Below are 55,592 nucleotides of genomic sequence, written 5' to 3' on the forward strand. Positions count from 1 at the left end.
GCGCCTTCGCTCCGCGCTGCCCGCTGACCGAGGCGCCGTGCGAGGCCGCGGTGCCGGACCTCGCCGCGGTGCAGGCCGGCCACCGCTCCCGCTGCCGGAGGACCGACCAGCTGTGACCGCCGCCGCCCTGCGTACCGAAGCCGATCCCGCCGCGCCGCTGCTCGACGTGCAGAACCTGTCGGTGCATTTCCCGATCGGCAGCGGCCGCGTCGTCCGCGCCGTGGAGAATGTCAGCCTGTCGATCCGCCGGGGCAGCATCGTCGGCCTGGTCGGCGAATCCGGCTCCGGCAAGACCACCACCGGCCGCGCCGTGCTGCGGCTGATCGAGCCGACCGGCGGCCGGGTGATGTTCGACGGCACCGACGTCACGGCGCTGCCGGAGAAGCAGTTCCGCGCCTGGCGCCGGCGGATGCAGATCGTGTTCCAGGACCCCTATGCCAGCCTCAACCCGCGCATGAGCGTGGCCGAGATCCTGGGCGAGGCGCTGGACACGCACGGCCTGGCGAAGGGCCGCCGCAGCCAGCGCATCGGCGAGCTGCTGGAACGGGTGGGCCTGAACGCCGACCACCAGCGCCGCTTCCCGCATGAATTTTCCGGCGGCCAGCGCCAGCGCATCGGCATCGCCCGGGCCCTGGCGGTGGAGCCCGACTTCATCGTCGCCGACGAGCCGGTCTCGGCCCTCGACGTCTCGGTCCAGGCCCAGGTGCTGAACCTGATCCAGGACATCCAGCGCGACCTCGGCCTGACCCTGCTGTTCGTCGCCCATGACCTCGCCGTGGTCGACTATCTCTGCGACGAGATCGTGGTGATGTATCTCGGCCGGATCATGGAGAAGGGGCCGACCCGCCTGGTCTATGACCGGCCGCGCCACCCCTACACCAAGGCGCTGCTCTCCGCCGCGCCGGTGCCGGACCCGCGGGCCAGGCGCGACCGCATCATCCTGAAGGGCGACATCCCCAGCCCGATCGCGCCGCCCTCCGGCTGCGTGTTCCGCACCCGCTGCCCGATGGCGGTGGAAGCCTGCGCCCAGGCGGTGCCGCCGCTGGCCGAGCGCGAGCCCGGCCGCTTCGTCGCCTGCATCCGCGACGCCGAACTGAACGACCAAACGACCACGGACTGACCATGCCCAACGTCTACGACCGCCTTGCCGCGCTCGGCATCACGCTGCCCAAGGCGCCGCCGCCGGTCGCGAATTTCGAGACCCACCGGATCACCGGGCAGCTCCTGTTCCTGTCCGGCCAGGGGCCGACCGAACCCGACGGCCGCCAGTACCGGGGCAAGGTCGGCGGCACGGTCGACCGCCACGATGCCTACCGCCATGCCCGGCTGACCGGCATCAACCTGATCGCGGTGATGCAGGAGGCGCTGGGCGACCTCAACCGCATCACCGGCATCGTCAAGCTGCTCGGCATGGTCAACGCCGTGCCGGAGTTCGAGCATCATCCGGCGGTGATCAACGGCTGCTCCGACCTGTTCGTCGAGCTGTTCGGGCCGGAGATCGGGCGCCATGCCCGCTCCGCCGTCGGCATGGGGTCGCTGCCGGGCCAGATCACCGTCGAGATCGAAGCCGTCGTCGAATTCGCGCGCTGAAGGATAGGGCCATGAAGTCGAACGAGGATATCCGCCGCCGCCTGGGCCTGCGCCCGGTGATCAACGTCTCGGGCACCATGACCTCGCTGGGCGCCTCGATCGTGGTGCCGGAGGCGGTGCAGGCGGTCGCCGAGGTGCTGCCGCAATTCGTCGAGATCACCGACCTGCAGCGCAAGGCCAGCGCCCGGATCGCGAAGTCCTGCGCCACCGAGGCCGGCTTCGTCACCGCCTCGGCCTCGGCCGGCATCAGCCTGGCCGTGGCCGGCGCCATGACCGGCGACGACCTGCTGGCGATCGAGCGGCTGCCGGACACCGCCGGCCTGGCGAGGACCGAGGTGCTGCTGCAGGTCGGCCACATGGTCAGCTACGGCGCCCCGGTCGACCAGGCGGTGCGCTTGGCCGGCGCCACGGTGGTGCCGGTCGGCACGGCGACCTCGGCCGCCGGCTACCAGCTGGACGGCGCCATTACCGACCGCACGGCCGCGGCGCTCTATGTGGTGTCGCACCATGTCGTGCAGTACGGCCAGATCCCGCTCGAGGAGTTCGCCGCGATCTGCCGGGCCAAGGGCGTGCCGGTGATCGTCGACGCCGCCTCGGAATACGACCTGGCCGGCTTCCTGGCCAAGGGCGCGGACCTGGCGATCTACAGCTCGCACAAGTTCCTGGGCGGCCCGACCGCCGGCATCGTCGCCGGGCGCGAGGACCTGGTGCGCGCCGCCTTCCTGCAGAACCGGGGCATCGGCCGCGGCATGAAGGTCGGCAAGGAGGGCGTCGTCGGCACCATCGCCGCGCTCGACGCCTGGGAGAAGCGCGATCACGCCGCGGCGCGGGCGCGCGAGGACAGCCATCTGAAGCTCTGGCACGAGGGCTTGGTCGGGCTGCCCGGCGTGACCGCGGTGATCGAGCCGGACCCGACCGACAATCCGCTCGACCGCCTGAAGGTGACGATCGATCCGGCCAAGGCCGGGCTGGCGGCTTGGGACGTGGCCGACCGGCTGGCCGCCGGCGACCCGCCGGTGATCGTCCGCGACCATGAGGTCGAGCACAACTACTTCTACCTTGACCCCTGCAACCAGCATGACGGCGAGGCGCAGGTTGTGCTGGAGCGCCTCCTGGCCGTGCTGCGCGGCGCCGCCGGCGACCCGCCGCAGGGCGACGCCCGCGAGCGCCTTCTCGCACGGGGGCGGAAGGGGCTGGAATCGCTGCTGCGCTTCCCGCGGTAATCCGCGAAGGCGCCTGGGATGCCGGCAGCGCGTCGCGTCGCCGCTGCCGGCATTCCGGCCTCTCGCACTCCTCTTCGCGCTGCCGGGGGATGCCGTCTCATCATCTGCCGCAATCTGCCCCATCCGTGCCCTGATCGTCTGGCAATCGATAGGATGTTGTGCCACGGGTCCTGACCTAGGACGTCAGGCGTCGGGGCTGCTTCCTTTTCGACCAGCCGAAGGCGCGGGGTTCATGGTGACGAGACCGATCTTCACAGCGATGCTGGCCGCCACGATGGCGGTCGTCGCGACCGGCGCGGATGCCGCCGAGGCGACGTGGCTGCGGGCCGCCTTGTCGTCGATGCCGGCGACGGCGTTCGACCTCAAGCCGCCTTTTCTGGCGAGCGCCATCAACCTGTCCGCGGCCCGGGCCCTGGGGCTCCGCGACCATGACACACAGCCGGCGGATCTGCTGAAGCGCGTGCTCACGCCCCCGGAGAACATCGGGGTGCTGGACGCCTGGATACGCCGCACGGACGCAGGTCTCCTGGAGGACCGGCTGGGCGTGCCGCTCGATCGTCTGGCGGTGCTCGCCGGATACAACGATCTTCCCAACCAGACGACGCTTTGGATCTTCGACAGCGACGGGACGGCGGATGCCGTGTTCGGCGGATTGCCGGCCCGCGGCTTCTCCCCGCTCACCGGCGGGATGCTGGCCAATGGAAAACCATCCGAGATGGATTTGAAATCCGCGGCGCCCGGCGATCCCTGGCGGGGAGATCTCGGCCGGACCTCCGTGGTCGGCCGGGAAGGCCGGATCCTGCTGCAGGCGCGGGAACCGGATCTGATCGAGGCCGCGCGGCAGGCGACGCCCGCTTCGAACCTCGCCACGGTCCCGTTCGTGAACACCGTGCTGACCGGCGCGGAAGCCGGGGCCGGCGACGGCGCGGAGATCATCCACGCCCTGCTTGCAGGCCCGCAGATCGGGGCCGGCCGCGATTTCATGCCGGAAATGGCGATGCTGAAACCCAACGACCTGCAGGCCCAGGTCGAGACGCTTCGTCGCAAGATGGAAGACCAGGCGGCGCAGGAGCGGGCCACGGGCCTGCCGCCTTATCCTGTCGCGCTGCTCGCCGATATCGAGATCCCGGGCAAGAGCCGCGGCATCCTGCTGGCCTTCCCCTATCCGGATTGCCGCACGGCCGAGACCGGTGCGACCCGGTTCGCGGCCCGGTGGCGGACGGCGGAGCTGGCGACCTACGGCCACGGCACGACCCTGGCGGACATGACCGGGGCCGACATCGCCACCCGCACGGTCCCGGCTTCGGACGGCAGCTGCGCCGCGGTCGTCACGGCGACCAATCCGGTGCCTGCCGATGGCGCGAGCTTCGAGAACAAGCCCTGGACCGCGGTGATCGGCTCGATCTACCGGCGCGACTTCGGCGCCGCGGCCATGGCCCTTGGCGGGCCTGATCGGTAGCGGGACCTCGAGCGCTCTCGCGTCGCCTCTCCTGCTTGCAAGACCTTCTCGGCATTCCAAGCACCGTCATTGCGAGCGCAGCGAATCCATCGAGGGGCCGGCGCGAACCGGCCCCTGGATGGATTCGTCGGCTTCGCCTCCTCGCAATGACGGCGAAGGATGGACGTTGTGAAAGGTCTCGTTTGCGGGAGAGGCGACGCGAACAGCAGCCGGTCGCGCTACACCGGATCCTCCAGGCTGAACTGGCCGCTCTCGCCGTCATAGGCGAAGAGCTCGGCGTAGCGGCCCCAGGAGACGGCAGCGCGCAGGGTCTCCTCCGCCCGGTCCTCGGACATGAAATCCTCCAGTTCCTCGCTGAAGCGCAGCCGGGGGGCGCGGTGGCTCGGCCGCTCGTCCAGCACCCGCCGGATCAGCGCCGCGATCGGCACATGCGCCAGGAGGTGCGCCGCGAACAGCCGCTTGCGGTGGTCGACGTCGGACTCGGCGAACAGCCTGCCATGCTCGGTCAGGTGGATGTCGCCATCGGCCATGTCGGCGAAGCGCAGCAGCTGCAGCGTCTCGGCGATCGGGAACAGCTCGTCCGCCTCCATCTGCAGCGTCGCCGCCAAGTCCGGCAGGTCGGCCCGGCCGTTATAGGGCGGCGCGGCCAGCGCCTCCATCAGGCCCGACATCAGGTTGGTCGAGACATGCGGCAGTTCCATGCCGATCCCCGTGCCGGGGAAGCCGCCCGCCGCCTTCGGCCCGGCCGTCTCCGCCGGCCCGCGGTTGGTCATGCGGGCATAGATGTCGTCGACCATCCGCCGGAACTCCGGGTCCAGGCGGTTGCGCGGATGCGGCAGGTCGATCCTGATCTCCGCCGCCACCCGGCCGGGGTTGGACGAGAAGATCAGGACGCGGTCGCACATCAGAATCGCCTCCTCGATGTTGTGCGTCACCATCAGGATCGACTTGATCGGCAGCCGGCCCTCCATCCACAGGTCGATCAGGTCGGTGCGCAGCGTCTCCGCCGTCAGCACGTCCAGCGCCGAGAACGGCTCGTCCATCAGCATCAGCCGGGGATGCACCACCAGGGCGCGGGCGAAGCCGACGCGCTGGCGCATGCCGCCCGACAGTTCCTTCGGATAGGCGCTCTCGAAGCCGTCCAGGCCGATCAGGTCGATCGCCTCGAGCGCCCGCCGCCGCCGCTCCGCCGCCGGGATGCCCTGGGCCTCCAGCCCGATCTCGACGTTCTGCAGCACAGTCAGCCAGGGGAACAGGGCGAAGCTCTGGAACACCATCGACAGGCCCTCGGACGGGCCGGCGACCGGGCGTCCGCACCAGCTGACCCGGCCGGCGCTGGGCGGCACCAGCCCGGCGATGATCCGCAGCAGCGAGGATTTGCCGGAACCGGACCGGCCGAGCAGCCCAACGATCTCGCCCTCGCGGATGCTCATCGACACGTCGTCGAGCACCAGCAGGTCGTTGTCGCCCTTGTGATAGGCCTGCCGGACGCCGGCGATGTCGATCAGGACCGGATTGTCGTTGGCAATCTTGGTGACCGGGGTGTGGGCAATGGTCTGGTACATGGTCGTGGCCCTCAGTCGAGGCGCAGCCGGCGGGCGGCGAAGGTGAAGAGCGGCCGCCACAGCAGTCGGTTGAACAGCGAGACGAAGACCGACATCACGGCGATGCCGAGGACGATGCGCGGATAGTCGCCGGCGCAGGTGGCCTGGGCGATGTAGGCGCCGAGGCCGTGCGCGGTCAGGGTGGTGTCGCCCCAGCTCGCCACCTCGGCGACGATGCTGGCGTTCCAGGACCCGCCCGAGGCGGAGATCGCCCCGGTGACGTAGTAGGGGAAGATCCCGGGCAGGATCACCTTGCGCCACCAGTTCCAGCCGCCGATGCGGAAGCTGGCCGCCGCCTCCCGCAGGTCGGTCGGGAAGGCACTGGCGCCGGCGATGACGTTGAACAGGATGTACCACTGGGTGCCCAGCACCATCAGCGGCGCCAGCCAGATGTCGGGGTCGAGGCCCAGCCGGACGATCGCCACCACCGCGAAGGGGAAGGCGATGTTGGCCGGGAAGGCGGCCAGGAACTGGGCCAGCGGCTGCACTCGCTCGGCGACACGGGGGCGCAGGCCGACCCAGACGCCGATCGGCACCCAGACGACGGTCGCCAGCGCGATCAGCACGACGACGCGGATCAGGGTGAAGCTGCCCAGCAGCAGCACCTCGCCGGCATCGCCCCAGCTCAGCTCCGTCGCCACGAAGCCGATGATCTGCCACAGGGCGTAGGCGATGGCGGCCAGCAGCAGGGCGGCGAAGCCCCAATCGGCCGCGCGGCTGGACCAGAGGCGGGCGACCACGCTGTCGCCGGCCGTCCCGGCCGGGATGAAGGCGAAGCGCCGGCGCGACACGGTGCGCACCAGGAAGCCGACCGGCGACAGCGCCAGCTGGAACAGCCGGGTGCGCTGCACCAGCGTCAGCAGCCAGGAGCCCGGGGCGGTGGTGCCGGCCGACTGCTCGAACCGGAACTTCTCGGCCCAGGCCACCAGCGGCCGGAACAGCAACTGGTCATAGGCCAGGATCACCGCGCCCATCACCAGCACCGCCCAGCCGACGGCGGCCAGGTCGCGCTGGTCGATCGCCCGGGCGACATAGGAGCCGACGCCGGGCAGGGTGATGGTAGTGTCGCCGACCGAGATCGCCTCCGACGCCACCACGAAGAACCAGCCGCCCGACATCGACATCATGGTGTTCCACACCAGGCCGGGCATGGCGAAGGGCACCTCCAGCCGCCAGAAGCGCTGCCAGGAGGACAGGCGGAAGCTGCGGCTGGCCTCGTCCAGGTCGCGCGGCACGGTCTTCAGCGACTGATAGAAGCTGAAGGTCATGTTCCAGGCCTGGGAGGTGAAGATGGCGAAGACGGCGGCGCATTCGACGCCCAGCACCTGGCCCGGGAACAGGGCCATGAAGCCGACCACGGTGAAGGACAGGAAGCCCAGCACCGGCACCGACTGCAGGATGTCCAGGAGAGGGATCAGCACCATCTCCGCCCGCCGGCTCTTGGCCGCGGCGGTGGCGTAGACGAAGGTGAAGACCAGCGAGGCGACGATCGCCGCCAGCATGCGCAGCGTGGTGCGCAGCGCGTAGTCGGGCAGCGCCATCGGGTCGAGCGAGATCGGCGTCTGCTCGAGGCCGGCCAGAGGCGCCAAAGTGGCGCGGCCGCCATGGGCGAGCAGCACGATGGCGCCGAAGACGAGGGAGAACGCCACCAGGTCCCAGAGATTGGGCAGGGTGCGCGGACGCTCCGCCGTGAGGGCGGGGGTGTGAAAGGCCATTTTGTCCGTCCGAAGGGCAGGCAGTCGCGATCGCCGCGCGTCGTGACGGACGCGCGGTGCGGAACGGCCGGCGAAGTGCCGGCGTCAGCCGAGCCTTCGGTCGTTCCCCTCCAGGGAGAGGCGCCGATAGGACGGACGATGATTACAGGTCAGGTGCTTCATGGTTCACCTCGCACCGGCGCGGCCTGGCCGCGCGACGAGGTGAACCGGACCCCGAAGGTCAGGCTCGCAGCGTCGGCGCCGGCAAGGTCGCGCTAGGTCGACTGGGCGTGCTCATCGGAGCGGTGGGTCCTTGGTTGCGTCGGGCGCTTGTCCCGACAGGGCCGATATCGCGCCGCGAGACGAAGCGGTCAAGCCGTAATCCGGGCCTGTACGATTTGTAAGGAAGAGATCATGTCGCCGCTCCGGCGACCGGCCCCTTCTGGTGCTCTCCCGCCAAAAAACGTCATTGCGAGGAGGCGAAGCCGACGAAGCAATCCAGGGGCTGCGCCAAACGGCCCCTGGATTGCTTCGCTGCGCTCGCAATGACGGATTCCGTGTGGGGGGAGATCATCCCCGACCGGAGGTCGCGGCCTCCAGCCGCTTCAGGAAGCGCAGCAGCGCCGCCTCGCCGCGGCGGTCGTCCTGGTCGTCGCCCGGGGGCCAGCGCAGGGTCGTGGCCAGCTCGCCGTCGAGGAAGGCGCCGACCACGCCGGGATGGACATAGCAGGCCCGGCACACCGCCGGCGTGTTGCCCAGCCGGACTGCCACCTGCTCGATGCAGCGCACCACGGCGGCCTTGGTCGGCGGCGCCTCCGGCTCGCCCCCGGTGGCCAGGATCTCCGCCGCCAGCAGCGTGCCCGCCCAGGTGCGGAAATCCTTGGCGGTGAAAGCCTGACCGGAGATCCCGCGCAGATACTCGTTGACCTCCTCCGACCCGATCGAATGGCGCTCGTCTTCATCGTCGACATACTGGAACAGCCGGTGCCCGGGCAGGTCCTGGCAGGAGCGGACGATGCGGGCGATGCGCGGGTCGCGGAAGGCGGTGCGGTGCAGCCGGCCGCTCTTGCCCCTGAACTCGAAGCAAACGGCGCCGCCCTCGACATCGACATGGCGCTTGCGCAGGGTGGTCAGGCCGAAGCTCTTGTTCTCCCTGGCATATTCGTCGTTGCCGATGCGGATCAGCGTCGCCTCCAGCAGGCGCACGATGGCGGCCAGCACCTTCTCCCGGGTCAGGCCGCGCTGCGCCAGGTCGGCCTCGACCCGCTTGCGGATGCGGGGCAGGGCGCGGCCGAAGGCCAGCATGCGGTTGTACTTGGTCTCCGCCCGCGCCGCCTTCCAGCGCGGATGGTAGCGGTACTGCTTGCGGCCGCGCTGGTCGCGCCCGCTGGCCTGCAGATGGCCGCGCGGGTCCGGGCAGATCCAGACATCGGTGTAGGCGGGCGGGATGGCCAGCTTGCGGATCCGCGCCAGCGTCTCCCGGTCGCGCACCGGACTGCCGTCGGGGAGGCGGTAGGCGAAGCCGGTGCCGGAGCGGCGCCGGCTGATGCCGGGATCGATGTCGGAGACGTAGCGCAGGCCATTCGCGCGCGCCTCGTCGGGCGGGGAGGAGGCGGGCAGGGCTGTGGTGTCGGCCATGCGGCTTTGGATGATCCTGGCTGGGGACAGCGCTTGGACCAACGGCGTCGTCGCCGCTATGGTTCCGGTCCCGACCGCAACCGCGCCAAGGCCCGTGACCGACCCGATCCGGATCCTCGTCGACGCCGATGCCTGCCCGGTGAAGGCCGAAATCTACCGTGTCGCCGAGCGCTACGGCGTGTCCGTCTTCGTGGTGACCAATGGCGGGGTGCTGGTGCCGCGCGATCCCCGCATCCAGCTGGTGATCGTCAGCGACGGCTTCGACGCGGCCGATGACTGGATCGCCGAGCGCGCCGGCCCGGCCGACATCGTCGTCACCGCCGACATCCCGCTGGCCGACCGCTGCCTGAAGGCCGGCGCCACGGTGATCGGCCCGACCGGCCGGCCCTTCACCAAGGATTCGATCGGCATGGCCCTGGCCAGCCGGGCGCTGATGGCCGATCTGCGCGCCATGGGCACGGTCAGCGGCGGCAACAAGCCGATGTCGGGGAAGGACAAATCGGCCTTCCTGTCGGCGCTCGACGCCGCCGTGGTGCGGCTGCGGCGGGCGTCGCCGCCAAGGCCGGCCTGAGCTTCAGGGGCTGCGGCCCGTCAGACGAACTGGCCGTGCGGCGACACGATCCTGTCGCGGGGCACGCCGGCCTGCACCAGCCCCTCGCCGATCTGCCGCTCGGACGGGAAGCTGGAGATCACCACCTTGCGGCCGCTGCGCAGCACCTCCTCGGGCGCGATCACGGCGTGGCGGCCGACCGTATGGCCGTGCTTCTGGGTGTCGCGGTCGGTGATCGCCAGGATCCGCGCATGGCTGTCCAGCGAGGTCCGCTCCAGCATGGTCGAGGTGTGCAGCCCGGCGCCCCAGACATAGACCTCCTCGCCCGGGCGGATGCCGGCCTTCAGCCGCGCCTCCACCGCGCCCCAGCGCTGCGCCTCGACATCGCCATAGGCCCGGCAGAAGGCACGGTTCTTGGCGACGCCGTCGACCAGCGGCCGGTCGGGCTGCGGTGCCTGCTTGCGGGCCAGGACGGTGATGACGGGGTAGGGGTAGTGGTCGACCGTCACCGGCGCCTGCAGGATGCCGAAGCCGGTGCGCGCCAGCAGGTTGTCCAGCGACGTCTCGTCGAAATAGTTGACGTGCTCCATCATGAACAGGCCGGGCGGGTTGACCTCCGGCGCGGCCAGGCAGGGCACCTCGAGCAGCAGCAGCCCGCCCTCGGCCAGGGCGGCGTGCACGCGGTGCAGCGTCGCCGCCGGGTCGTAGATGTGCTCCAGCACATGCGAGAAGGTGATGAGGTCCTGGCCGCCGCGATGCGGCAGCGTCTCCTCGTCGCCGCCCAGATCGACCGCGATACCGTTGCGCTCGCGCGCCTGCTCGCAGGCTTTGGGCGACAGGTCGCAGCCGGCCACGGCCCAGCCCAGCTTGCGGAAATGCCACAGCATCGAGCCGCTGGAGGCGCCGATATCGTACATCCGGCCGGGCGTCACGCCCTCGGCCTGGACCATGGCCAGCATCCGCCGGGCGGTGTCGATCAGCGGCGGCTCGCCGCTGCCGAAGGCGGTGTAGTTGGAGAAGGTGGTGTACTGGCGCAGCATAGTCTCTGGCGAGACCGCCGGGTCCTGCAGGGTCAGGCCGCAGTCGGAGCAGCAGCGCAGGGCATAGGTGACGTGGCCGAGGCCGCAGACATCCATCGCCGTCTCGAACACCGTCTCGCCCTCGGTCGAGCCGCAGACAAAGCAGGCGCGGCGGATCGTCGAATTCTGCATCAAAAAGCTCCCCGGAAACCCCCGGCGCCCGGCCCCCGGACGCGATGAACAAGGCGGCAGGATAGGCGGCGCAGGCCGGCCTTGTCACGCCTGTCGCGCGGCCATGGAAGGGGAGTGAGGGGAAGGGAATGGTGCCGGATGCAGGGGTCGAACCCGCGACCTTCGGTTTACAAAACCGCTGCTCTGGCATTTCAGAGCATGTCACCGCATTCCACACACGCGTGCAGAACCGTGACACAGAGCCATGTTCAGCGCATCATGGTTTCATCGGGTCACACGCCGTTGCGCCAGATTGCGCACACGACTGCAACCCCTGATGCAACCCAAGAACGGATGCGCCCCAATGGCAAGCAAGCGACTGTCAGAGCAAGCAATCGAAAAGATGAAGGCACCGGAGACGGGCCGTGTTCAGGTGTACGACGCGCTCGTGCCCGGTCTGGTGCTGCGCGTGTCGAGCACCGCGCGCACGTGGTCGTACCTGTATCGCATCAACGGCGCAGCCAAGCGTCTGTCACTCGGCGAGTGGCCCGGCATGGGCGTTGCCCTGGCCCGTGAGCGCGCAGGCGATGCAGCCAAGATGGTCCAACGCGGTGAGGACCCCGTTGCGATCAAGCGAGCGAAGGCCGAAGCGGCGCGCACCGCGAAGACGATGGCGCAGCTGGTGGACGACTTCATCGCTCAGCACATCAAACGCAACATGCGCGGCGGCGCCAAGGAAGCCGAGCGGCTGTTGACCAAGAACGTCGTGCCGGCGCTCGGCAAGAAGCTGGCGAAGGACGTGACGGCGGCGGACGTGCGCGGGTTGCTGGACGGCATGGCCCGTCGCGACGCAGCCGTGTCGGCCAACCGCACCCGCACGGTGCTGCACAAGCTCTTCGATTGGGCCATGGAACGCGACATCGTCACGGCGAACGTGGTCAAGCGCGTCGCACCAGTGACAGCCGAGACGCCGAAAGACCGCGTGCTGTCGGATGCGGAGCTTGTAGAAGTCTGGCACGCCGCCGGCAAGCTGGGATGGCCGTTCGGCAACGTGATCCGTCTGTTGATGGTCACCGCAGCACGCCGCAGCGAGATTGCGGAACTGGAGCGCACCGAAGTCGCATCAGACGGACAGAGCATCGTCATCGGTGCCGAACGCATGAAGGCCGGCCTGCCGCACGTCATCGCGTTGTCATCGCTTGCGCAAGCGGAACTCGCCGCAGCACCGATGACGCATCAGCCGAACACGAACCCGCCCAAGCCAAGCGTGCATGTGTTCACCACGAACGGCACGACGCCTGTCAGCGGGTGGAGCCGAGCGAAGCAACGCATCGACAAGTTCATCCTGGACGCACGCCGAGACGACATGAAGCGTCACGGCGCCGATCCGGCTGACGCACAGGCCATGCCCGACTGGACGGTGCACGATCTGCGCCGCACTGCCGCCACCGGAATGGCCCGCCTCGGCATCGACTTCATGGTCATCGGCGCAGTGCTCGCACATTCACAACGCCGCCACGTCGGGATCACGGCCACGTACGCCCGGCACCGGTTCGATGCAGAGAAGAAGCGAGCGCTGGAAGCATGGGGAGCGCATGTGGAGCGCATCATGTCGGGTCAGGCTGACAACGTCATCCCGTTCGCTGCGCCCCAAAGCACCTGAAATCGTTGAGAAATCTCTTCATACCGATTTCGGCGGGTGGCCCATCGCCAGACCGGCCAGGATCGAACATACCCGACATGGTGTCCGGTGTTTTGAGTGGGACAGTGATCAAGCGAGGCCGCTGATGCACCAACATCAGCGGCCTTTGTCGTTTCTGTCATGCACATGCAGACGAGATGACATGATCTGTGATGAGTCAACGCACGATGGCGTCACAAATGAAATGCAGATGTCATCGTCAGTGCGAGCGAGCTCGTGACAGATGTCGTGCACTTCATCGACAGATGCATGTTCATGTCGTCAACTTGTCGAACGCCTCACCCAACACCATTCTGGACGGGGTGTCGCTCGTTTGACTTGCTGGTCTGGGTCGTTCTTCATGGGGTCGCGTCCCATTGCAAGAGACCAACCCCAATGGAAACCCTCCGTCTTCCCGAAGTCCTCCGCATCGCTGGCGTGTCGGACGTGACCCTCTGGCGCTGGGAGAAGGCCGGCCGGTTCCCCCGCCGCTTCAAGCTCGGCCCGAACTCGGTCGGCTGGGACCGGGCCGATGTCGAGGCATGGCGTGAGGCCAAGCGCACCGGCACGCCCTGGCCCGAGGCGGCGTGACCGCACAAAGAAAAGCCCCGACCGGGCGGCGGTCGGGGCGGAGGGGGATGATCGTCAACGCGATGATCAACAGAGAAGGAAGATGAAGTGAACGATACACGCTCCAGTCCTGATGTCCAGAAAGAACGCGAGCGTATCGCGGTCCTTGAAGCGTGGGAACTTGGCGGCAGAAAAAATGTGCAGCGTGACGACACGGGATATCCGTATCCAATTCTCGCAAATGCTGTGTTGATGCTGAACGGACACTCGGACTTCGCTGGCCTGATCGGATTCAACAAGATGACATACAAGCCGGTGCTGTTGCGGCCGGCACCGTCGATCATTCGCTCGACTGAAACGGGCGAGTTCAAGCCTCGCGGCATCACAGACAATGACATCACCGACATCATCACGTCGTTTCAGACGAGAGATGACAAAGACAGAGTATCGTTCCGGCGCGATGATATCGGTGCGGCAATCAATCGCGTTGCGACGCTACATCCGTTTCATCCGGTGCAAGCATACCTGAACGGATTGTCTTTCACCGGAACACTCACGGACGCCATCGAGACCGCAGAAACTTGGCTCATTCGATACTTCGGCGCCGAAGACACGCCAATCACTCGCACCTTCTCAAAGCGTTGGCTGATCGGTGCCGTGGCGCGGGCGTTCGAACCGGGCTGCCAGATGGACAACGTCTTGATGCTCGACAGCGCACAGGGCATCGACAAGTCATCCATGCTCCGCATCCTCGGGGGCGAGTGGTTCACCGACAACCTACCGGCGGTCAATGACGCGGAGGACCGGCGTCTGTCGTTCAAGCTGCGCGGCGTCTGGATCGCAGAACTGAAAGAACGCGCGCCGCTGTTGAAGATGAATGACGCCAATCGAAAGGCGTTCCTGGATCGGCGTGTTGAGACACCGCAAGCGTTCTACAAAGAGGATGTCCTGAATGAGCCGCGCCAATGCGTGTTCGTCGGGACCGAGAACAGCCGGGACTACCTGACAGATCCGACAGGCAACCGCCGGTACTGGCCGGTGTCGGTCGGCATTGGTCCGAGCGACCGACGCGGTTTCGAGCGTGACCGCGACATGATCCTTGGTGCTGCGGTGATGCTGTATCAACTGCACACGGAGCACATGAAAGAGAACTTTGGCGCCAATGGTTCCCCGTTCCAATGGTGGCTGACAAAAGAAGAAGACGAACTCGCCCGCATTGTTCAAGGCGAATACATGCGAGAGAACCCGTACACGGCTCGCATCGCGAAGTTCTTGGGAGAGCGTCGAAAGGATGTTCCGTTGACGACTTCGGAAATTGGCGAGCACGCACTCGGGATGCTGCCGGGTTCGGTGCGCGGCCGGCTGGCTGGAGAGATCGGCGAAGCCATGCGGGAACTCGGCTACCGGTCCAAGAAGACGAACAAGTGGACCGTCTGGGAGCCGATCGGTGGCGAGAGTGGTGAGCCGGTGGCGAGCAATGTGGTGCCCATTCGCCATCCTGAAACCCGCAGAAATCCTGATGTTTTGAAGGGGAGTGGTGAAAGTGGTGAATGAATTCGGAAACTCTCCCCAGGCAGTTCCGATATATCGAAAGATGTATTTTCGGCCCCTGGGGGAAACTTTCTCTGGGGGATCACCACTCCACGCCACTTCACCACCGCCCGGCTCGCCCTCGGACCCTCTGACCCCGACAGTGCGGCCCCGGCCGCGCCCCTGACCCGAAAGGACCCCTGACATGCCCATGACCAACGAAGCCCGGACGTACCTCCTGCGCCGCGCCCTCAGCAACATCGACACCCGCCGGATGCTGCGTGCGACCAAGGACCATCCATCGTCGCAACTGTTCCTGTCCCGACTGCCGGACATGGTTCGCAACGCAAACGATCTGGTGTTGAACGGCTACGCTGACCAGATCGAAGAAATCGAGCGCAAGATTGCTCGCGACGAGAACCATGTCCTGTCGCCACATGACGTTCTGTTCCTGTGTGATCTGGCAGACATCAACTCGGTTGTTTTCACCGAAGCGCCGTTCATCAAGATGCACATCGGCGATGTTCTCGAAATCCGCATGGTCACTGGTTGGGCTCGCCCCGACTGGTTTGACGAAGGCCATGCGCACGCGTGGGAAGTGGACTTCTGGGACAAGTTGGAGCGTCGCCGCGTCGGTGATGTGCTGTTTTTGGAGCGAAAAGATATCGCGGCGATGCGCGGTGCGCTGATTCCGCACAACGTGCCGCTCAACATCCATCGCAAAGACAACGACTACAAATCGATCGCAGCCAAGCCGCACCAGATGAGTCCCGAACGTGCGAAGGAGACGCAAGCGGCACGAAGGAAATGGATTCCGCGTCTGGCGAAGATCATCGATGCTGACAAGGCGCGTGAGTTGCGTGAGACGAAGCACAAACGTGACGCAGCCGAATGATGTTCTGTGTTTCACTGGCCTGCGGCAAGTCACCGTGGGCCAGTATTTCTTGACCGGCCGGGCCAGTGTGGGACAATGACTTCTGACCCCGAAGTCATCGCAGGACTCTCGTCCCATGGCCAAGACCAAAGCCCCGGCCCATCCGACCCCCGACCAAGTCACCGCCCGCCTCGCAGCTGTCGAGGCCGATCTTGAGACCGCCAAGTCCGCCCTGGCCGACGCGATCGACGCCGAGATTGCAACGGGTATGACGGACAGCCCCGACACCATCGCCGCACGTCGTCGCGTCGCACACATGTGCCAGATGGTCGATGAGCTTCGCGCCGCTGTTGAGCGTGCGGAGGCGCGCGCCGAGGAACGTGCCGCCGCCGACAAGGCCGAGCGTGACGCGGCACGACACGCCGAGGCCAAGACGCTCATTCCTGAGTTCCTGCGGCTGGCCGGCGAAGTCGAATACACGCGCGGTGCCAACGACGACGTGATGACGGAATTCATTCGCCACGGTCGGCTCATTCTCCGCACGCTGCCGAACCCGCCACACGGTGCAAGCGGCGCCCTCGCGGACCTGCATGCGCGGGCTTCGGCGAACCGGGTCGTGAGCGACAGAGAGCGCCACGCGAAGACGTTCACCGGACACGTCGCTCGCAACGTCGCTTGGTGGTTCGGGCTGGCGACCGAGGACGTGCAGGCCATGGGCGCGGCCGTCCAGGCCGCACCTGTCGCAGATCACGTCGAGCAAGGACACTGACCGATGCCGCCCCCCGCACGTCAGGTGCGCAAGCTGACGACGGTGTTCAGCGATGCTCTGCTGAAAAAGGCGCTGGAGCGCGACCCGAACGACAAGAACGGCCGGCGGCGCATCGACAAGATCGCTGAAGCCGTGGTGCGGCGTGCCGAAGCTGGCGACATCACGTCGGCGCAGATGATCGCCGATCGGCTCGAAGGCAAGGCCGTGACGCCGATACAGGTGGACACTGAGGCGCGCCTCACCGTCACGCTCGGCTTGCCGATCCGGGATTTGCAGCCGGCGCAGCGACCGCCCGCGATCGATGCGATGCCTGCGCCCGACGAGAGCGCAACGACCGAGCCGGACGTGTTGCCGGCACCAGCGCCCGACGATCACTCCGCGCTGCGTGCACGCATCCTTGCGACGATCACCGACGACAACGACAAGTGAAGGAACGCGACCGTGACCGATGCCCCCGATGCACCGCAGACCGACGCATACGCCGAAGCTCTTGCACAGGTGCGAGCCGAGAACACTCACAGCCAAGGCGGCGTGACGGTGACACGGTCGTTGTCACCGGCACAGCGCGCGATGCTGGCAGCCGTGGCCCGGAATGTTCATGGCGCGAGCGCAACCATGGCGGCGCCGAACGCAACCGGATCACTTGGCGGGGCGCGGACGGCTCTGCCGGCCGCACTGACTCCAGGGCACGACGCCACGACACCAGATCAGGACGCCACCCGTTCGCCGTCCGACCCGAGCACGGTCGCGAGCATGATCGCCGACGACGCCCGCCACACCATGCAAGCACAAGCCGCAGTCGAGCACGCCAAGACGGTCGAGGCGCTGACACCATACGGTCTTGAGACGCACGCGGGTCACGACACCGCAGGCGATGCGCTGGCGATGGTGAAGGTGTTCGAGGCCGAGGGCATTGAACCGGAACAGGCGAAATCGATCCTTCGACACAACGCCGGACAGCCGGTGACGGATGCGCAGATCGACACGACGTTCGGCCGCATGCCGCAGGAAGACGCATTGGCTGCGATGGACTTCCTGTTGGAACTGTCCGAGGCGCACCCGAGCGCACCGATCCTGTCATCACTGCGTCGGTCTGGATTGCTCGGCAACGCGGGGTTCCTGACGCAGGTGGCGAACCATGCCCGCTCCAAGCGTCGGTGACGGCGCGCTGTATCCATCGGATGCGCCGTCACGCACGATTGCCATTCACCGGGCGCGTGATCGATCGAACAAGGCGCTGCCGAAAGGCATCACATGGGACGGCAGCCGTCTGCGATACCGTGCTCGCGTCATCATCCAGGGCCGTGCGTACCATGGTGGGTGGTTCGACAATCTCCCCGACGCTGTTGAAGCCCGGAACCGTCTGGCACTCAAACTGTATGGTTCTGACGCACGGCTTGTCTCAGCGCAGAAGGCGACCGGTGAACTGATCACATGACCGGCGCTCGCCAGGGAGCAACATCGCGCTCGCCGTGGTGCCCGTCACGGCGCGGCCGATACGGAAACTCTTGCGCATGTGCCTGCAGAGCTTTCCACACAGGATCGGTTACACCGAAGGGGACTTCGAAGTAATCAACCTGCTGGCCGGGGCGAGCCAAGATCCTCACGAACCCCATCGAGAGCAGCATGTTGGCACGGCCCCCGTCAGCGGTATTGGTGAACGTACGCTGATTGTGGTGCAGCAGGTGCGCGAGGATTTCCCGCTCTTGGTCAGAGAGGTGTGGGATGTACTCAACGAACCGGTCGAGTTCCGCACGATTCCGTCGCCGCATCTGAAAGCGGACGAGAGGGCCGCGACTGGCCTGTTTCGCGGCGTCGAAGATCGCACCAAGCGCGAGGCACGTTGAGACCACGCCGGCGACAATTACGGCTTGCAGCACGACCCCGTCGAGTGGAAACCATCCTCGCTGACTGCCGAAATACAGCACACCACATGCGACGGCGATGGCTGTGAACGTCGTGCCACCGGCCTTGAGAAATTCGAGCCACTTCGGATCGGGAAACGGCGTCATGAAAATGCAGGCAGCCAATGCAAAACGTCAGGTGAGAACACATATCACGTGCGATCGACCCTGCCAATTTCGGCACAGAGACTGAGTGATGCGCTGCGAGCGGTTCGCAGCAGTCGATTTCGCAAATTCTGTGGATGACGATGGAAGAGGAAGAAAAAATTTCCCCCGAAGCGGCCCCCCGGGGGTCCATTCGGCCTTCGCACTGGAAACGAACGGGTCCCATCCGCACCAATCGCAACTCGCGTGACCTTTTGGCGACCCGGAAACGCAGAGGCGCATGCCGCGACGCGTCGGGCTCGCAATTCTGCGGTGCTGGGTCAGGCGGTGCGGTGACGTGACGGTCAGTGCGGCGCGGCGGCGACGACTCGGTCAGCCATGCGTGACCCGAGGCGCAGACATGCGGTTTCGCAACCCCAACTGCAACCCCAGCGCGGTGTGCTCGCGCACCCAGTGATGCGGCGACGTGGAAATGCGTGCAACATCAACGGGTTGAATGGTGCCGGATGCAGGGGTCGAACCCGCGACCTTCGGTTTACAAAACCGCTGCTCTACCGACTGAGCTAATCCGGCGCCGGACCATTCCCTATCGACTCCGTCCGCGGCTGTCCAGCGATTGAACGGCCGGCTCGATCGTCACGGCCCGCGGTCGCCCCGGTCCGCCGCGATTGGACCTTTCCCTAAGTGGCGGCGCGGCCCAATGATAGATCCAGTCGTGCTTGCGAGCCTTTCGATGCGCAACTTCGTTTCGACGCCGCGCGGTCCCTGGGACGACCTGGCCGGTCCGGCCGCCAACGACAACATCCAGGGCGGGCCGGTGCCGAGGCCCCGGCTCGCGGTCGCGGCCCTGCCGTCGGTCGCGCTCCGCCTGATGCTGGTGCTCGAGGATGCCTGGGAAAAGGCCCGCCAGCGCCGCGACCTGGCCGGGCTGTCCGAGCTCGACCTCAAGGATCTGGGCTGGACCCGGTCCGACGCGGCGGCGGAGCTGGCGAAGCCGTTCTGGCGCTAGCCGCCCCGCCGCCGCAATCGCGCTACACCAGCAGCAGGTCCGACAGCGCAAGCGCCGTCACACCGGTCAGGGTGACGACCAGCCCGGCCTCCTGATCCGTGCCCGTGCCGTCGGCGTCGAACCACAGCCGGCCGGTATCGGTCTCGAACAGGAATTGCGGGCCGGCCGCGGTGGTGTGCGGGTCGGCGCCGGTCACCAGCGACAGCTGGTATCCCGCCGCCAGCCCGAAGCCCACCCGGTCGATCACGATCAGGTCGGTGCCGCGAACGAAGTCGGTGATCTGGTCGCCCGACGCAGTGGCCTCGTCACCGAAGACGAAACGGTCCCGACCGGCACCGCCGGTCAGCAGGTCGCCGGCCGCGCCGCCCTCGAGCGTATCGTCGCCGCCCCGCCCGTCCAGCGTGTCGTCCGCCCCGCCGCCATACAGCCGCTCGCCGGCCGTGCCGCCGCGCAGGTCGTCGTCATTGTCGGTGCCGTTGACGATCTCGAACCCCGACAGGATCAGCCCCTTCGCCAGACCGTCGTTCCGGCTGCTGTCCGCCAGGTCGACGATGGCGGACAGGGTGATGTCGCCCTGGAAGGACAGGGTGTCGATGCCGTCCCCGCCGACGAAGCGGTCGACGGCCCGGCCCGCCCCTTCCTCGCGGGTGAAGCTGTCATTGCCGGCGCCGCCGTCCAGCTGGTCGGCGCCCGCCCCGTCGGACAGCACGTCGTCGCCGGCGCCGCCGCGGAGGATGTCGTTGCCGGCATTGCCCTCCAGCCGGTCGGCCAGCGCGCCGCCGGTGACAGTGTCGTTGCCGCGGCTGCCCTCGAACACCAGCGATTCCATGCCGCTGAAGCGGGTGGCGGCGTTGACGTTCACCGTGCCGGTGCCGAAGGTAAAGGTCACCCCGGCCGTCTCCTCCCAGAAGTCGACGAAGACCCGGTCGGTGCCGGCGCCGCCGGCGGCGGTGTCGCCCTTGTTGATATGCAGCTGGTCGTTGCCGGCGCCGCCGTCCAGCGTGTCGGCGAAGGTGTCGCTGAGGCCGTCGCGGGCCCACAGCACGTCGTTGCCGTCGCCGCCGGACAGGGTGTCCGCGCCGTCGCCGCCGAAGAGCGTGTCGTTGCCGCCGAGGCCGCTGAGCACGTCGTTGCCGGCGAAGGCCTTGAGCTCGTCGTCCAGCGCGCCGCCGGTGAGGCGGTCGTTGCCGGACCCGGTCTCGATATGGACGCGCTCGACATTCAGCAGGGTGATGCCGCTGTTCACCAGCCGGGCATTGGCCGACAGGGTGAAGGTCATGTCCGCGGTGCCGTCGTTGCGGTTGATCCAGGCGAGGTCGATGCCGGCGCCGCCATCCGCCCGGAAGTTGGCGCTGACGCCGACGCCGATGATGGCGAGATACATCTCGTCGTTCCCGGCGCCCGCATTGATCGCGTTGTTGTGGCTGCCGACCGTCTCCACGTCGACATGGACCTCGTCATCGCCGTTGCCGGCGTTGATGGTGTTGAGGCCGCCGGCATCACGGATGATGTCGTCGCCGTCGCCCCCCGTGATCGTGTCGTTGCCGGCCCCGCCGGACAGGGTGTCGGCACCGGCGCCGCCGGTGAGAATGTCATTGCCCGCACCGGCGTCGAAATCGACATACAGCGCCGCGCCGGCGGTGAGCTTGTCATGGCCCGAACCGGTGGTGATGTCGAAGATCTCGGCGTCGCTGATCACCGTGCCGTCGGACAGGGTGGCGGTGCGGCCGGCGAAGGCGAAGGTCAGCCCGGCGGTGGCGTCGCCACGGTCGATCTCGACCATGTCGATGCCCGCGCCGCCGCGAAGGGTGTCGGCGCCGCCACTTCCCGCGATCAACATGTCGTCGCCGTCGCCGCCGTCCAGCAGGTCGACGCCGATACCACCGTCCAGCACGTCGTTTCCGGCCATGCCGCCGAGCGTGTCGTTGCCGCCTTCGCCCTCCAGCACATCATCCCCGGCATGGCCGCGGAAGCCATTGGCGGCGCCGGTGCCGGTGATCGAATAGGCCTCGAAGCCGACGAAGCGCGTGCCGTCGGACAGCCGGCCGAGCACCGTCGGGGCCTCGGCGATGAAGTTCCCGGTGACGCCGGTGACCATCAGCCGGTCGATGCCGGCGGCGCCGTCGATCTGGTCGGCACCCTGACCGATCTCCACCATGGCAGTGTCGTTGCCGGCCCCGGCATAGATCAGGTCGGCGCCGAGGCCGCCTTCCAGGATGTCGTCGCCATTGCCGCCGATCAGCTTGTCATCGCCGGCATCGCCGGACAGGGTGTCGTCCTGCTCGCCGCCATCGATCACGTCGGCATCGTCGCCGCCGTTGATGGTGTCGTTGCCGGCCTGGCCTGCCAGGGAATCAGCCCCTTCATCGCCCCAGAGGAAGTCCCAGCCATTGCCGCCGCGGGCGGAATCGGCGCCGGCGCCGCCGCTCAGCACGTCGAAGCCGTCGCCACCTTCCAGGATGTCGTTGCCGTCCTCGCCGTCCAGCTGGTCGGAGCCGCCGCCGCCCATCAATACATCGTTGCCGAGGCCGCCGAGGAAGATATCGGTCCAGCGGCCGCCGGCCATCCCGTCAGCGAAATCGGTGCCGGTGACATAGAACTGCTCGATGCCCAGGATGACGGCGCCGATCGGCAGGGTGCGGCCGATGGCCGGGTCGACCGCGCTGAACGACACCCGCGTCGCCTGGGCGGAATAGTCGAGCATCAGCATGTCGAAGCCGACCCCGCCATCGATCTGGTCGCTGGCGGCGTCGGCCAGGTCGTCGATCAGGATGATGTCGTCGCCGGTGCCGGCGCGGATGTAGTCGGCGCCCGCGCCGCCGGTGATGGTGTCGACGCCGGAGCCGCCGAGGATGGTGTCGTTGCCGTCATCCCCCATCAGCACGTCGCCCTGGAAGCCGCCGTCGACCCGGTCGGCGCCGTCGCCGCCGAGGACGAAATCGGAGGCCAGGCGGCCATAGAGGGTGTCGTTGCCGCCGAGGCCGTAGAGGCTGTCGCGGAATCCATACAAGGTGTCGCCGTCGCCGATCAGCGTGTCGGCGCCTTCGGTGCCGGTATAGGTGGCCATGGGTGAAATCCGTTCGGTTGAAATCGCGAGAGGGTCGACGCCCACTCCCGGCCCGCAAACAGCGCGCGCCGCGATCCGGGGTGTCCCGCCGAACCGGATCGGCGGAGAGAGTCGGGACCGATGCGCACGCATCCGGGAGTGGGCGCGTCCCGGCCGCGGCAGGACCGCGGTGGGCAGGCCATACGACCATCGGTGCCAGGGGGCGTCACCCTCCGAATGGAGGGGCAGATCGCGCTTTTCAACCGATCAGGAGGTTAGGAGCTCAGGGCAAAACCCTGACCCGGACCGGTCCGGGCACCGGGGGAGCAGCAAGGGGGCTGAAGCCGCATGGCCAGGCCGGGGCCAGCCGTCCTGCTTGCCGTCTGTCGGGGCTGAAGGGAGGGCGCGGCGGCCGCGCCGATCCTCAATGCTCGATCAGCGCTTCGACCGCCTGGCGCAAGGCCGGCAGCGCCAATGGCTTGCGCTGGACGGCCTCCGCGGGCATGCCCTCGATCTGGTCGTCGGAATAGGCGGTCATGAAGCGGAACGGAATCCGGCGGCGCCACAGGATCTCGACGACCGGGTAGACCCGCATCCCGCGCCGCAGCCTTACGTCGAGCAGGGAGCCGTCGAGATGCTGCGTCTCGGCCAGGGCGATCGCCGCCTCCAGGGTTCCGACCGGACGTCGGGATGGATCACTGATGGATATCAACGGCCGGTTTAGAAAAGCCTGTTGAAAAATGGCGGAGGGACCGGGATTCGAACCCGGGCACGGGATTTCTCCCGTGGACGGTTTAGCAAACCGTTGCCTTCAGCCGCTCGGCCACCCCTCCGTCCCAGCGGCAGCGCCGCTCGGTTCGGGGTTCTTAAGGGGGCGGCGAGGGCTTGTCAATGACGGCTCTCGGCATGCCCCGGCCAGCCGCGCCGTAAGGCTGGGCCTAGCCGTGGCCCAGCCGCCTCAACCTGTGGCAAAACGGCACCCGATGGCACCTCTGTCATCGGATTTTCTTGAAAGCGACACCGCTCCCCTATAGTGCTGGAAAGACTACCGGGCAGGAAAATTGTTGGGTGCTTCGGCCGTATGTCTGCCGTCACGGTGCGAGAGAGACCGATGCCGATGCCGCCCGAACGCTGGACCAAGCCTGCCGAAAGCGAAGCTGAATGAAGCCAGTCACGCCGCTGCTCGACACCATCCACACCCCAGAAGACCTCCGACTCCTGCCGGCTTCCGATGTGAAGCAGGTCGCCGATGAGCTGAGGGCCGAGACCATCGACGCCGTCTCGACCACGGGCGGCCATCTCGGCGCCGGGCTCGGCGTGGTCGAGCTCACCGTCGCCATCCACCGGGTGTTCGACACCCCGCGCGACAAGCTGATCTGGGATGTCGGCCACCAGGCCTATCCGCACAAGATCCTGACCGGGCGGCGCGACCGCATCCGCACCCTGCGCCAGGGCGGCGGCCTGTCCGGCTTCACCAAGCGGTCGGAGAGCGAGTACGACCCGTTCGGCGCGGCGCACAGCTCGACCTCGATCTCGGCCGGCCTCGGCATGGCCGTGGCCCGCGACCTGAAGGGCGAGGACTTCCGAGTCGTCGCCGTGATCGGCGACGGCGCCATGAGCGCCGGCATGGCCTATGAGGCGATGAACAACGCCGGCGCGCTGAAGAGCCGCCTGGTCGTCATCCTCAACGACAACGACATGTCGATCGCCCCGCCGGTCGGCGCCATGAGCGCCTATCTGTCGCGGCTGATCTCCTCGCGGTCCTACCGCTCGCTGCGGCACCTGATGCGCGACGTCACCGCGGTGTTCCCGAGGCCGGTGGCGCGCGCCGCCAAGCGGGCCGAGGAATATGCCCGCGGCTTCGTCACCGGCGGCACGATGTTCGAGGAGCTGGGCTTCTACTATGTCGGCCCGATCGACGGGCACAATCTCGACCACCTGCTGCCGGTGCTCGAGAATGTCCGCGACGCCGATGACGGGCCGGTGCTGGTCCATGTCGTCACCCAGAAGGGCAAGGGCTACGGCCCGGCCGAGGCGGCGCCGGACAAGTATCACGGTGTCAGCCGTTTCGATGTCATCACCGGCGCCCAGGCCAAGCCGAAGAGCAACGCGCCCAGCTACACGGGCGTCTTCGCCCAGGCCCTGATCCAGGAGGCGGAGGAGGATGAGCGCATCGTCGCCGTCACCGCCGCCATGCCCTCGGGCACCGGGCTGGACAAGTTCGCCCAGCGCTTCCCCAAGCGCAGCTTCGACGTCGGCATCGCCGAGCAGCATGCGGTGACCTTCGCCGCCGGCATGGCGACGGAGGGTTTCAGGCCGTTCTGCGCGATCTACTCGACCTTCCTGCAGCGCGCCTATGACCAGGTGGTGCATGACGTGGCGATCCAGCACCTGCCGGTGCGCTTCGCCATCGACCGCGCCGGGCTGGTCGGCGCCGACGGCGCCACCCATGCCGGCGCCTTCGACATCCCCTATCTCGCCTGCCTGCCGGGCATGGTGCTGATGGCCGCGGCCGACGAGGCCGAGCTGGTGCACATGGTGGCGACCGCCGCGGCGCTGGACGACCAGCCCTCGGCCTTCCGCTATCCGCGCGGCGACGGCGTCGGCGTCGAGCTGCCGGCCCGCGGCAAGCCGCTGGCGCTGGGCAAGGGCCGCGTCCTGCGCGAGGGCACGTCGATCGCGCTGCTCAGCTACGGCACCCGGCTGCAGGACTGCCTGGCGGCGGCTGACGCGCTCGGCGTCATGGGCCTGTCGACCACCGTCGCCGATGCCCGCTTCGCCAAGCCGCTCGACACCGAGCTGGTGAACCAGCTGGCCCGCCACCACGCCGTGCTGATCACGGTGGAGGAGGGGGCCGAGGGCGGCTTCGGCAGTATCGTGCTGCACCACCTGGCCCGCACCGGCCTGCTGGACCACGGGCTGAAGATGCGGCCGATGACGCTGCCGGACCGGTTCCAGGACCATGACAAGCCGGAGCTGCAATATGCCGAGGCGGCGCTGTCGGCGCAGCACATCGTCGCCACCGCCGCCGCGGCGCTCGGCCTCGACGCGCCGGCCACGGGCGTGATCCGCGCCTGACGACGCTTTCGACCCGGACCCAAGCGGCCGCCCCGATCCGTCGGGGCGGCCGTTTCCGTGTCCGGGCCCGGCGGAACCCCGGGATGGGCTGCGCGGTTGACCAGGGAAGCGGCCGATTTCTCGTGCTGCGGGCCTGCGGCATCGGTGATGATGGCCGGCGATTCGATCTCGTGGGGACGAGAAGGGGGATACCATGACATTGCGGCACGCCGTCCTGGGGACGGTTGCGATCCTGCTGCTGGGCGCCTGCGTTTCGGCGTCGGGCGCGACCAAGACTCCGGCCGCCGCGCCGGCCGCCCAGACTCCTGGCGCCCAAGCCCCCGCTGCGTCCGCGACGCCGGCCAAGGTTGCCGAGCTGACGGGGATCGAGGCGTTCCGCGGCTCCTGGGTCGGCGCCACCCAGGGCGAGGGCGACACCCGCCGGGCGGCGGCGCTGGTGGTCGACGCTTCGGCCGATGGCGGGCTGTTCCTGCGCTGGCGCAGCGCCGAGGGCTCGAGCGACGGCCAGGCGGATGCCGGCGACGCGTTGAAGATGCGCGAGAACACGGCGCTGTTCCCGCCCGGCAAGACCCCCGGCGCCTGGGCCGCCACGCTGGACAGCGGCGCCCGGGCCACCGCACGGCTCGCGGGTTCGGTGCTGACCACCGAGCTGACGGCGAGCGCCGGCGGCAAGACCGAGGTGCAGAGCTACCGCCGCACCCTGACCGCGCCCGGCAAGATGTCGCTGCGCTACACCCGGACGGTGGCCGGCAAGGTCGAGGACACGATCGACGCGGATTTCGTCAAGCTGCCGTGAGGTGAAGGGCCGGCTCGTACTTTTGCCCTCGGGGAGACCTTCTCAGAGTTCCCAACACCGTCATTGCGAGCGCAGCGAAGCAATCCAGGGGCCGCTCGCACCGGCCCCTGGATTGCTTCGTCGGCTTCGCCTCCTCGCAATGACGATGAGGGATGCATTGCGAAAAGGCCTTGCAAGCGGGAGAGGCAATGTTCGATTGCCTCAGATCGTGCTTAGTCCCACCCTGTGATGGGCTTGGAATAGGCCGACACGATGACCGATCCGGATCCGACCCCGCAGCTCGAACCCCTTGCTGACAAATCAGCTGAGGAGCGCCGTCGTGCCTTCACGGAGATGCTTCGACGAGTCGAGGAAGAGGCCGATCGCGAGGGGACGGTGACGTTAGACGAGGTTATGGCGGAGATGGAGCAGATCATCGCTGAAGCCGAGCAGCGCCGTCGCGGCTGATCGGCCTGTGGACTGCACCGTCACCCCGCCTTCTTCCCGATCGGCTCGGCCCGGTACTCGTTCGGGTCGATGCCATGGCGGGTCAGCTTGTCGTAGAAGGTCTTGCGCGGCAGGCCGAGGGCCTCGGTGACGGCCCGCACATCGCCCTTGTGGGCGGCCAGCGCCTCGCGCAGCAGCGACGCCTCGTAGCGTTCGACCCGCTCCGGCAGGCTGGCCGGTGCGGCGGGCGCCGGGGCCGGCGAATCCATCCCGGCCAGGCCCAGCGCCGCGCGGTCGGCGAAATGCGCCAGCTCGCGGACATTGCCCGGCCAGTCATGGTCCAGCAGGTGCCGCCGCACCGCGTCGCCCAGGGGCTGCGGGTCGCGGCGGAAGCGTTCGGCGGCACGGGCCAGGAAATGGGCGAACAGCAGCGGGATGTCGGCCCGGCGCTCGCGCAAAGGCGGGATGCGCAGCGTCACCACGTTGAGCCGGTAGTAGAGATCGGCCCGGAACCGGCCCTCCTGCGACGCGGCGGCCAGGTCGGTCTTGGTGGCGGCGACCACGCGCAGGTCGAGCGGCCGGCGCTCATTGGTGCCCAACGGCTCCACCGCCCGCTCCTCCAGCACCCGCAGCAGCTTGACCTGCAGCGCCGCCGGCATGCTCTCGACCTCGTCCAGGAACAGCGTGCCGCCATCGGCATGCTCGATCCGGCCGATGCGGCGCTTCTGCGCCCCGGTGAAGGCGCCGGCCTCGTGGCCGAACAGCTCGCTCTCGATCACGCTCTCCGGCAGCGCGCCGCAGTTCAGTGCCACCAGCGGCTTCGATCGGCGGCGGCTCCAGCGATGCAGCGCCTCGGCCACCACCTCCTTGCCCGATCCGGTCTCGCCCAGCACCAGCACGTCGACATCGGCGTCGGCGACGTCGCGCACGGTGCGGCGCAGCCGCTCCATCTCCGGCGTGTCGCCGAGGAAGGTCAGATCGTCGGCCTCCTCCAGCTGCGCCTTCAGCCGGCGGTTCTCGATCACCAGCCGCCGCTTCTCCACCGCCCGGCGGACGCTGTCGACCAGCCGCTCGGCCGGGTAGGGCTTGGCCAGGAAATCATAGGCGCCGTCGCGCATGGCGCCGACCGCCATGGCGATGTCGCCATGGCCGGTGATCAGGATCACCGGCAGGTCGGGGTCGCGCTCGCGCAACTGGGCGAACAGCGCCAGGCCGTCGGTCTCCGGCATCCGGATGTCGGTGACCACGGCGCCCGGGAAGTCGCGATCGACCGCGGCCAGGGCTGCCCGGGCGGAGTCCAGCGCCGTGACCTCGAAGCCGGCCAGCTCCAGGCTCTGCACATTGGCGTGGCGGATCTCGGCCTCGTCGTCGACGAAGACGACCTGTCCCGCGCTCATGGCGCCTTCTTGAGCGTCACGGTGAACACCGCCCCGCCGCCGTCACGGTTGCCGGCCGCGATGCTGCCGCCGAACTCGCGCGCGATGTCCTGGCAGATCACCAGGCCGAGGCCCAGCCCGGCCGGCTTGGAGGTGGCGAAGGGGATGAACAGCGCCTTCATCGTCTCGGGGTCGAGGCCCTTGCCGGTGTCCGAAACCGCGATCCTAACCTCATCCTCTCCGGCGTCCACCGCGATGCGGATCTCCGGGTCGGGCAGGCCGGCCACGGCGTCCAGCGCGTTCTGCAGCAGGTTGACCAGGATCTGCTCCAGCCGCACCCGCTCCGCCACCACCCGCACATCCTGCGGCGGCAGGTCCTGCACCAGCCGCACCGACTGGCGGCGGATCCGCGGCCGGGTCAGCAGCAGCGCGCCCTCGACGGCGTCGGCGCAGGAGGTCGCCCCGATCGAGCTGGTGGCCTTGCGCGAGAAGGCGCGCAGATGCTGGGTGATGGTGCCGACCCGGTCGGTCAGCCCGGCGATGGTCGCCAGGTTCTCCCGCACCGAGGCGGGCTTGTCGCGCTCCAGGAACACCGACGCGTTGTCGGCATAGGCGCGGATCGCCGCCACCGGCTGGTTGATCTCATGCGCCACGCTGGCTGCGACCTGGCCCAGGATGGCCAGGCGGTTGGCCTGGGTCAGCTCCTCCTGCAGCTGCTGCCGGCGCTGCTCGGCCCGGCGCCGTTCCTCCATCTCCTCGGTCAGGCGCTGGTTGGCGTCGTTCAGCGCCCGGGTGCGCTCGGCCACGCGGCGCTCCAGCTCCAGCCGTGCCGCCGCCTGCCGCGCCACGGCCGTCAGGGCGCGGTTGCGGCGATACAGCAGCGCCGCGGCGGCGGCCAGGGCCAGCAGCGTCACCAGCCCGGCGATCAGCCGCGTGTCGGTCATGGCGCGGCCGACCGTGGGCGAGGTCGGCGCCAGCAGATGCAGGGTCCAGCCGGTGGTCGGCACCGGCGCCGCGACGGCCAGGAAGCGCCCGGACATCCGCGCGCCCGGCAGCGCCGCAGCCACCACGTCGGGGCGGGAGGCGGTCGCGTCCGGCGCGATCGGCAGCGGGTCCAGCGGGGCGCCGCCATATTGCAGGCTTTCCCGCACCGCCGCGCGCTCGGCCTCCGACAGCGGGCCGAAGCTGCGGAAGCGCCAGTCCGGTACATCGGTCAGAAGCACGACATTGCGCTCGTCGGTGACGAAGGCGCTCTCGGCGAAGCGGGCCCAGGCCTCCTCCATGTCGTCGAACTCGACCTTGACCACGATCACGCCGAGGAGGCCGTTCGGCCCGTCGATCCGGCGCGACAGGTAGGAGCCCGGCTTGCGGCTCATCGTGCCCATGGCGAAGAACTCGGCCGAGCCGGCCTCCACCGCGCGCTGGTAGTAGGCGCGGAAGGCGTAGTGCTGGCCGACGAAGCTGACCGGCTCGCGCCAGTTGCTGGCGGCGATCGCGGTGCCGCCGCGGTCCAGCAGATAGATCACCGCCGCGCGTGTGCCCTGGCTCAGCGCCTCGAACTTGGCGTTGATCCCGTCCAGCCGCTGCCGGTCGTTGGACGCGGTCAGCGCGGCGCGCACATCCGGGTCCTGCGCCAGGACGAAGGGCAGGGAGCGCTGTTTCTCCAGCTCGCTGCGCAGCATGGCGACATGCAGGCCCAGCGCCGCGTCGGCGGAGCGCGCGATCTCCCCCAGCGCCCGGTCGCGTCCGACCGGCCCGGCCAGCCAGACCACGGCGGCGAACAGGGGAATGCCGATCGCGGCGAACACCGCCCAGCTGCGCCACCGGTGCGGCGCGGCCGGCATCACGGCAGGCCGGGCCGGGGCTGCGGCGGTCAGGGGACGGTCGGCGACGGTCATGCCCCGAGTCTAGCACCGCGGTCCTTGTGTTGCCTCTCCCGCTTGCGGGACCTTGTCACACCGCTCACCCCTTACCGTCTTTGCGAGGAGGCGAAGCCGACGAAGCAATCCATCGTCCCGCACGAGCGGATGCATGGATTGCTTCGCTGCGCTCGCAATGACGGTGTTGGGGATTGTCTTTCACCGGATGTGTGCGGATGGCCGCCCGACTGAAATCAGATTTGTGCGGCTTTCCGCACATATTGTCTGCCAATGAGGAGTGCTCTTCGACAAGGAACCCTTTCCGATCAACAAGATGGCGAAATTCGGGCGGGAGCGCCTCGTCTGGCACGGCGCTTGCGACACCGGGAGGGCCGTCCGCAAGAAGGGCATCCCCGGGGCGGCAGGAAACCCCAATGCCGGCCCGGCCGCGGTCATCGCGGCCCGTGCCCCGAGGAGTGTGTGCCATGGCCTCTCACGCCGCCGACACGGCCCCGAAGCCGCCCGTGCCGTTCTACCGCCATCTCTACGTCCAGGTGCTGATCGCGGTCGTGATCGGCGTCCTGATCGGCCATTTCTGGCCGGACACCGGGGCGTCGCTGCAGCCGCTGGGCGACGGCTTCATCAAGCTGGTGAAGATGATCATCGCGCCGGTCATCTTCCTGACCGTGGTCACCGGCATCGCCAGCATGCACGACCTGGAGAAGGTCGGCCGGGTCGGCGCCAAGGCGATGATCTACTTCCTGGTGTTCTCGACCCTGGCGCTGATCGTCGGCCTTGTGATCGCCAACTTGGTGCAGCCCGGCTCGGGCCTGAACATCGACCCGGCGACGCTGGACCCGAAGGCGGTGGAGAAATACACCACCCAGGCGCATGACCAGTCGATCGTCGGCTTCCTGCTGAACATCATCCCGACGGGCCTGGTCAGCGCCTTCGTCGGCACCGACCTGAAGGCCGGCCCCGAGATCCTGCAGGTGCTGTTCGTCTCGGTGCTGTTCGGCGTCGGCCTCGCCATGACCGGCGAGAAGGGCGCGCCGGTGCTGAATTTCCTGAAGTCGGTGTCGGGCGCGGTGTTCAAGGTCGTCCACATCCTGATGAAGGTGGCGCCGATCGGCGCCTTCGGCGCCATGGCCTTCACCATCGGCAAGTTCGGCATCGGCGCGGTCGTCAACCTGGCCTTCCTGGTCGGCACCTTCTATGTCACCGCGATCATCTTCGTGGTCGTCGTGCTCGGCGCCGTCGCCCGCTACAACGGCTTCTCGGTGCTGGCGCTGGTGCGCTACATCAAGGCCGAGCTGCTGCTGGTGCTGGGCACCAGCTCGTCCGAGGCGGCGCTGCCGTCGCTGATGGAGAAGATGGAGCGCGCGGGCTGCGCCAAGCCGGTGGTCGGCCTGGTGATCCCGACCGGCTATTCCTTCAACCTCGACGGCACCAACATCTACATGACCATGGCGGCGCTGTTCATCGCCCAGGCGACGAACACGCATCTGTCCTATGGCGACGAGATCCTGCTGCTGCTGGTGGCGATGCTCAGCTCCAAGGGCGCGGCCGGCGTCACCGGCTCGGGCTTCATCACCCTGGCGGCGACGCTGTCGGTGGTGCCGACCGTGCCGGTCGCCGGCATGGCGCTGATCCTCGGCGTCGACCGCTTCATGTCGGAATGCCGGGCGCTGACCAACATCGTCGGCAACGCCGTGGCGGCGGTCGTCGTCGCCCGCTGGGAGGGCGCGCTGGACCAGGACCGGCTGAAGGCCGCCCTGGCCGGCGAGCCGCTGCCGGCGCTGGATGACGGAGCGGCCCCCGCCCCGGCGGAGTGAACGGCGCTCCGCTCCGGCGGATGGACCGGAGCCGCCCCCTCACCCGAAGTCGCTGTGCGATTTCGACCTCTCCCCAAGGAGAGGTGTAAGGGCGCGGCTCCTGGTCCCCTCTCCTTGGGGAGAGGGAGGGCCCGACGCCGAAGGCGGCGGAAGGGTGAGGGGGTGGGACCGGCGACGGTTCGCCGCCCGTTCGCCGTGTGGGGTCGTCATCAGCAAGGAGACCCAGCGTGATCCTGCGACGAATCCTCGGCATCGCCGCGGCGTCCTGCCTGATGCTTCCGGCCTTGCCCTTGCAGGCCGCGGATGAGAAACCGCACCCGGTCAAGGTGGTGGCCGACCGGCGCCTGGCGGTGACCACGCCGGCCGGCACCGGCGAGCTGGCGCTCTACGTCTCGCGCGACTGGTCGAAGCCGCAGCCGGGCGTCACCCGGGCGGTGATCGTGATCCATGGCCGGCTGCGCAACGCCGATGTCTACAACGCCTCGGGCGAGAAGGCGCTGGCGGCGGCGGGGGAGGCGGGGACGGCCGCGATCCTGGTGGTGCCGCAGTTCCTCTCCGAGATCGACGCGGCGGCCTATCACCTGCCGGCCGGGACGCTGCGCTGGGGCACGACCGGCTGGGAGGGCGGCGCCGACGCCAAGGGCCCGGCCCCGATCAGCTCCTTCGCCGCCCTCGACGCGATTCTGGCGAAGCTGGCCGACCGCACGCTGTTCCCGGACCTCAAGACGATCGTGATGGCCGGCCATTCCGGCGGCGGCCAGGTGGTGCAGCGCTACGCCATCCTGGGCCGCGGCGAGGCAGGGCCGATCGCGGCCGGCATCGCCGTGCGCTATGTCGTCGCCAACCCGTCCACCTACGCCTATTTCAGCGCCGACCGGCCGGACGGGGAGGGCGGCTTCGGCCCCTTCGCCGGCGCCGCTTCCTGCCCGAAATTCGACCGCTGGAAATACGGCATGGCCGACCTGCCGGCCTATGCCGGATCGGCGCTTCCGGCGGGGCTGGAGCAGGCCTATCTCGGCCGCGACGTGACCTATCTGCTCGGCACCGCCGACACCGACCCGAACCACCCGGCGCTGGACAAGACCTGCATGGCGGAGGCGCAGGGCCCCTACCGCCTCGCCCGCGGCGAGGCCTATGTGCAGTATCTGCGCGAGCGCCACCCCGGTGAATTCCGGCAGAGGCTGCTGCTGGTCGAGGGCGTCGGCCATGACGGCGACCGCATGCTGACCTCGGCCTGTGGCCTGGCGGCGCTGTTCGACCGGCCGGGCTGCACGCCCGCGACGCCATGAGATCGGGGCCGGGGCGGCCCAGCGCCGCCCCCGGCGGCCGGTCACTCAATTTGCCGAGCTCGCACAGGTTGACGCCGTCATTCTCCGCCGTCCGCCCGTCCTCGAACACCGTCTTCAGGTCGTAGGTGCAGGTGCGGCGGCCGTCGCCGATGGTCACCGTCACCTCGTTGCCGGAGGGCAGGTACTTGCCCTCCAGCAGGTTGTCCTCCCAATTGTCGACATTGGCCCGGCGACACGTAGAATTCCGTGGCGCTGACCGAGGTGGCGTTGGTCAGGGTGAACTCCAGGTCGTCGGCAACGGCCGGGGTGGCCGCGGCCAGGCCGCCGATCGCGGCCAGGGCGAACAATACGCCCGTCGAAATGCGCATAAGAAAATCCCTTTGACTATCCATCCCCGAAGATCGGGCATGTCGCGTCAGAGTATCTCAAATTGCCGTCAAATTCGCCGCGTTTCAGGGAAGGTTCGGTCCGCGGCGCCTGCTGTCCCTGCGGGTTTTGGCCCCGCCAGGCCGATCGAATCGAGGGGTTCTCTGCTTCGATCAATGGGATTGGTATTATCTTGATTGGCAAATATTGTTATTTAAATTCCTTAAAATGGGAAAAATGACTATCCAGAGGCCTTGTGAGATGTTGCTGTCCTGCCTCTCGTGATTGCGGGCAGGAAAGCCGGAATTCTCCGGAATTCCGGGTGACGATCGCTTCGTCGTTCCCAGCAACGGCGGGTTCAATCCTGGTCCGGGCGGCACCTGTGGGGCCGGCCGCCGATCGCGCCGTCACGGCGACGGCCATGGCGGAGGATCGCGCCATCCTCCGCTCGGTCCCGGACCGGCCACCGGAGATGCCGACTTCGGCGCGATGCAAGGAGGATAGGAGATGACGGAGCTCGAGGGAGCCGCCGGCAGCCAGGACTACCGGGAAATCTACGGAACCGACGGCGACGACCATATCGTCGTGCCGGCCAATGACGATTGGACCTATGTCGAGGCCTATACGGGATCGGATCTGATCGAGGTGGATCCGGGGAATACGGGAAATGTCCGCATCCAGCTCGAGGATGGCGGAGACACGGTCCATGGCGGGCCCGGATCGGAGTATGTGAGCCTGTGGGATGCGGCCGGGATCGGGCATCTGACGTTCAGCGGCGGGGCCGGGGACGATCACGTGTCCTTCGGCATTTACGCCCAGGGGCCGGGCAGCGTGCTGGATGGCGGCGACGGCAAGGACGATGTCTCGTTCTTCGGCCGGGGTGTCTTCGTCCATCTCGGCAACGGGACCGCGCTGATCGGGCCCAAGGACCAGCCGGGCGTGTTCCTCGAGACGCCCGTGCGGAACTTCGAGGATGCCAGCGGCACCGGCGGGCACGACATCCTGGTCGGCACCGACGGGGGCAATCTCCTGCGGGGCTCGAGCGGCGACGACCTGCTGTCCGGCCATGGCGGCACCGATCGGCTGGAGGGCAGCATCGGCGACGACGTCCTGGTCGGCGGGCTCGGCGCCGACGGGCTGTCGAGCGGCCCGGGCGCCGACATCATCCGGATCGATCGCCTGGCCGAGAGCCTGCCGGGGCAGGAGGACACCATCCTCGACCTCACCTCCCGCGACCGGATCGACCTGTCGCGCATCGACGCGGACCTCACCGCGCCGGGTGACCAGGCCTTCGCCTTCATCGGCACCGCGGCCTTCGGCGGCGCGGCCGGCGAGCTGCGCTATGAGGCAATGGGCGGGGATCTCCTGGTCTCGGCGGATGCCGATGGCGACGGCGTCGCCGACCTCGCCGTCAAGGTTCGGGACCTGACGGGACTGACGGCAGCGGACTTCATCCTCTGATCGTCGTGCGGTCCGCGCGACCGGCCGGCGGCCACAGTCCTGGAGGCATCACATGGCTTACTACAAGGGAACCGCCGGCGATGATCACATCATCGTGCCGGCGAGTGACGAATTCGACTCCGTCGACGCGCTGACCGGATCGGATGTGATCGAGCTGGGTCCGGGGCACACGGGAAACAGCCACATCACCCTTGGCGACGGCGGCGATACGGTCCAAGGCGGATCCGGGGCGGACTTCGTCGGCTGGTCCGGCTTCACGTCCGTTGACGACACCAGCATCCATACAGGCGCCGGCGACGACTTCGTTGCCCTGAACCGGTCTTCCGAACTCGGTGACAACATCGTTCTGGATGGCGGTGCCGGCAAGGATGAATTCTGGGTCGGTGGCCGGGGCGCCTTCGTGCATCTGGGCAACGGCACGGCGCTGGTCGGGCCGGAGGATGAGCCGGGCGTGTTCCATGAAATGTCGGTCCTCAATTTCGAAGGGATCGAGGCCACCCTCGGGCACGATATCCTGGTCGGAACCGACGGGGGGAACGTCTTTCAGGGCTTCTTCGGCAACGATCTTCTCTCCGGCCGCGGCGGCACGGACCATCTCGACGGCAGTTACGACGACGACACCCTGGTCGGGGGGCGGGGCGCCGACGGCCTCAGGGGCGGCAGCGGCGCCGACATCTTCCGGATCGACCGGCTGGTCGAGAGCCTGCCGGGCCAGGAGGACACCATCCTCGACTTCAGCGCCGGCGACGGCGACGGGATCGACCTCTCGCGCATCGACGCCGATCTCACGGCGGCCGGCAACCAGGCCTTCACCTTCATCGGCACCGCCGCTTTCAGCGGTATCGCCGGGGAACTGCGCTACGAGATCCGGGGAGACGATCTCCTGATCTCGGCCGACGCCGACGGCGACCGCGTCGCGGACCTCGCCGTCACGGCCCGGGACCTGACGCAGCTGGCGGCGTCGGACCTCATCCTCTGACCCGCCGGGCGCCGCAGGAGTCGCGCACCACCAGCTCGGTCGGCAGGGCGATGCGGCGCTGCTCGACCGTCTCGCCCTTCAGCAGGCGGATCAGCAACTGCGCCGCCTGGCGGCCCTGCTCGACGCCCGGGTTGCGCACCGTGGTCAGGGCCGGGCGCAGCTGGGCGGCGAAGGGCAGGTCGTCGAAGCCGACCACGGCGATGTCGTCCGGCACCCGCAGACCGGCATCGGCCAGCGCCGCCAGGGCGCCCAGGGCAATGGTGTCGTTGCCGGCCAGCACGGCCGTGGGCCGCGGTCCATCGCGGTCCAGCAACTCGCGCATCGCCCGGTGCCCGCTCTCGGCGCTGAAGGCGCCATAGGCCACCAGCCGGTCGTCCGGCTCGATGCCGTGGGCGCGCAGCGATTCGCGGTAGGAGTTCAGCCGCGCGTCGGTGGCGACGAAACCCGGCGGCGAGAAACCGATATGGGCGATCGCCCGGTGCCCCAGCCCGACCAGATGGTCCATCGAGCGGCGGATGGCGCGGCGGGTGGAGAAGTTGCAGGCGTGCTCGCGCGGGTGGCGGACCGAGCCCAGCAGCACCAGCGGGAAGCCCTGGTCGATCAGCGCATGGATCTGCGGCGCGTCGGTCGGCGGGTTCAGCACGATCAGCCCGTCGATCCGGCGGCCCTCCACCAGCTCGCCATAGGCATGCGGGCCGGCCCCGGGCTCCACCCCCTCCAGCAGGATGCGGTAGCCGCTCTCCCGCGTCGCCTGGGCGATGCCGTACAGGAGCTGCGGCACGAAGCCGTCGACCGCCAGCACCTGCGGGTCGGTGACCACCAGGCCGATGGTCTCGGTGTCGCCGCGCACCAGCATCCGCGCCGCCGAGTTCGGGCGATAGCCCAGCGCCGCCGCCGCCTCCAGCACGCGCTGCCGGGTCTCGGCGCTGATCACCACCGCGTCGGACCGGTTCAGCACCATCGAGACGGTGGCGCGCGACACCCCGGCCCGGCGGGCAACATCGTGGCTGGTGACCCTGCGTCGTTCCATGTCCATCCGCTTCGTCGGCCGCCCGGCGGACCGGGCGCATCCTCGTCCCTCTGCCATGCCGGTCGGCGCTTGACAAGCCGGCCGGATCTCGTTTGACTATAGCTAACACGTGTTAGTAACGGAAGTGACACGTGTCATCCGCAGACAGAAGCCCCGCCGCCGCAGGCCGCAGGGGCCCGATCCGGGGAGGATGGTCGAGGGATGGTGGCAGCGGAATGGAGCAGGTCGGCGGCCGCGCGCGGCTGGCTGCGGTCCCGCCCGAAGCTGCGGGCGGCGTTGCAGCGGAACGTCACCGGCTGGCTGTTCATCCTGCCGGCGCTGATCGGCTTCGCCGTCTTCTATCTGTACCCGACGCTGCGGGCGGTCGAGATCAGCCTGACCGACTGGAACCTGATGCGGGCGCCGAAATTCGTCGGCTTCGACAATTACCTGAAGCTGTTCGACGACCCGCGCTTCTGGCAGTCGGCCCGCATCACCGTCGCCTATGTGCTCTACAACATCCCGCTGCAGACCGTGCTGGGCCTCGTGCTCGCGGTGCTGATGGACCGGCTCAGCAAGTCAGTGGCGCTGCGGGCGGTGGTGATCGCGCCCTACCTGCTGTCCAACGTCATCGCCGCGCTGATCTGGCTGTGGCTGCTGGACCCGCTGCTGGGCATGACCAACGCCTTCCTCGGGCTGATCGGCATCCCGCGCCAATCCTTCCTGGCGACGCCGGACTTGGCCATCATGTCGGTCGCCGGCATCAACATCTGGCGCCATGTCGGCCTTACCGCCCTCCTGTTCTATGCCGGGCTGCAGGCCATCCCGCGGTCGCTGTACGAGGCGGCGCGGCTGGAAGGGGCGGGGGAGTGGGTGGTGTTCCGCCGCATCACCCTGCCGCTGCTGCGCCCGGTCCTGGTCTTCGTGCTGGTGACCAGCGTGATCGGGTCGTTCCAGATCTTCGACACCATCGCCGTCACCACCCAGGGCGGGCCGGCGAATTCGACCAGCGCGATCATCTGGTACGTCTACGAAAGCGCCTTCCGCTTCTCGAAGATGGGCTACGCCTCGGCGATGTCGGTGGTGCTGTTCGCGGTGCTGATCCTGATCACCATCCTGCAGATGCGGGCGCTGCGCGCCGGCAGCTCGGATCTCGAGTGAGGCAGCCATGACCGCGATCGCCATCCTGCCGCGCGCGCCGATGTCCCGCCTGTCCCCCGGCCGGATCCTGGCCTGGGCGGTGCTGGGCGCCTTCATCGTCTGCTCGCTGTTCCCGCTGTGGATCACGCTGAAGACGGCGCTGGTGCCGACCGCGACGCTGTTCGACCAGGCGACCTTGCTGGTGCCGGTCGAGGTCACGCTCGACAATTTCCGACGCGTCCTGGGCCTGGCGCCGGTCAACCCCGCCACGCCGTCGACGCCGATCAACTTCGCCCTGGCGCTGCGCAACAGCCTGGTCTTCACGCTGCTGACGGTCGGCGGGCAGATCTTCTTCTCGGCGCTGGCGGCCTATGCCTTCGCCCGCATCCGCTTCATCGGGTCGACGGTGATCTTCTACCTGTTCATCGCCGCCACCATGATCCCGGCGATCGTGCTGTTCATCCCCAACTTCGTGCTGATCAAGGAGCTGGGCTGGCTGAACACCTTCCAGGGCATGGTGGCGCCGACCATCCTGATGTCGCCCTTCGCGGTGTTCTTCCTGCGCCAGTTCTTCCTGTCGACCCCGCGGGAACTGGAGGAGGCGGCGCGGATCGACGGCGCCACACCGTTCCGCACCTTCTGGTCGGTGGTGCTGCCGGTGCACAAGAGCGCCATCGCCACCCTGGCGATCCTGCTGTCGATCAACGCCTGGAACGACTTCTTCTGGCCGTTCCTGGTCGGGCGCGACGCCGATGTCCGGGTCATGTCGGTGGCGCTGGCCGCGTTCAAGACCCAGCAGCAGAACGGCAATCCGGACTGGACCGGGCTGATGGCCGGCACGGTGCTGTCGATCGTGCCGGTGATCGTGCTGCTGGTGCTGTTCGGCCGGCGCGTCGTCGAATCCCTGCAGTTCAGCGGGCTGAAATGACCCGCGTGCCAATCAACGAAACCGGAGGAGGCCTGAGATGCGTGTGAGCCTGTCGAGGATCCTGCTGCTGTCGGCAACGACCGTGTCCCTGGCCGCGGCCGGGGGCGCCGCCCGGGCCGAGACCCAGCTGAACTACTGGCTGTGGGACGCGCTGCAGGCGCCGCACTATGCGGAATGCGCCGCCGCCTTCACGGCCAAGCACCCGGACATCACCGTCAAGGTGACGCAGTATGGCTGGCTCGACTACTGGACCACGTTGTCGACCGGCTTCGTCTCGGGCGAGGCGCCGGACGTCTTCGCCGACCATCTGCGCTCCTATCCCGAATTCGTCGCCAACCAGCAGATCATGGACCTGACGCCCATGGTCGAGCGCGACAAGGTCGACACCAAGATCTACAGCCCGGGCCTGGTCGACCTTTGGACCCGCGACGGCAAGCTGTACGGCATGCCGAAGGATTGGGACACGGTGGCCCTGGTCTACAACAAGGAGATGCTGGACAAGGCCGGGGTCACCGTCGACGAGCTGAAGAGCGCCACCTGGAACCCGAAGGATGGCGGCAGCTTCGAGAAGATCCTGGCCAAGCTGTCGCTCGACGCCAACGGCAAGCGCGGCGACGAGGCCGGCTTCGACCCCAAGAACGTCGTCCAGTACGGGCTGATCACCCCGAAGATCGACGGCTATGGCCAGACGCAGTGGAGCTGGCTGGCCGTCTCCGCCGGCTTCAAGTTCATCGACGAGCCCTGGGGCACCAAATACCACTACGACGATCCGGTGCTGGCCGAGACCCTGACCTGGCTGCGCGACCTGTCGCTGAAGAAGGGCTACGGCCTGCCGCAGAAGGATGTCGGCGCGCTCGGCGGCACGGCGCTGCTCGGCGCCCGCAAGGGCGCGATCGTGGCCGACGGATCCTGGAACTCCACCTGGTACGCCAAGAACGTGTCCTTCCCCTATGGCTTCGTGCCGCTGCCGAAGGGGCCGCAGGGCCGCAAGAGCATGTTCAACGGCCTCGGGGATTCGATCTGGACCGGCACCAAGCATCCGGACGAGGCCTGGGAGTGGGTGAAGTTCCTCGGCTCCGCCGATTGCCAGAGCATCATCGGCAAGGCCGGCGTGGTGTTCCCGGCGATCCCGTCGGCCGCCAAGATCGCCCAGGACGCCTTCGCCGGGCGCGGCCAGGACGTCACCGCCTTCACCAGCGAGGCGACACCGGACCAGACCTTCCTCTACCCGATCACCGACTACTCGCCGCAGATCCTGTCGACCATGAACGTGGCCTTCGACCGGATCTTCCTTGAGGACGTGCCGGTCGCGCCGCTGCTGAAAGAGGCGAACGACCAGGTCAACGCGCTGTTCGAATAGCCCTCCACTCGGCCCGCGGCCGCCGCGCCGCGGGCCTTCCGCCAACCGGGACCCTCCGCATGACCTCTCCCAAGATCACCTTCATCGGCGCCGGCAGCACGGTCTTCGCCAAGAACCTGATCGGCGACATCCTGTCCTATCCGGAGCTGGCGGATGCGCGCATCACCCTCTACGACATCGATCCGGAGCGGTTGGCCACCTCCGAGACCGTGGCCCGGCGCATCGCCGAGGCGCTGAAGGCGCCGGCGACGATCGAGGCGACGACCGACCGCGCCCGGGCGCTGGACGGCGCCGACTACGCCATCACCATGATCCAGGTCGGCGGCTACAAGCCCTGCACGGTGACCGATTTCGAGGTGCCGAAGACCTACGGGCTGCGCCAGACCATCGCCGACACGCTCGGCATCGGCGGCATCATGCGGGCGCTGCGCACCGTGCCGGTGCTGCTGGAGCAGGCCCGGGACATGGAGCGGCTGTGCCCCGACGTGACCCATCTGCAATACGCCAACCCGATGGCGATGAACTGCTGGGCGCTGAACCGGGCGACGACCATCAAGACCGTCGGCCTGTGCCACAGCGTCCAGGGCACGGCGGCGGAGATCGCCGAGGATATCGGCGTGCCGGTCGAGGAGATCAGCTATCTCTGCGGCGGCATCAACCACATGGCCTTCTACCTGAAGTTCGAGCGCGACGGGCAGGACCTGACGCCCTTGATCCGCAAGGTGGTGGAGGAGGGCCGGGTGCCGGAGTGGAACCGGGTCCGCTACGACATGTTCCTGCGGCTCGGCTACTTCGTCACCGAATCCAGCGAGCATTTCAGCGAGTACGTGCCCTGGTACATCAAGCGCGGGCGCGAGGAGATCGTCGACCGGTTCAACATCCCGCTCGACGAATACATCACCCGCTGCGAGCGCCAGATCGACAAATGGGGCGCGCTGAAGGCCCAGCTGCAGGACCCGACCGTGCCGCTGGAGATCAAGCGCAGCGTCGAATACGGCTCGACCATCATCCGGGCGAAGGAGACGGGCCAGCCGGCGGTGATCTACGGCAACGTCGCCAATCACGGGCTGATCGACAACCTGCCGCAGGACTGCACGGTCGAGGTGCCCTGCCTGGTCGACCGCAACGGCGTGCAGCCGATCGGCATCGGCCGGCTGCCGCCGCATCTGGCGGCGCTGATGCAGACCAACATCAACGTCCAGTCCCTGGCGGTCGAGGCGCTGCTGACCGGCAACCGCGACCACATCTACCACGCCGCCATGCTGGACCCGCACACGGCGGCGGAGCTGGACCTCGACCAGATCTGGAAGCTGGTCGACGACCTGCTGGCGGCCCATGGCGAATGGATTCCGGAGGCGCTGCGGCCGCCGGCCAAGCCGCAGCCGCTGCCGCGGGTGGCGTAAGGCAGGCGGAGTTTACGCGTTGCCTCTCCCGCTTGCGGGAGAGGTCGGAGACGCGAAGCGGCTCCGGGTGAGGGGAGTTTGTCGAGGCCGGGACCAGCCCTCACCCGGTCTCGCTGCGCGAGCCCGACCTCTCCCGCCAGGCGGGAGAGGTCACGCGAAATTGCTCTAATCGGAAGCAGGGCGCACAGCGCTCTCCAGCAGCCAGGCGCGCACCGCCCCGACGCTGGCCCGCCGCATCGCGCCGGGGGCGATGTCGAGCCAATAGGCGGTCCAGGACACGCCGAGGCCGGGAAAGGGGGCGACCAGCCGGCCGGCGCGCAGCGCGTCCCCGGTCAGCGCGTCGCTCTCCAGCACCACGCCCAGGCCTTTCACCGCCGCCTCGATCGCGACATGCGACGGGTCCAGCTGCAGCGTGCCGGCGAAGCCGTCGTCCAGCGCCACGCCCTGGCGGCGGAACCAGCCCTCCCACGACACGCGGTTGTCGCGGGTCACGATCAGCGGCAGGGCCAGCAGGTCGCGCGGCCCGCCCAGGCCCCGCGCCGCCAGGGAGGGGGCGCAGAGCGGCTGGATCGTCTCGGCCAGCAGCGGCACCGCCGCCGCCGGGGCATGGTCGCCGTACCAGATCGCCAGGTCCACCCCCCCCTCGGCCTCGGCCCGACCGCCGCCCTCGGTGGCGAGGCGGAGGTCGGCATGGACCCGGATGTCGATCTCCGGATGCCCGGCCAGGAAGACGGGCAGGCGGGGCAGCAGCCAGTTGCCGGCCAGCGACGGCGGGGTGCGCAGCACCACCACCTCCGGCCGGCGGGCGCGGCGGCCGCGGCGGGCGGCGGCCTCCACCGCCTCGGCCAGGGCGTCGAAGCTGCCGCTGATCCGGCCGAACAGCTCGGCGCCGTCGGGCGACAGCACCACGCCGCGGCCGACCCGGTTGAACAGCCGCAGGCCCAGCCGCGCCTCCAGGATGCGGATCTGGTGGCTCACGGCCGACGGGGTCAGCGCCAGCTCCTCCGCCGCCGCCCGGAAGCTCTCCAGGCGGGCGGCGGCCTCGAAGGCGGCGAGCGCGCGCAGCGGCAGGGGCGGTCGCTTCATCGCCTGATGAATGGTGAATTGCTCTCATGAGTCCAGCGAATTCTCTGCGTTTGCGGCAGGGCAGGCCGGGGACAGAGGATGGCACAGGCCTTTCAGGGGGACTCCTGCCATGGACGCCATCTCCGCCGATCTCGACACCGCCTTCTGGACCCGCGCCCGCCGCCACCTGCTGCGCTATGGCGGCGACTTCGTGCCCTTCGTGCCGGTGCGGGCCGAGGGCGCGTTCCTCTGGGATGTCGCCGGCCGCCGGGTGCTGGACTTCACCTCCGGCCAGATGAGCGCCATCCTCGGCCATTCGCATCCGGAGATCGTGGCCACGGTGCGCGACGGCGTCGGGCGGCTGGACCACCTGTTCTCCTCGATGCTGTCGGCGCCGGTGGTCGACCTGGCCGAGGCCCTGGCCGCGCTGGTGCCGGGCCTGCCGAAGGTGATGCTGCTGTCGACCGGCGGCGAATCCAACGAGGCGGCGATCCGGCTGGCCAAGCTGGTCACCGGCAGATGGGAGATCGTCGGCTTCACCCAGTCCTGGCACGGCATGACCGGCGCCGCCGCGGCCGCCACCTACAAGGCCGGCCGGCGCGGCACCGGCCCGCTGATGCCCGGCCAGTTCGCCATCCCGGCGCCGAACCCCTACCGCCCGCGCTTCCCTGGCGTGGACTGGCGGCAGGAGCTGGACGATTCCTTCGCCCTCTTGGACCGGCAATGCACCGGCAACCTGGCCGCCTTCATCGCCGAGCCGATCCTCAGCAGTGGCGGCGTGCTGGACCTGCCACCCGGCTACCTGGCGGCGCTGCGGGACCATTGCCGGGCCCGCGGCATGCTGCTGATCCTGGACGAGGCACAGACCGGCATCGGCCGCACTGGCCTGATGTTCGCCTTCGAGCGCGACGGCGTGGTGCCGGATATCCTGACGTTGTCGAAGACGCTGGGCGCCGGCCTGCCGCTGGCCGCGGTGATGACCAGCGAAGCGATCGCGGCGGAGGCCGAGGCGCGCGACTTCCTGTTCTACACCACCCATGTCAACGACCCGCTGCCCGCCGCCATCGGGCTGAAGGTGCTGGAGATCGTGGCCCGCGACGGGCTGGCGGCGCGGGCCGGCGTGGCCGGGGCGCGGCTGATGGAAGGGCTGCGCGGGCTGCAGCAACGCCATCCCTGCATCGGCGACGTCCGCGGCCGCGGCCTGCTGCTGGGGCTGGAATTCGCCGATGCCGGCGGGCGCGACGCGGCTTGGATCTCGGACTCGGTCACCGACACGGCGCTGGAGCTCGGCCTGTCCGCCAACATCGTCCGCGCCGGCTTCTCCGGCGGCACCATGCGCATCGCCCCGCCGCTGACCGCCACCGACGCCGAGATCGACCTGGGCGTCGAACTGCTGGGCGCCGCGATCACCCGGGTGATGTCCGCGGCCTAGCGGCGGGCGGGCGCAGGGCGGGTGACCAGGCGGATGCCGAGCGCGATCGGCACCACGCCGAGAAGGTCGAGCGGCGGCACATGCTCGCCCAGCACCGCCCAGCCCAGCAGGAGGCCGATCGGCGGCACCAGGAAGTGCAGGGCGCTGGCGGTGGAGGCGCCGAGCCGGTCCAGCATGTCGAACCACAGCAGGTAGCTGCACAGCGACACGGCGAGGGCGAGCCAGAGGAAGCCGGCCAGCAGCTCCGGCGTCCAGCGGATCGCCGACACCGGTTCCAGCGCCAGGCCCAGCGGCAGCAGCACGATGCCGGCCGCCAGGGTCTGCACCGCGGTGCCGTACCAGAGGTCGCCGGACGGTCCGTTCGATGGCGGCGCGATCCGCTTGTACAGGATGGTGCTGGCCGACAGCGCCACCAGCGCGCCGAAGGTGAAGGCGATGCCGACCGGCCCCTCGATGCCGCCGCCGAGCCGGCTCTGCAGCACGATGCCGACGCCGACGACGCCGAGCGCCAGCCCGGCCAGCTTCGCCCGGGTCAGCTTTTCGCCCAGCAGCGGCGCCGCCAGCACCACGGTCAGCACCGGGTTCATGCTGATGATCAGCGCCGCGAAGCCGGAGGTGACGCTCTGCATCCCGAAATAGGACAGGGCCAGATAGACCGCCATGGTGACGATGCCGAGCAGGGCGAAGCGCGCCACCGCGCCGGGGCCGAGCGTCCAACGCCGGCCCGACAGCCGGGCCAGGCCGGCCAGCACCAGCCCGGCCAGCAGGAACCGCGTCGACAGCAGCAGGAAGGGCGGGGCGTAGGTCACCGCCACCTTGGCGGCGGTGAAGGCCGAGGCCCACAGCACCACGAACAGGGCAGGGAAGCCCCAGCGCACCAGGGCGCTGCGATCGGAAGCCGGGATGGACGCGGCGTGCATGGTCGATCTCCTTCGGATCGGCCGCACCATAGTCGCGCGGTCGACTATTTGGAAATTCAATGGTTAAATATGATGCAGTTGAAAAACCGATAGGTGGATCATGCTCGACCTCGACCTGCTGCGCAGCTTCGTCTCCGTGGTCGATGCCGGCGGTTTCACCCGCGCCGGCGAGCGGGTGCACCGGACGCAGTCGACCGTCAGCCAGCAGATCCGCAAGCTCGAGGAGTCGATCGGCCGGCCGCTGCTGCACCGCCAGGGCAAGGGCGTGGCGCCGACCGAGGAGGGCGAGCGGCTGCTGGGCTATGCCCGCCGCCTGCTGGCGCTGAGCGAGGAGGCGGAGGATGCGCTGCGCCGGCCGGACGGGTTGGCGGTGGTGCGGGTCGGGCTGGGCGAGGATTTCGCCGCGGCGCGGCTGACCGAGGCGCTGTCCGGCCTGGCCCGGCTGCGCCCGGGCCTCAGGCTCGACGTCCGCTGCGACGCGGGGTCGGAGCTGCGCCGCGCCTTCGGCCAGGGCGAGCTGGACATCGCCGTGATCAAGCGCGACGCCGGCATCGGCACCGCCGTGGCATCCTGGCCGGAGCGGCTGGTCTGGGTCGCCAGCCGCCACCACGGCGTGCCGCCGGACGACCCGGTGCCGCTGGTGGCCTATGGCCAGGGCTGCATCTACCGGGCGCGGGCGATCCATGCGCTGGAGAGCGCCGGCCGGCGCTGGCGCATCGCCTTCACCGGCTCGAACCTGCCGGCGGTGCAGGCCGCGATCGCCTCCGGCTTCGGCATCGGCATCCTGGTCGAACGCTCGCTGCGCGACGACCTGCGCATCCTGCGGCCGGAGGAGGGATATCCGCCGGTGCCGCCCAGCGAGCTCGCCGTCATGCTGCAGCCCGGCGCCGCCCCGGCGGTGCGGATGGTGGCGCAGCAGCTGGCCGAGAGCTGCGCCGAGGAGCGGCCCGAGGCGGCGTGATCCACCCAATTCGTCATTGCGAGGAGCGAAGCCGACGAAGCAATCCAGGGGCCGGTGCCGCTGGATCGCCACGTCGCTTCGCTCCTCGCGATGATGGTCATATAATGACTGTATATTTCTGTATTTTGTGTTTTTAATTACACTCTTATCTGATAATCAGATTGACGTATTCCACAGATCATTGAGAGATTGTCCGTCCCATCCCTGGAGGACCGGACATGCTCTCCCGCCGCACCCTGCTGTCGACCACCGTCGCCCTGGCCGCCGCGGCGCCACTGGCCTGCCGCTCGGCCGGGGCCGAGGAGGCGCCGAAGGCCGTGCGCATCGGCTACCAGAAGAACGGCATCCTGCTGGTCGCCAAGACCCGCAAATCGCTGGAGCAGCATTTCGCGCCGCAGGGCATCGCGGTCGAATGGATCGAGTTCGCCTTCGGCCCGCCGCTGCTGGAGGCGCTGAACGCCGGCAGCATCGATTTCGGCGCCACCGGCGACACCCCGCCGATCTTCGCCCAGGCGGCGCAGGCCGAGCTGGTCTACGCCGCGGCCCAGCCGACGGAAGGGAAGGGCGTGGCCCTGGTGGTGCCGAAGGACTCCCCGGCCAAGGTTCTCGCCGATGTGAAGGGGCTGCGGGTCGGCGTCGGCAAGGGGTCCAGCGCCCACAACTTCCTGGTCGGGGCGCTGCAGAAGGCCGGGCTCGGCTGGCAGGACATCACCCCGGTCTATCTCGCCCCGGCCGATGCCCGCGCCGCCTTCGCCGGCGGCAGCCTGGACGCCTGGTCGATCTGGGACCCGTACTACGCCATCGCCGAGCTGGAGGAGGGGGCGCGGGTGCTCGCCACCTCCGCCGATATCGAGCCGCAGAACTCCTACTTCCTCGCCTCCAAAGCCTTCGCCGCGGCGCATCCGGCGGCGCTGGGCAGCCTGGTCGCGGCGCTGGGCGAGGTCGGCGCCTGGGCCGAGGGCCACCATGACGAGGTCGCCAGGCTGTTCGCCGACGAGACCGGCATCAGCCTGGCGGCGGAGCAGCGCTCGGTCGACCGCGCCAGCTTCCGGATCGGCCCGGTGACCGAGGAGATCGCGGCCCAGCAGCAGAAGATCGCCGACCGCTTCGCCGCGCTGGGGCTGATCCCGGCGCCGATCGCGATCCGCGACATCGTCTGGACCGGCGCCTGAACCACAGCAGGAATTCCTCCATGTCCGACACCCGGAAGCCGCTCGACCTGTTCTGGTTCATCCCGACCAGCGGCGACGGCCCGTATCTCGGCACCCAGGATCGGCACCGCCCGGCCGAGTTCCGCTATCTGCGCGAGATCGCCACGGCGGTCGACCGGCTCGGCTTCTCCGGCGTGCTGCTGCCCACCGGCCGCGGCTGCGAGGATGCCTGGATCACCGCCACGGCGCTGGCCACGGCGACCGAACGGCTGCGCTTCCTGGTGGCGCTGCGCCCCGGCGTCGCCACGCCCGCCTTCTTCGCCCGCCAGGCCGCGGCGCTGGACCGGATCAGCAATGGCCGCCTGCTGCTCAACGTCGTGGTCGGCGGCGACCCGGCCGAGCTGGCCGGCGACGGCGTCTTCCTCGACCACGACACGCGCTATGCCCAGGCGGCGGAGTTCCTGACCATCTGGCGCCGCCTGCTGGCCGGTGAGACGGTGGATTTCGAAGGCCAGTTCCTCAAGGTGAAGGGCGGCAGGCTGTCCTTCCCGCCGGTGCAGCGGCCGCATCCGCCGCTGTGGTTCGGCGGCTCCTCCGACGCGGCGCTCGACCTCGCCGCCGACCAGGTTGAGACCTACCTGACCTGGGGCGAGCCGCTGGGCCAGGTGGCGGAGAAGATCGAGGCTGCCAGGGCCCGCGCGGCGGCACGCGGCCGGACGCTGCGCTTCGGCATGCGCCTCCATTTGATCGTGCGCGAGACCGAGGAGGAGGCTTGGCGGGTGGCCGAGCGGCTGATCCGCGACGTCTCCGACGACGCCATCGCCGAGGCCCAGAGGAAGCTGGCCGACGGGTCGGATTCCGTGGGCCAGAAGCGGATGACGGCGCTGCATGGCGGCCGGCGCGACAGGCTGCTGGTCGGGCCCAATCTCTGGGCCGGCATCGGCCTGGTGCGGCGCGGCGCCGGCACCGCCCTGGTCGGCGACCCGGAAACGGTGGCGGCACGGCTGCGCGAATACCAGGATCTCGGCATCGAGACCATCATCGCCTCCGGCTATCCGCATCTGGAGGAGGCGTACAACGTCGCCGAGCTCCTGTTCCCGGCGCTCGGCATCGGCGCCGGCGGCCAGCCGGCCGGGGCGCATGAGCTGCATCCCGGCGAGTTCGGCGCCGGCGCGGGCAAGCCGAAGCTGACCGCGGTGTCGTGAGGGGCGGATAAGACGTCTCGTGACCAAACCCGTCATTGCGAGGAGCGCAGCGACGAAGCAATCCAGGGGCCGGTGCGCACCGGCCCCTGGATTGCTTCGCTACGCTCGCAATGACGGAAGAAAGGCCTTACCCCTTCCGCCTCTCCCAGGCGGTGGGCTTCGGGTTGCGCCCGAAGCCGATCTGGTGCCAGTAGGGATAGGCCGGGGTGCGGTGGCTGGAATCGTCCAGCACCGCCACCTGCTCCGGCGTCAAATTCCAGCCGATCGCCCCGAGATTCTGCTTCAGCTGCTCCTCGTTGCGGGCGCCGACGACGATGTTGGCGACGGTCGGCCGCTGCAGCAGCCAGTTCAGCGCCACCTGCGGGATGGTCTTGCCGGTCTCCTGCGCCACCCGGTCCAGCGCGTCGACCACGTCGTACAGGTATTCGTCCTCGACCGGCGGCCCGCCGACATCGCCGCCGGAGGCGACACGGCCGGCCCCGGCGGCCTGGCCGCGGCGGATCTTGCCGGTCAGGCGGCCCCAGCCCAGCGGGCTCCACACCATCAGCCCGACCTTCTGGTCGAGGCCGAGCGGCATCAGCTCCCACTCATAGTCGCGGCCGATCAGCGAGTAGTAGCCCTGATAGGCGACGTAGCGGGCCAGGCCGTAGCGCTCGGAGGTCGCCAGCGCCTTCATCAGGTGCCAGCCGGAGAAGTTGGAGGCGCCGATATAGCCGATCTTGCCGCTGCGGGTCAGGTCGTCCAGCGCGCGCAGCGTCTCGTCGACCGGCGCGATCGCGTCGAAGCCGTGCATGAAGTACAGGTCGATATGGTCGGTGCCCAGCCGCTTCAGGCTGGCCTCGCAGGCGCGGATCAGGTGGTGGCGCGACGAGCCGACATCGTTCGGCCCGTCGCCCATGGCGAAGGTGGCCTTGGTCGAGATCAGCACCTTGTCGCGCCGGCCCTTCAGCGCCTGGCCCAGGATCTCCTCCGACACGCCCTGGCTGTAGACGTCGGCGGTGTCGAAGAAATTGACCCCGGCCTCCAGGCACAGATCGACCATGCGGCTGGCCTGGGCGACATCGGTGCTGCCCCAGCGCTGGAAGAACTCGTTGGTGCCGCCGAAGGTGGCGGTGCCGAAGCTGAGCACGGGAACCTTGAGGCCGGATCCGCCGAGCTGACGGTATTCCATGCGACTCTCCGTTGGTGACGGTCGTGGATGGGTGACGTTTGCAACGTGCCGTCACAGGCTAGCAGGTTGCCCTGCCTGGAGAGGGTGGCCTGTCGCCGCGGATCAGGGCTGCGAACTCCGGCCTTGAACCGGCCGTCAGTGCCAGCGATGCGGCGACAACCCGGTGCGTCCGGCCGGCGTGACCGACGTCCCCGGGGACAAGCCGTCGACGGCCCCGGCGCGCCGGATCACGCCGCGGACATCCGAGGCGGCATAGGAGACCTTGCGCCGGGTCTCGGCGGCGGCCTGCCGGATCTCGTCCTCGGACGCGGCGGCCAGCTCGGCCTCCAGCGCGTCCAGCAGGCGCTCGAGCGCATGGTCGGGACGATGCGTCATGGCGATCCCGTGAGGCCGTGGCGCAGCAGCGCCCGCCTCATCCTTTTGCGCGTGGAATCGTATTCGGTCTCGGACAGGCCCGTGCGCTCCCGGATCTCCCCGGCCGACAGGCCCTGGCTCAGGCCCAGGATGACGGCGAGCGCCGCCGGGTCGTCGGCGAACAGCCGGTCGATCGCCGCCAGGGCCTGGCTGGCGGCGGCCATGCGCTCCGGATCCGGCGGCTGGTCCGCAACCTCCTCCGCCTGCGCCGAGAGCGCGGCGGCCATGGTGCGCTGGCGGCGCCAATGGTCGCTGCGCAGGCTGCGCATGATCCCGGCCAGGAAGGCGACCAGCGTCACGCCGGGCGGCCAGGGGCGGGAGCCGTCGAGGGCGCGCAGCACCGCCTCGTGCAGCAGCTCCTGCCAGTCCAGCCCCGGCAGGCCGCGGCAGCGCAGCCGCGCGATCGCCTGCAGCCGAAGCAGGTCCGGCTCGGACAGCGCCGCGAGGGCGCGGCGCACGTCCTTCTCGGTCAGGCTGAAGGCCTGGAGCGCGATCCGCGGCTTGAGGGGCGAGGTGTCCTGCATCCGGCCCCACTATGCGCGCGGGGGCGCCGGACGCGGACAGGCGAGGCGAAAAATATGTCCGGTCCGCGGCCGGGCGGGCCATGCGCATTCCCCGGCAGACAGTCCTGCCGGAGGGATCATGGAGCCGGAGATCGAAGAGCACATCAGCCGCTTCCTGGGCATGCTCGACACCGCCTTCCGCCGCCGCGGCGAGGCCTTGCCTGAGCGGTTGCGCCGGGCGGTGCGGGAGGCGCCGCGGCATCGCTTCGTGCACCGTTTCCGGGTCGAGCGGGACGGCCCGGTCGAGGATTTCGACGCCGAGCGGCAGCGCCACCTCGCCGCGATCTACAGTGACCGGGTGCTGACCCATGTCGGGCCGGACGACGCGGCGCTCGACTCGACCAACTCCCAGCCCAGCTACGTGCTGTGGCTGCTGCACCGGCTGGGGCTGGAACCGGGGCATCGGGTGATGGAGATCGGCTCCGGCTCCGGCTGGCTCGCCGCGGTGATGGGCCGGCTGGTCGAGGGAGGGCAGGTGGCCGGGGTGGAGATCCTCGGCGAGCTGGCACGGCGCAGCCGGGACGACCTCGCGGCGCTCGGCATCGCCAATGTCGCGATCGTCGAGGGCGACGGCACCGCCGGCCATGCCGCCGGGGCGCCTTATGACCGGGCCATGATCACGGCGGCGGTCTGGGACCTGCCGGCGGCGCTGTTCGACCAGGTGGCCGAGGGCGGCCGGCTGCTGCTGCCGATCGCGCTGGCGGGCGGCGCCGGCCGGGACTGCCACGTGGCGGTGCTGCGCCGGGAAGGCGACCGGTTCCGGGCCCTGGAGGCAGTCCCCGGCGGCTTCGTCCGCTTCACCGGCCCGGGGCAGGAGCGGGGGGCCGGGCGCCGGCGGCTCGCCGAGCTGCCGTTCTGGCCCGGGATCGGCGCGACGCCGGCGCTGCATCGCCCGCTCTCGCTCGGCCTCCGCGACCCGACGCGGTTCGGCGGCGCGGCCTATGCCTTCCGCCTGTTCCTCGGCCAGACCGAGCCCGGCTTCACGGTATTCGACGACGGGACGGGCGAGGATTTCTCCACCTCGGCCTTCGGCCTGGTCGACGCGGCGGCGCAGTCGGTCGCGATCTGCCGGCCGGGAATGCTGCTGGGCTATGGCGCCGCGACCGCCGCGCGGCAACTCGACGCCGCCTACCGTCGCTGGGCGGCGATGGGCATGCCCGGACCGGCCGCTTTCGATCTCGAGGTGGTGCGCGCCGAGCAGGCGCCACGATCGAGGCCGGGCCTGTGGGTGGAGGTGCGCGGTGCCAGCGCCCTGGTGTGGCGGCTGGCCGGTGCGGCATCCCCGCCGCGGGCCGGGCGGCGGACCGTCGTCCGGGGCCGGCCATCTCCGGCCGGCCCCGACGGCGGGATCAGGCCGCCTGCGCCGTGATCGTCGAGACCTTGTCGAGCGCGCCGGCGACGGCCTTCTCCGCCGCCTCCGGGCCGTAGGCGACGCCCTCGACCGCGATGGTCTCGACATCGGTCAGGCCGATGAAGCCGAGCACATGGCGCAGATAGGGTTCGTGGAAGTCGAAGGGCTTGTAGGGCCCGTCGGAATAGACGCCGCCATAGGCCTCGACCAGGTAGACCTTCTTCCGGCCGGTCACCAGGCCGTGCACGCCGGTCTCGTCGTAGCGGAAGGTGACGCCGGCGCGCATCAGATAGTCGAACCAACTCTTCAGCGTCGAGGCGAGGCCGAAATTGATCATCGCCGAGGCGATGACGATGACATCGGCAGCGAACAGCTCCTGCACCAGCGTGTCGGCCAGGGTCAGCGCCGCCTGCTGCGCCGGGCTGCGCGCCTCGGCCGGCAGGGCCTGGGCGGCCACGAAATCCTCGCCGATATGGGGCAGCGGCTGCGCCGCCAGGTCGCGGCGGACGACGGTGGCGCCCGGGGACTGCGCCTGCAGCCGGTCGACCAGGGCGGTGGCGACCTTGGTCGACAGCGAGGCGCCGCCGCGCGGGCTGGAGGTGACGAACAGGATACGGCTCATCGGGAACGGGTCCTCATGGTCGAGGGACAGGGGGATGGGCCGGCCGGCCGATGGGATGCCCCCGGGTTGATCCGACCCGGGGGTAGTCACATTTAGTGACTGGGGCTAAATTGATGACCGCCCATGAGCCGCGCAAGGAGGCACATTTTTGGAACCCAGCAACACCGATGTGAGCGAGGAGCACGACCAGTGCCGGGCGGTCAGCGACGTGCTGGCCCGGGTCGGCGACAAATGGACGGTGATGGTGGTCGGGCTGCTGTCGGACGGGCCGATGCGCTTCAACGAGCTGCGCCGGACCATCGGCGGCATCTCGCAACGCATGCTGACCCTGACCCTGCGCGGGCTGGAGCGGGACGGGCTGGTGACCCGCACCGTGTTCCCGACGATCCCGCCACGGGTGGATTACGCGCTGACCGATCGCGGCCAGACCCTGATCGAGCCCCTGAAGGCGCTGTTCGCCTGGGCGACCGCGAACAACGCGGCGATCGAGCAGTCGCGCAGGGTGTTCGATGCGGAGAAGCCGGGCGCCGAGGTGCCGCATCCGCCGCGGAAGGTTCCCCCTCTGGTCCGGCCGCGGCCGGCGGCGATGGCCGATTTCGACGCAAGCGGGCGGAATGGCCGCTGAGCCGAAGGGCAGGCAAAAGAAAACCCCGCCGGCTTACGCTCGGCGGGGTTTTCGCGACCCGGATCCGGGGGAGGAAGCGGACCGGGTGCCTCCGGTCGTGCCGATCACGCGGCGCGACGGATGACCGAGTCTTCGTTCGCGGCCACGGCCACGGTCGGGCGCAGCACGGCGACGTTGTCGATGCGGGTGTCGCGGGCGGCGCGCGCCAGGCGCTCCATGATGGTGCCGCGGTTCATGCCGATATCGGCCAGCAGGCGGTCATCGAGCTGCATCAGGGCGGCGTAGGCGCGACGACGTTCCCAGGCGGCGACAAGCTTGTTGATCAGGTTCACTTCAGCATTTCCTTCATTCACGTTCCGCGTCCAGCGAGGTTCGCGGAGCGGTGTGCGTTGCATCGCACGAGCCGATATATGCGCTTACGGTAGCTATGCTTCCACCCCTGGTCTTCGCACCGCAGCAATGCATCGCCTGCATTGCCTGACATTTAAGCGCCCCCTCCGCCCAGCTTCTGCCTTGATGACCGGGATTCGCCGCAATTCCGCCGCAAAACGCCATGTTGCGGTGCAAACTGATCGGGCAGGGCCTGCCCGCGGGATGGGCGTCAGGGAATACTAAGTGTGATTACCATCACACCTCGCCGCCGCGCTCCGGCAGGATCAGCCCATCGGCCAGATGCCGGGCGAGCAGCTCCCCGGCGGGGCCCAGGCCGGGGGAGCGGTGCAGGCGGATATCGGCCTCGGGCAATGGCGGCAGGCCGTCGCGGTCGCCCAGGCGCCGCAGCTCCGGCGGCAGCAGCCCGGCCTTGACCACGGTGACGGCCAGGCCTTGAGCGGCGATCGCGGTCACCGCCGCCAGGCTGTGGCTGACGAAGGCCAGGCGCCAGGGCCGGCCGGCGGCGTCGAGCGCGGCCATCGCCCAGGCCCGGAACAGGCAGCCCTGGGGGTAGAGGGCGAGGGGCAGGGGGCCATCCGCCGCCGCTTCGGCAATGCCTGCCTTCGCGGAGACGTCACGGCCGGCGGCCCAGACCGCCTGCTCGCGCCGCAGGAAGATGCCGCCGCCGTCCCCCGCCGCATGCATCGCCAGTACCAGGTCGAAGCGCTCGCCGAGGCGCGGCAGCATCGGCGTCGTCAGCCCGGTCACCATCTCGACCTGGATGCGCGGATGGGCGGCGGCGAAGCCGGCCAGCAGCGGCGGCACCAGCCGGGTGCCGTAATCCTCCATCACCCCCAGCCGCACCGTGCCCTCGACCTGCAGGTCGCGCAGCCGGCCCATCGCCTCGGCGGAGACCGACAGGATGCGGCGGGCGTAGCCCAGCAGTACCTCCCCGGCCGGGGTCAGGCGCAGGCCGCGGCGGCTGCGGTCCAGCACCGCGGTACCGATTGCGCCCTCCAGCCGCTGGATCTGCATGCTGACGGCGGATTGGGTCCGGTTCAGCGCCGCAGCGCCGCGGGTGAAGGAGCCGTGGTCGGCGACGGCGACGAAGGCGCGCAGCAGCTCCGGGTCCAGCATCCACCGCCCCATCATGATTCGTGATTCAGAAGATCATCTTTATGCGTTTCCGTGAAGTCGACGGCCGCTCCTATCCTGCCATCCGCAGTCGAGGAGGAGGGCGGGGATGGCGCGCGACGGCATGGGCGTGGCGGCGGCGCTGGCGTCGAGCACGCTGGGTGGCACCTCGGTGGTGGCGACGCGGTTCCTGATGGGGGCGCTGGACCCGGCGACGCTCGGCGTGTTCCGCTTCGGCATCGGCTGCGCCCTGCTGCTGCCGACGGTGGCCCTGCTGCGCGCGCCCTGGCCGCCGCGGCGCGACTGGCCGGCGGTGGCGCTGCTGGGCCTGCTGTTCTTCGCCGCCTTCCCCTTCCTGTTCAACGCGGCGCTGGCCCATACCACGGCCGCGCGCGGGGCGCTGGCGCTGTCGACCCAGCCGCTGCTGACCCTGGCCGCCGGCGCGGCGCTGGGGGTGGAACGGCTGACCCCGCGCAAGGCCGCCGGGGTGCTGCTGGCGATGGCCGGGGTGGCGCTGGCGCTCGGCACCGGCCTGGCGGGCGCGCCGCCGGGCGCCTGGCGGGGCGACCTGCTGATGGTCGGGGCCACCGCCTGCGCCGCCTTTTATAATGTGTGGTCGCGGCCCTTCGTCCGCCGGTCCTCGCCTCTGGCCTTCAGCGCGCTCGGCATGGCCGCGGGCACCGCCGGCCTGGCGGTCCTGGCGCTGGCGGCCGGGCCGGCGACGCCGCCGGCCCTGGATCCGGCGGGCTGGGCCGCGGTGCTGTATCTGGGCGTCGTCGGCGGTGCCCTGACCTTCTTCCTCTGGGTCTTCGCTCTCGGCCGCACCACCCCGACCCGGGTGGCGATCTCGGTCGCCGTGAACCCG

At 69.2% G+C, this 55,592-nt stretch carries 51 protein-coding genes and 2 tRNA genes (2 of these 53 only partly in view); 33 read left to right on the forward strand and 20 right to left on the reverse strand.

The genetic code is table 11. From position 1 onward, the window contains the following. The 5 genes from BWR60_RS07480 to BWR60_RS07500 form a co-directional block, all read left to right on the forward strand. Positions 1–116: the 3' portion of an ABC transporter ATP-binding protein gene (locus tag BWR60_RS07480; RefSeq protein WP_088150382.1), read on the forward strand. The gene continues 898 nt to the left of window position 1, outside the view; only the last 116 of its 1,014 coding nucleotides appear in the window; its start codon lies off the left edge, out of view; it ends in the stop codon at positions 114–116. Then, a complete protein-coding gene (locus BWR60_RS07485) occupies positions 113–1,120 on the forward strand; it encodes an ABC transporter ATP-binding protein (RefSeq protein WP_230982984.1) in 1,008 nt (335 codons plus the stop codon). The genes BWR60_RS07480 and BWR60_RS07485 overlap by 4 nt, the downstream gene beginning before the upstream one ends. Before the next feature lie 2 nt (positions 1,121–1,122). Continuing rightward, complete coding sequence (locus tag BWR60_RS07490; RefSeq protein ID WP_088150383.1) at positions 1,123–1,590, forward strand: RidA family protein; 468 nt, start codon at positions 1,123–1,125, stop codon at positions 1,588–1,590. Positions 1,591–1,601: 11 nt separating this feature from the next. Further along, complete coding sequence (locus BWR60_RS07495; RefSeq protein WP_088150384.1) at positions 1,602–2,813, forward strand: aminotransferase class V-fold PLP-dependent enzyme; 1,212 nt, start codon at positions 1,602–1,604, stop codon at positions 2,811–2,813. A 232-nt stretch (positions 2,814–3,045) separates the two neighbouring features. Next, complete coding sequence (locus BWR60_RS07500; protein ID WP_144445547.1) at positions 3,046–4,272, forward strand: hypothetical protein; 1,227 nt, start codon at positions 3,046–3,048, stop codon at positions 4,270–4,272. A gap of 218 nt (positions 4,273–4,490) precedes the next feature. Here the strand turns inward: BWR60_RS07500 and BWR60_RS07505 are convergent, their stop codons facing one another. The 3 genes from BWR60_RS07505 to BWR60_RS07515 form a co-directional block, all read right to left on the reverse strand. After that, positions 4,491–5,837, reverse strand: coding sequence for an AAA-associated domain-containing protein (locus BWR60_RS07505; protein WP_088150386.1), 1,347 nt, complete (start codon positions 5,835–5,837; stop codon positions 4,491–4,493). A gap of 11 nt (positions 5,838–5,848) precedes the next feature. Further along, entirely contained in the window at positions 5,849–7,591 is a 1,743-nt protein-coding gene (locus BWR60_RS07510; RefSeq protein ID WP_088150387.1) for an ABC transporter permease, read from the reverse strand. A gap of 549 nt (positions 7,592–8,140) precedes the next feature. Further along, complete coding sequence (locus tag BWR60_RS07515; RefSeq protein WP_088150388.1) at positions 8,141–9,208, reverse strand: DNA topoisomerase IB; 1,068 nt, start codon at positions 9,206–9,208, stop codon at positions 8,141–8,143. A gap of 106 nt (positions 9,209–9,314) precedes the next feature. Here BWR60_RS07515 and BWR60_RS07520 point away from each other — a divergent pair, with 106 nt between their 5' ends. Continuing rightward, positions 9,315–9,779 carry a YaiI/YqxD family protein gene (locus BWR60_RS07520; RefSeq protein ID WP_429913017.1) on the forward strand — a complete coding sequence of 155 codons (465 nt, stop codon included), beginning with the start codon at positions 9,315–9,317 and terminating at the stop codon, positions 9,777–9,779. A gap of 20 nt (positions 9,780–9,799) precedes the next feature. On the opposite strand, the gene BWR60_RS07525 is transcribed toward BWR60_RS07520, so the two are convergent. Continuing rightward, positions 9,800–10,969 (reverse strand): class I SAM-dependent methyltransferase, encoded by a 1,170-nt coding sequence (locus tag BWR60_RS07525; RefSeq protein WP_088150389.1) that lies wholly within the window; start codon positions 10,967–10,969, stop codon positions 9,800–9,802. A gap of 343 nt (positions 10,970–11,312) precedes the next feature. Between BWR60_RS07525 and BWR60_RS07530 the strand changes: the two genes are divergently transcribed. The 8 genes from BWR60_RS07530 (at position 11,313) to BWR60_RS36235 (ending at position 17,810) form a co-directional block, all read left to right on the forward strand. Continuing rightward, positions 11,313–12,611 (forward strand): tyrosine-type recombinase/integrase, encoded by a 1,299-nt coding sequence (locus tag BWR60_RS07530; RefSeq protein WP_179221669.1) that lies wholly within the window; start codon positions 11,313–11,315, stop codon positions 12,609–12,611. A gap of 414 nt (positions 12,612–13,025) precedes the next feature. After that, positions 13,026–13,220, forward strand: coding sequence for a helix-turn-helix transcriptional regulator (locus BWR60_RS36890; RefSeq protein WP_275542371.1), 195 nt, complete (start codon positions 13,026–13,028; stop codon positions 13,218–13,220). 87 nt (positions 13,221–13,307) lie between these two features. After that, on the forward strand, positions 13,308–14,753 hold the full coding sequence (locus BWR60_RS07540; protein WP_144445549.1) for a virulence-associated E family protein: 1,446 nt from the start codon (positions 13,308–13,310) through the stop codon (positions 14,751–14,753). A gap of 181 nt (positions 14,754–14,934) precedes the next feature. Further along, positions 14,935–15,624, forward strand: a complete 690-nt coding sequence (locus BWR60_RS07545) for a hypothetical protein (protein WP_088150393.1) — start codon at positions 14,935–14,937, stop codon at positions 15,622–15,624. A 115-nt stretch (positions 15,625–15,739) separates the two neighbouring features. After that, entirely contained in the window at positions 15,740–16,372 is a 633-nt protein-coding gene (locus BWR60_RS07550) for a hypothetical protein (protein ID WP_088150394.1), read from the forward strand. A gap of 3 nt (positions 16,373–16,375) precedes the next feature. Then, a complete protein-coding gene (locus BWR60_RS07555) occupies positions 16,376–16,801 on the forward strand; it encodes a hypothetical protein (RefSeq protein WP_144445550.1) in 426 nt (141 codons plus the stop codon). A 12-nt stretch (positions 16,802–16,813) separates the two neighbouring features. After that, positions 16,814–17,533, forward strand: a complete 720-nt coding sequence (locus BWR60_RS36230) for a hypothetical protein (RefSeq protein ID WP_144445551.1) — start codon at positions 16,814–16,816, stop codon at positions 17,531–17,533. Further along, the gene (locus tag BWR60_RS36235) at positions 17,511–17,810 is read left to right on the forward strand and encodes a hypothetical protein (RefSeq protein WP_144445552.1); all 300 of its coding nucleotides are present in this window, start codon (positions 17,511–17,513) and stop codon (positions 17,808–17,810) included. Before BWR60_RS36230 ends, BWR60_RS36235 begins: the two co-directional genes overlap by 23 nt. Here BWR60_RS36235 and BWR60_RS36240 read toward each other — a convergent pair. Together BWR60_RS36240 and BWR60_RS07570 are read right to left on the reverse strand one after the other, a co-directional pair. Next, positions 17,803–18,384 (reverse strand): hypothetical protein, encoded by a 582-nt coding sequence (locus BWR60_RS36240; protein ID WP_144445553.1) that lies wholly within the window; start codon positions 18,382–18,384, stop codon positions 17,803–17,805. The two genes, BWR60_RS36235 and BWR60_RS36240, sit on opposite strands and share 8 nt — an antisense overlap. 494 nt (positions 18,385–18,878) lie before the next feature. Further along, positions 18,879–18,954 (reverse strand) — tRNA-Thr (locus BWR60_RS07570). A gap of 160 nt (positions 18,955–19,114) precedes the next feature. On the opposite strand from BWR60_RS07570, the gene BWR60_RS37615 reads away from it, so the two are divergent. Continuing rightward, on the forward strand, positions 19,115–19,390 hold the full coding sequence (locus tag BWR60_RS37615) for a DUF1127 domain-containing protein (RefSeq protein ID WP_088150398.1): 276 nt from the start codon (positions 19,115–19,117) through the stop codon (positions 19,388–19,390). 22 nt (positions 19,391–19,412) lie between these two features. On the opposite strand, the gene BWR60_RS07580 is transcribed toward BWR60_RS37615, so the two are convergent. From BWR60_RS07580 to BWR60_RS07585, 3 genes are all read right to left on the reverse strand, one after another. Continuing rightward, a complete protein-coding gene (locus BWR60_RS07580) occupies positions 19,413–22,457 on the reverse strand; it encodes a calcium-binding protein (RefSeq protein WP_088150399.1) in 3,045 nt (1,014 codons plus the stop codon). Between the two features lie 403 nt (positions 22,458–22,860). Beyond that, positions 22,861–23,148, reverse strand: coding sequence for a hypothetical protein (locus tag BWR60_RS36245; protein ID WP_144445554.1), 288 nt, complete (start codon positions 23,146–23,148; stop codon positions 22,861–22,863). Between the two features lie 29 nt (positions 23,149–23,177). Then, positions 23,178–23,269, reverse strand: a tRNA-Ser gene (locus tag BWR60_RS07585). 328 nt (positions 23,270–23,597) lie between these two features. Between BWR60_RS07585 and dxs the strand changes: the two genes are divergently transcribed. The 3 genes from dxs (at position 23,598) to BWR60_RS36255 (ending at position 26,757) form a co-directional block, all read left to right on the forward strand. After that, complete coding sequence (gene dxs, locus BWR60_RS07590) at positions 23,598–25,514, forward strand: 1-deoxy-D-xylulose-5-phosphate synthase (protein ID WP_088150400.1); 1,917 nt, start codon at positions 23,598–23,600, stop codon at positions 25,512–25,514. A 193-nt stretch (positions 25,515–25,707) separates the two neighbouring features. Then, a complete protein-coding gene (locus BWR60_RS07595; protein WP_144445555.1) occupies positions 25,708–26,310 on the forward strand; it encodes a hypothetical protein in 603 nt (200 codons plus the stop codon). Positions 26,311–26,562: 252 nt separating this feature from the next. Then, on the forward strand, positions 26,563–26,757 hold the full coding sequence (locus BWR60_RS36255; RefSeq protein ID WP_144445557.1) for a hypothetical protein: 195 nt from the start codon (positions 26,563–26,565) through the stop codon (positions 26,755–26,757). A 20-nt stretch (positions 26,758–26,777) separates the two neighbouring features. On the opposite strand, the gene BWR60_RS07600 is transcribed toward BWR60_RS36255, so the two are convergent. After that, positions 26,778–28,133, reverse strand: a complete 1,356-nt coding sequence (locus tag BWR60_RS07600) for a sigma-54-dependent transcriptional regulator (RefSeq protein WP_088150402.1) — start codon at positions 28,131–28,133, stop codon at positions 26,778–26,780. Then, positions 28,130–30,010 (reverse strand): ATP-binding protein, encoded by a 1,881-nt coding sequence (locus tag BWR60_RS07605; protein ID WP_218823384.1) that lies wholly within the window; start codon positions 30,008–30,010, stop codon positions 28,130–28,132. Before BWR60_RS07605 ends, BWR60_RS07600 begins: the two co-directional genes overlap by 4 nt. Before the next feature lie 446 nt (positions 30,011–30,456). Here BWR60_RS07605 and BWR60_RS07610 point away from each other — a divergent pair, with 446 nt between their 5' ends. From BWR60_RS07610 to BWR60_RS07630, 4 genes are all read left to right on the forward strand, one after another. Beyond that, positions 30,457–31,806 carry a dicarboxylate/amino acid:cation symporter gene (locus BWR60_RS07610; RefSeq protein ID WP_088150403.1) on the forward strand — a complete coding sequence of 450 codons (1,350 nt, stop codon included), beginning with the start codon at positions 30,457–30,459 and terminating at the stop codon, positions 31,804–31,806. Positions 31,807–32,033: 227 nt separating this feature from the next. Then, a complete protein-coding gene (locus BWR60_RS07615; RefSeq protein WP_088150404.1) occupies positions 32,034–33,095 on the forward strand; it encodes a hypothetical protein in 1,062 nt (353 codons plus the stop codon). A gap of 873 nt (positions 33,096–33,968) precedes the next feature. Next, positions 33,969–34,922 (forward strand): calcium-binding protein, encoded by a 954-nt coding sequence (locus tag BWR60_RS07625; RefSeq protein ID WP_088150405.1) that lies wholly within the window; start codon positions 33,969–33,971, stop codon positions 34,920–34,922. Positions 34,923–34,974: 52 nt separating this feature from the next. After that, entirely contained in the window at positions 34,975–35,901 is a 927-nt protein-coding gene (locus tag BWR60_RS07630; RefSeq protein WP_088150406.1) for a calcium-binding protein, read from the forward strand. On the opposite strand, the gene BWR60_RS07635 is transcribed toward BWR60_RS07630, so the two are convergent. Then, a complete protein-coding gene (locus BWR60_RS07635; protein ID WP_088150441.1) occupies positions 35,891–36,931 on the reverse strand; it encodes a LacI family DNA-binding transcriptional regulator in 1,041 nt (346 codons plus the stop codon). The genes BWR60_RS07630 and BWR60_RS07635 overlap by 11 nt on opposite strands. 201 nt (positions 36,932–37,132) lie before the next feature. Here BWR60_RS07635 and BWR60_RS07640 point away from each other — a divergent pair, with 201 nt between their 5' ends. Genes BWR60_RS07640 through BWR60_RS07655 form a run of 4 tightly spaced genes read left to right on the forward strand, consistent with a single transcriptional unit; the run spans position 37,133 to position 41,741 of the window. Beyond that, a complete protein-coding gene (locus BWR60_RS07640) occupies positions 37,133–38,071 on the forward strand; it encodes a carbohydrate ABC transporter permease (protein ID WP_088150407.1) in 939 nt (312 codons plus the stop codon). A 7-nt stretch (positions 38,072–38,078) separates the two neighbouring features. Further along, positions 38,079–38,978: a carbohydrate ABC transporter permease gene (locus BWR60_RS07645; RefSeq protein WP_218823385.1), complete on the forward strand. Its 900-nt coding sequence runs from the start codon at positions 38,079–38,081 to the stop codon at positions 38,976–38,978. A 37-nt stretch (positions 38,979–39,015) separates the two neighbouring features. Further along, the gene (locus BWR60_RS07650; RefSeq protein ID WP_088150408.1) at positions 39,016–40,338 is read left to right on the forward strand and encodes an ABC transporter substrate-binding protein; all 1,323 of its coding nucleotides are present in this window, start codon (positions 39,016–39,018) and stop codon (positions 40,336–40,338) included. A gap of 59 nt (positions 40,339–40,397) precedes the next feature. Further along, entirely contained in the window at positions 40,398–41,741 is a 1,344-nt protein-coding gene (locus BWR60_RS07655; RefSeq protein ID WP_088150409.1) for an alpha-glucosidase/alpha-galactosidase, read from the forward strand. 165 nt (positions 41,742–41,906) lie between these two features. Here the strand turns inward: BWR60_RS07655 and BWR60_RS07660 are convergent, their stop codons facing one another. Continuing rightward, on the reverse strand, positions 41,907–42,827 hold the full coding sequence (locus BWR60_RS07660) for a LysR substrate-binding domain-containing protein (RefSeq protein WP_088150410.1): 921 nt from the start codon (positions 42,825–42,827) through the stop codon (positions 41,907–41,909). Positions 42,828–42,936: 109 nt separating this feature from the next. Between BWR60_RS07660 and BWR60_RS07665 the strand changes: the two genes are divergently transcribed. Next, positions 42,937–44,238 (forward strand): aspartate aminotransferase family protein, encoded by a 1,302-nt coding sequence (locus BWR60_RS07665; RefSeq protein WP_230982986.1) that lies wholly within the window; start codon positions 42,937–42,939, stop codon positions 44,236–44,238. On the opposite strand, the gene BWR60_RS07670 is transcribed toward BWR60_RS07665, so the two are convergent. Beyond that, positions 44,235–45,158: a DMT family transporter gene (locus tag BWR60_RS07670; RefSeq protein ID WP_088150411.1), complete on the reverse strand. Its 924-nt coding sequence runs from the start codon at positions 45,156–45,158 to the stop codon at positions 44,235–44,237. The two genes, BWR60_RS07665 and BWR60_RS07670, sit on opposite strands and share 4 nt — an antisense overlap. A gap of 100 nt (positions 45,159–45,258) precedes the next feature. Between BWR60_RS07670 and BWR60_RS07675 the strand changes: the two genes are divergently transcribed. The 3 genes from BWR60_RS07675 (at position 45,259) to ssuD (ending at position 48,475) form a co-directional block, all read left to right on the forward strand. Continuing rightward, a complete protein-coding gene (locus BWR60_RS07675) occupies positions 45,259–46,119 on the forward strand; it encodes a LysR substrate-binding domain-containing protein (RefSeq protein ID WP_088150412.1) in 861 nt (286 codons plus the stop codon). Between the two features lie 218 nt (positions 46,120–46,337). Next, positions 46,338–47,291, forward strand: coding sequence for an aliphatic sulfonate ABC transporter substrate-binding protein (locus BWR60_RS07680; RefSeq protein ID WP_088150413.1), 954 nt, complete (start codon positions 46,338–46,340; stop codon positions 47,289–47,291). Positions 47,292–47,311: 20 nt separating this feature from the next. Further along, positions 47,312–48,475 (forward strand): FMNH2-dependent alkanesulfonate monooxygenase, encoded by a 1,164-nt coding sequence (gene ssuD / locus BWR60_RS07685; RefSeq protein WP_088150414.1) that lies wholly within the window; start codon positions 47,312–47,314, stop codon positions 48,473–48,475. Positions 48,476–48,602: 127 nt separating this feature from the next. Here the strand turns inward: ssuD and BWR60_RS07690 are convergent, their stop codons facing one another. The 3 genes from BWR60_RS07690 to BWR60_RS07700 all read right to left on the reverse strand — a co-directional run bounded on the left by BWR60_RS07690 (position 48,603) and on the right by BWR60_RS07700 (position 50,584). Then, a complete protein-coding gene (locus tag BWR60_RS07690) occupies positions 48,603–49,646 on the reverse strand; it encodes an aldo/keto reductase (RefSeq protein ID WP_088150415.1) in 1,044 nt (347 codons plus the stop codon). A gap of 135 nt (positions 49,647–49,781) precedes the next feature. Continuing rightward, a complete protein-coding gene (locus tag BWR60_RS07695) occupies positions 49,782–50,021 on the reverse strand; it encodes a hypothetical protein (protein WP_088150416.1) in 240 nt (79 codons plus the stop codon). Next, positions 50,018–50,584, reverse strand: a complete 567-nt coding sequence (locus tag BWR60_RS07700) for an RNA polymerase sigma factor (protein ID WP_218823386.1) — start codon at positions 50,582–50,584, stop codon at positions 50,018–50,020. The genes BWR60_RS07695 and BWR60_RS07700 overlap by 4 nt, the downstream gene beginning before the upstream one ends. Before the next feature lie 118 nt (positions 50,585–50,702). On the opposite strand from BWR60_RS07700, the gene BWR60_RS38645 reads away from it, so the two are divergent. Next, positions 50,703–51,992, forward strand: a complete 1,290-nt coding sequence (locus tag BWR60_RS38645) for a protein-L-isoaspartate O-methyltransferase family protein (RefSeq protein WP_088150417.1) — start codon at positions 50,703–50,705, stop codon at positions 51,990–51,992. Here the strand turns inward: BWR60_RS38645 and BWR60_RS07710 are convergent. Continuing rightward, positions 51,973–52,596 carry an FMN-dependent NADH-azoreductase gene (locus tag BWR60_RS07710; RefSeq protein WP_088150418.1) on the reverse strand — a complete coding sequence of 208 codons (624 nt, stop codon included), beginning with the start codon at positions 52,594–52,596 and terminating at the stop codon, positions 51,973–51,975. The two genes, BWR60_RS38645 and BWR60_RS07710, sit on opposite strands and share 20 nt — an antisense overlap. 148 nt (positions 52,597–52,744) lie before the next feature. Between BWR60_RS07710 and BWR60_RS07715 the strand changes: the two genes are divergently transcribed. Beyond that, positions 52,745–53,221: a winged helix-turn-helix transcriptional regulator gene (locus tag BWR60_RS07715; RefSeq protein WP_179221671.1), complete on the forward strand. Its 477-nt coding sequence runs from the start codon at positions 52,745–52,747 to the stop codon at positions 53,219–53,221. A 104-nt stretch (positions 53,222–53,325) separates the two neighbouring features. Here the strand turns inward: BWR60_RS07715 and BWR60_RS07720 are convergent, their stop codons facing one another. Next, positions 53,326–53,553, reverse strand: a complete 228-nt coding sequence (locus BWR60_RS07720; protein ID WP_179221672.1) for a DUF1127 domain-containing protein — start codon at positions 53,551–53,553, stop codon at positions 53,326–53,328. A gap of 295 nt (positions 53,554–53,848) precedes the next feature. Further along, positions 53,849–54,745 carry a LysR family transcriptional regulator gene (locus BWR60_RS07725; protein ID WP_218823387.1) on the reverse strand — a complete coding sequence of 299 codons (897 nt, stop codon included), beginning with the start codon at positions 54,743–54,745 and terminating at the stop codon, positions 53,849–53,851. Positions 54,746–54,836: 91 nt separating this feature from the next. Here BWR60_RS07725 and BWR60_RS07730 point away from each other — a divergent pair, with 91 nt between their 5' ends. Then, positions 54,837–55,592, forward strand: partial view of a DMT family transporter gene (locus BWR60_RS07730; protein ID WP_088150420.1) — the 5' portion only. It continues 165 nt past the right edge of the window; the window shows 756 of its 921 coding nt (coding positions 1–756); its start codon is at positions 54,837–54,839; the stop codon falls past the right edge of the window.

Origin of the sequence: Inquilinus limosus, assembly GCF_002195995.1 — a bacterium.
Classification (GTDB): domain Bacteria; phylum Pseudomonadota; class Alphaproteobacteria; order DSM-16000; family Inquilinaceae; genus Inquilinus; species Inquilinus limosus_C.

What these genes read in the sequence shown, in the direction of transcription:
- BWR60_RS07600 (WP_088150402.1), bottom strand. Translation starts at nt 28,133, where the DNA reads ATGAGCGCGGGACAGGTCGTCTTCGTCGACGACGAGGCCGAGATCCGC.
- BWR60_RS07625 (WP_088150405.1), top strand. Translation starts at nt 33,969, where the DNA reads ATGACGGAGCTCGAGGGAGCCGCCGGCAGCCAGGACTACCGGGAAATC.
- BWR60_RS07700 (WP_218823386.1), bottom strand. Translation starts at nt 50,584, where the DNA reads ATGCAGGACACCTCGCCCCTCAAGCCGCGGATCGCGCTCCAGGCCTTC.
- BWR60_RS36890 (WP_275542371.1), top strand. Translation starts at nt 13,026, where the DNA reads ATGGAAACCCTCCGTCTTCCCGAAGTCCTCCGCATCGCTGGCGTGTCG.
- ssuD (WP_088150414.1), top strand. Translation starts at nt 47,312, where the DNA reads ATGTCCGACACCCGGAAGCCGCTCGACCTGTTCTGGTTCATCCCGACC.
- dxs (WP_088150400.1), top strand. Translation starts at nt 23,598, where the DNA reads ATGAAGCCAGTCACGCCGCTGCTCGACACCATCCACACCCCAGAAGAC.
- BWR60_RS07680 (WP_088150413.1), top strand. Translation starts at nt 46,338, where the DNA reads ATGCTCTCCCGCCGCACCCTGCTGTCGACCACCGTCGCCCTGGCCGCC.
- BWR60_RS07555 (WP_144445550.1), top strand. Translation starts at nt 16,376, where the DNA reads ATGCCGCCCCCCGCACGTCAGGTGCGCAAGCTGACGACGGTGTTCAGC.
- BWR60_RS07675 (WP_088150412.1), top strand. Translation starts at nt 45,259, where the DNA reads ATGCTCGACCTCGACCTGCTGCGCAGCTTCGTCTCCGTGGTCGATGCC.
- BWR60_RS07580 (WP_088150399.1), bottom strand. Translation starts at nt 22,457, where the DNA reads ATGGCCACCTATACCGGCACCGAAGGCGCCGACACGCTGATCGGCGAC.
- BWR60_RS36235 (WP_144445552.1), top strand. Translation starts at nt 17,511, where the DNA reads ATGCCCGCTCCAAGCGTCGGTGACGGCGCGCTGTATCCATCGGATGCG.
- BWR60_RS37615 (WP_088150398.1), top strand. Translation starts at nt 19,115, where the DNA reads ATGCGCAACTTCGTTTCGACGCCGCGCGGTCCCTGGGACGACCTGGCC.
- BWR60_RS07710 (WP_088150418.1), bottom strand. Translation starts at nt 52,596, where the DNA reads ATGAGCCGTATCCTGTTCGTCACCTCCAGCCCGCGCGGCGGCGCCTCG.
- BWR60_RS38645 (WP_088150417.1), top strand. Translation starts at nt 50,703, where the DNA reads ATGGAGCCGGAGATCGAAGAGCACATCAGCCGCTTCCTGGGCATGCTC.
- BWR60_RS36240 (WP_144445553.1), bottom strand. Translation starts at nt 18,384, where the DNA reads ATGACGCCGTTTCCCGATCCGAAGTGGCTCGAATTTCTCAAGGCCGGT.
- BWR60_RS36255 (WP_144445557.1), top strand. Translation starts at nt 26,563, where the DNA reads ATGACCGATCCGGATCCGACCCCGCAGCTCGAACCCCTTGCTGACAAA.
- BWR60_RS07530 (WP_179221669.1), top strand. Translation starts at nt 11,313, where the DNA reads ATGGCAAGCAAGCGACTGTCAGAGCAAGCAATCGAAAAGATGAAGGCA.
- BWR60_RS07545 (WP_088150393.1), top strand. Translation starts at nt 14,935, where the DNA reads ATGCCCATGACCAACGAAGCCCGGACGTACCTCCTGCGCCGCGCCCTC.
- BWR60_RS07505 (WP_088150386.1), bottom strand. Translation starts at nt 5,837, where the DNA reads ATGTACCAGACCATTGCCCACACCCCGGTCACCAAGATTGCCAACGAC.
- BWR60_RS07645 (WP_218823385.1), top strand. Translation starts at nt 38,079, where the DNA reads ATGACCGCGATCGCCATCCTGCCGCGCGCGCCGATGTCCCGCCTGTCC.
- BWR60_RS07650 (WP_088150408.1), top strand. Translation starts at nt 39,016, where the DNA reads ATGCGTGTGAGCCTGTCGAGGATCCTGCTGCTGTCGGCAACGACCGTG.
- BWR60_RS07695 (WP_088150416.1), bottom strand. Translation starts at nt 50,021, where the DNA reads ATGACGCATCGTCCCGACCATGCGCTCGAGCGCCTGCTGGACGCGCTG.
- BWR60_RS07495 (WP_088150384.1), top strand. Translation starts at nt 1,602, where the DNA reads ATGAAGTCGAACGAGGATATCCGCCGCCGCCTGGGCCTGCGCCCGGTG.
- BWR60_RS07660 (WP_088150410.1), bottom strand. Translation starts at nt 42,827, where the DNA reads ATGAAGCGACCGCCCCTGCCGCTGCGCGCGCTCGCCGCCTTCGAGGCC.
- BWR60_RS07550 (WP_088150394.1), top strand. Translation starts at nt 15,740, where the DNA reads ATGGCCAAGACCAAAGCCCCGGCCCATCCGACCCCCGACCAAGTCACC.
- BWR60_RS07665 (WP_230982986.1), top strand. Translation starts at nt 42,937, where the DNA reads ATGGACGCCATCTCCGCCGATCTCGACACCGCCTTCTGGACCCGCGCC.
- BWR60_RS07630 (WP_088150406.1), top strand. Translation starts at nt 34,975, where the DNA reads ATGGCTTACTACAAGGGAACCGCCGGCGATGATCACATCATCGTGCCG.
- BWR60_RS07655 (WP_088150409.1), top strand. Translation starts at nt 40,398, where the DNA reads ATGACCTCTCCCAAGATCACCTTCATCGGCGCCGGCAGCACGGTCTTC.
- BWR60_RS07515 (WP_088150388.1), bottom strand. Translation starts at nt 9,208, where the DNA reads ATGGCCGACACCACAGCCCTGCCCGCCTCCTCCCCGCCCGACGAGGCG.
- BWR60_RS07595 (WP_144445555.1), top strand. Translation starts at nt 25,708, where the DNA reads ATGACATTGCGGCACGCCGTCCTGGGGACGGTTGCGATCCTGCTGCTG.
- BWR60_RS07525 (WP_088150389.1), bottom strand. Translation starts at nt 10,969, where the DNA reads ATGCAGAATTCGACGATCCGCCGCGCCTGCTTTGTCTGCGGCTCGACC.
- BWR60_RS07510 (WP_088150387.1), bottom strand. Translation starts at nt 7,591, where the DNA reads ATGGCCTTTCACACCCCCGCCCTCACGGCGGAGCGTCCGCGCACCCTG.
- BWR60_RS07490 (WP_088150383.1), top strand. Translation starts at nt 1,123, where the DNA reads ATGCCCAACGTCTACGACCGCCTTGCCGCGCTCGGCATCACGCTGCCC.
- BWR60_RS07690 (WP_088150415.1), bottom strand. Translation starts at nt 49,646, where the DNA reads ATGGAATACCGTCAGCTCGGCGGATCCGGCCTCAAGGTTCCCGTGCTC.
- BWR60_RS07640 (WP_088150407.1), top strand. Translation starts at nt 37,133, where the DNA reads ATGGTGGCAGCGGAATGGAGCAGGTCGGCGGCCGCGCGCGGCTGGCTG.
- BWR60_RS07610 (WP_088150403.1), top strand. Translation starts at nt 30,457, where the DNA reads ATGGCCTCTCACGCCGCCGACACGGCCCCGAAGCCGCCCGTGCCGTTC.
- BWR60_RS07670 (WP_088150411.1), bottom strand. Translation starts at nt 45,158, where the DNA reads ATGCACGCCGCGTCCATCCCGGCTTCCGATCGCAGCGCCCTGGTGCGC.
- BWR60_RS07605 (WP_218823384.1), bottom strand. Translation starts at nt 30,010, where the DNA reads ATGACCGTCGCCGACCGTCCCCTGACCGCCGCAGCCCCGGCCCGGCCT.
- BWR60_RS07725 (WP_218823387.1), bottom strand. Translation starts at nt 54,745, where the DNA reads ATGATGGGGCGGTGGATGCTGGACCCGGAGCTGCTGCGCGCCTTCGTC.
- BWR60_RS07500 (WP_144445547.1), top strand. Translation starts at nt 3,046, where the DNA reads ATGGTGACGAGACCGATCTTCACAGCGATGCTGGCCGCCACGATGGCG.
- BWR60_RS07635 (WP_088150441.1), bottom strand. Translation starts at nt 36,931, where the DNA reads ATGGAACGACGCAGGGTCACCAGCCACGATGTTGCCCGCCGGGCCGGG.